Origin of the sequence: Aquibium microcysteis (genome assembly GCF_014495845.1) — a bacterium.
GTDB classification, from domain to species: Bacteria; Pseudomonadota; Alphaproteobacteria; order Rhizobiales; family Rhizobiaceae; genus Aquibium; species Aquibium microcysteis.
This window is the reverse complement of sequence record NZ_CP061080.1, coordinates 5,389,217-5,446,887: the sequence shown is the minus strand read 5'-3', so window position 1 is coordinate 5,446,887 and position 57,671 is coordinate 5,389,217. Positions and strand designations below refer to the sequence as shown.

At 66.5% G+C, this 57,671-nt stretch carries 47 protein-coding genes and 3 pseudogenes (2 of these 50 running past the window's edge); 33 read left to right on the top strand and 17 right to left on the bottom strand.

All coding sequences use genetic code 11. The annotated features are described in order from the left end of the window. On the bottom strand, positions 1–996 hold the 5' portion of the coding sequence (locus tag IAI54_RS25675) for an aldehyde dehydrogenase (RefSeq protein WP_187969876.1). Its footprint begins 447 nt before the window's first position; the window shows 996 of its 1,443 coding nt (coding positions 1–996); it begins with the start codon at positions 994–996; its stop codon lies beyond the left edge, outside the window. A 186-nt stretch (positions 997–1,182) separates the two neighbouring features. Between IAI54_RS25675 and IAI54_RS25670 the strand changes: the two genes are divergently transcribed. From IAI54_RS25670 to IAI54_RS25640, 7 genes are all read left to right on the top strand, one after another. After that, on the top strand, positions 1,183–2,052 hold the full coding sequence (locus IAI54_RS25670) for an AraC family transcriptional regulator (protein WP_187969875.1): 870 nt from the start codon (positions 1,183–1,185) through the stop codon (positions 2,050–2,052). 268 nt (positions 2,053–2,320) lie between these two features. Then, a complete protein-coding gene (locus IAI54_RS25665) occupies positions 2,321–3,457 on the top strand; it encodes a glycosyltransferase family 4 protein (RefSeq protein WP_235679453.1) in 1,137 nt (378 codons plus the stop codon). Further along, positions 3,454–4,434: a mitochondrial fission ELM1 family protein gene (locus IAI54_RS25660; RefSeq protein WP_210321176.1), complete on the top strand. Its 981-nt coding sequence runs from the start codon at positions 3,454–3,456 to the stop codon at positions 4,432–4,434. Before IAI54_RS25665 ends, IAI54_RS25660 begins: the two co-directional genes overlap by 4 nt. A 51-nt stretch (positions 4,435–4,485) precedes the next feature. Further along, complete coding sequence (locus IAI54_RS25655) at positions 4,486–5,226, top strand: hypothetical protein (protein ID WP_187969873.1); 741 nt, start codon at positions 4,486–4,488, stop codon at positions 5,224–5,226. 59 nt (positions 5,227–5,285) lie between these two features. Continuing rightward, positions 5,286–5,939: a sulfotransferase family 2 domain-containing protein gene (locus tag IAI54_RS25650; protein ID WP_187969872.1), complete on the top strand. Its 654-nt coding sequence runs from the start codon at positions 5,286–5,288 to the stop codon at positions 5,937–5,939. A 12-nt stretch (positions 5,940–5,951) separates the two neighbouring features. Beyond that, complete coding sequence (locus IAI54_RS25645; protein ID WP_187969871.1) at positions 5,952–6,599, top strand: sulfotransferase family protein; 648 nt, start codon at positions 5,952–5,954, stop codon at positions 6,597–6,599. A gap of 95 nt (positions 6,600–6,694) precedes the next feature. Next, entirely contained in the window at positions 6,695–7,387 is a 693-nt protein-coding gene (locus IAI54_RS25640; protein ID WP_187969870.1) for a hypothetical protein, read from the top strand. A 51-nt stretch (positions 7,388–7,438) separates the two neighbouring features. On the opposite strand, the gene IAI54_RS25635 is transcribed toward IAI54_RS25640, so the two are convergent. Next, complete coding sequence (locus IAI54_RS25635) at positions 7,439–8,767, bottom strand: polysaccharide pyruvyl transferase family protein (protein ID WP_187969869.1); 1,329 nt, start codon at positions 8,765–8,767, stop codon at positions 7,439–7,441. A gap of 21 nt (positions 8,768–8,788) precedes the next feature. Continuing rightward, on the bottom strand, positions 8,789–9,841 hold the full coding sequence (locus IAI54_RS25630) for an amidohydrolase family protein (RefSeq protein WP_187969868.1): 1,053 nt from the start codon (positions 9,839–9,841) through the stop codon (positions 8,789–8,791). A 295-nt stretch (positions 9,842–10,136) separates the two neighbouring features. On the opposite strand from IAI54_RS25630, the gene IAI54_RS25625 reads away from it, so the two are divergent. Beyond that, on the top strand, positions 10,137–12,782 hold the full coding sequence (locus tag IAI54_RS25625) for an AMP-binding protein (RefSeq protein ID WP_187969867.1): 2,646 nt from the start codon (positions 10,137–10,139) through the stop codon (positions 12,780–12,782). A 90-nt stretch (positions 12,783–12,872) separates the two neighbouring features. Continuing rightward, positions 12,873–14,072: a glycosyltransferase family protein gene (locus IAI54_RS25620; protein WP_187969866.1), complete on the top strand. Its 1,200-nt coding sequence runs from the start codon at positions 12,873–12,875 to the stop codon at positions 14,070–14,072. On the opposite strand, the gene IAI54_RS25615 is transcribed toward IAI54_RS25620, so the two are convergent. Beyond that, positions 14,029–14,895 (bottom strand): FkbM family methyltransferase, encoded by an 867-nt coding sequence (locus IAI54_RS25615; protein ID WP_187969865.1) that lies wholly within the window; start codon positions 14,893–14,895, stop codon positions 14,029–14,031. The two genes, IAI54_RS25620 and IAI54_RS25615, sit on opposite strands and share 44 nt — an antisense overlap. A gap of 429 nt (positions 14,896–15,324) precedes the next feature. Between IAI54_RS25615 and IAI54_RS25610 the strand changes: the two genes are divergently transcribed. After that, positions 15,325–16,977 carry a flavin-containing monooxygenase gene (locus tag IAI54_RS25610; RefSeq protein WP_187969864.1) on the top strand — a complete coding sequence of 551 codons (1,653 nt, stop codon included), beginning with the start codon at positions 15,325–15,327 and terminating at the stop codon, positions 16,975–16,977. 162 nt (positions 16,978–17,139) lie between these two features. On the opposite strand, the gene IAI54_RS25605 is transcribed toward IAI54_RS25610, so the two are convergent. Beyond that, positions 17,140–17,874 (bottom strand): SapC family protein, encoded by a 735-nt coding sequence (locus IAI54_RS25605; protein WP_187969863.1) that lies wholly within the window; start codon positions 17,872–17,874, stop codon positions 17,140–17,142. Between the two features lie 147 nt (positions 17,875–18,021). Then, a complete protein-coding gene (locus IAI54_RS25600) occupies positions 18,022–18,963 on the bottom strand; it encodes an AraC-like ligand-binding domain-containing protein (protein WP_187969862.1) in 942 nt (313 codons plus the stop codon). A gap of 234 nt (positions 18,964–19,197) precedes the next feature. Here IAI54_RS25600 and IAI54_RS25595 point away from each other — a divergent pair, with 234 nt between their 5' ends. The 7 genes from IAI54_RS25595 (at position 19,198) to IAI54_RS25565 (ending at position 29,765) form a co-directional block, all read left to right on the top strand. Next, on the top strand, positions 19,198–20,172 hold the full coding sequence (locus tag IAI54_RS25595; protein WP_187969861.1) for an ABC transporter permease: 975 nt from the start codon (positions 19,198–19,200) through the stop codon (positions 20,170–20,172). Positions 20,173–20,198: 26 nt separating this feature from the next. Beyond that, entirely contained in the window at positions 20,199–21,194 is a 996-nt protein-coding gene (locus IAI54_RS25590; protein ID WP_187969860.1) for a sugar ABC transporter substrate-binding protein, read from the top strand. A gap of 84 nt (positions 21,195–21,278) precedes the next feature. After that, positions 21,279–23,393 (top strand): ABC transporter permease, encoded by a 2,115-nt coding sequence (locus tag IAI54_RS25585; protein ID WP_187969859.1) that lies wholly within the window; start codon positions 21,279–21,281, stop codon positions 23,391–23,393. After that, positions 23,390–24,478 carry an NHL repeat-containing protein gene (locus IAI54_RS25580; RefSeq protein WP_187969858.1) on the top strand — a complete coding sequence of 363 codons (1,089 nt, stop codon included), beginning with the start codon at positions 23,390–23,392 and terminating at the stop codon, positions 24,476–24,478. Before IAI54_RS25585 ends, IAI54_RS25580 begins: the two co-directional genes overlap by 4 nt. Next, positions 24,475–25,971 (top strand): sugar ABC transporter ATP-binding protein, encoded by a 1,497-nt coding sequence (locus tag IAI54_RS25575; protein ID WP_187969857.1) that lies wholly within the window; start codon positions 24,475–24,477, stop codon positions 25,969–25,971. The genes IAI54_RS25580 and IAI54_RS25575 overlap by 4 nt, the downstream gene beginning before the upstream one ends. Beyond that, the gene (locus IAI54_RS25570) at positions 25,971–28,646 is read left to right on the top strand and encodes an AMP-binding protein (RefSeq protein WP_187969856.1); all 2,676 of its coding nucleotides are present in this window, start codon (positions 25,971–25,973) and stop codon (positions 28,644–28,646) included. The genes IAI54_RS25575 and IAI54_RS25570 overlap by 1 nt, the downstream gene beginning before the upstream one ends. 255 nt (positions 28,647–28,901) lie before the next feature. Continuing rightward, positions 28,902–29,765, top strand: coding sequence for a hypothetical protein (locus IAI54_RS25565; protein WP_187969855.1), 864 nt, complete (start codon positions 28,902–28,904; stop codon positions 29,763–29,765). Between the two features lie 100 nt (positions 29,766–29,865). Here IAI54_RS25565 and IAI54_RS25560 read toward each other — a convergent pair whose 3' ends face one another. The 3 genes from IAI54_RS25560 to IAI54_RS25550 form a co-directional block, all read right to left on the bottom strand. Continuing rightward, positions 29,866–31,146, bottom strand: a complete 1,281-nt coding sequence (locus IAI54_RS25560; protein ID WP_187969854.1) for a sugar-transfer associated ATP-grasp domain-containing protein — start codon at positions 31,144–31,146, stop codon at positions 29,866–29,868. A gap of 83 nt (positions 31,147–31,229) precedes the next feature. Continuing rightward, on the bottom strand, positions 31,230–32,540 hold the full coding sequence (locus IAI54_RS25555; RefSeq protein ID WP_187969853.1) for a Mur ligase family protein: 1,311 nt from the start codon (positions 32,538–32,540) through the stop codon (positions 31,230–31,232). Next, positions 32,537–33,322, bottom strand: coding sequence for a glycosyltransferase (locus IAI54_RS25550; protein WP_187969852.1), 786 nt, complete (start codon positions 33,320–33,322; stop codon positions 32,537–32,539). The genes IAI54_RS25555 and IAI54_RS25550 overlap by 4 nt, the downstream gene beginning before the upstream one ends. Positions 33,323–33,338: 16 nt before the next feature. Here IAI54_RS25550 and IAI54_RS25545 point away from each other — a divergent pair, with 16 nt between their 5' ends. From IAI54_RS25545 to IAI54_RS25535, 3 genes are all read left to right on the top strand, one after another. Beyond that, positions 33,339–33,530, top strand: a complete 192-nt coding sequence (locus IAI54_RS25545) for a hypothetical protein (protein ID WP_187969851.1) — start codon at positions 33,339–33,341, stop codon at positions 33,528–33,530. 299 nt (positions 33,531–33,829) lie between these two features. Beyond that, the gene (locus IAI54_RS25540; RefSeq protein WP_210321175.1) at positions 33,830–34,810 is read left to right on the top strand and encodes an SDR family NAD(P)-dependent oxidoreductase; all 981 of its coding nucleotides are present in this window, start codon (positions 33,830–33,832) and stop codon (positions 34,808–34,810) included. 26 nt (positions 34,811–34,836) lie between these two features. Then, entirely contained in the window at positions 34,837–35,601 is a 765-nt protein-coding gene (locus IAI54_RS25535; RefSeq protein WP_187969850.1) for an SDR family NAD(P)-dependent oxidoreductase, read from the top strand. Between the two features lie 315 nt (positions 35,602–35,916). Here IAI54_RS25535 and IAI54_RS25530 read toward each other — a convergent pair whose 3' ends face one another. Together IAI54_RS25530 and IAI54_RS25525 are read right to left on the bottom strand one after the other, a co-directional pair. After that, on the bottom strand, positions 35,917–37,215 hold the full coding sequence (locus tag IAI54_RS25530; protein WP_187969849.1) for a TRAP transporter large permease: 1,299 nt from the start codon (positions 37,213–37,215) through the stop codon (positions 35,917–35,919). 15 nt (positions 37,216–37,230) lie between these two features. Next, positions 37,231–37,902, bottom strand: coding sequence for a TRAP transporter small permease (locus IAI54_RS25525; RefSeq protein WP_235679452.1), 672 nt, complete (start codon positions 37,900–37,902; stop codon positions 37,231–37,233). Positions 37,903–38,118: 216 nt separating this feature from the next. Between IAI54_RS25525 and IAI54_RS25520 the strand changes: the two genes are divergently transcribed. From IAI54_RS25520 to IAI54_RS25505, 4 genes are all read left to right on the top strand, one after another. After that, the gene (locus tag IAI54_RS25520) at positions 38,119–39,096 is read left to right on the top strand and encodes a VOC family protein (protein WP_187969848.1); all 978 of its coding nucleotides are present in this window, start codon (positions 38,119–38,121) and stop codon (positions 39,094–39,096) included. Between the two features lie 44 nt (positions 39,097–39,140). After that, a complete protein-coding gene (locus IAI54_RS25515) occupies positions 39,141–39,986 on the top strand; it encodes a fumarylacetoacetate hydrolase family protein (RefSeq protein ID WP_187969847.1) in 846 nt (281 codons plus the stop codon). A 96-nt stretch (positions 39,987–40,082) separates the two neighbouring features. Next, on the top strand, positions 40,083–41,075 hold the full coding sequence (locus tag IAI54_RS25510) for an NAD(P)H-quinone oxidoreductase (protein ID WP_187969846.1): 993 nt from the start codon (positions 40,083–40,085) through the stop codon (positions 41,073–41,075). Further along, positions 41,041–41,715, top strand: coding sequence for a glutathione S-transferase family protein (locus IAI54_RS25505; RefSeq protein WP_210321174.1), 675 nt, complete (start codon positions 41,041–41,043; stop codon positions 41,713–41,715). Before IAI54_RS25510 ends, IAI54_RS25505 begins: the two co-directional genes overlap by 35 nt. Positions 41,716–41,817: 102 nt before the next feature. Here IAI54_RS25505 and IAI54_RS25500 read toward each other — a convergent pair whose 3' ends face one another. Beyond that, entirely contained in the window at positions 41,818–43,557 is a 1,740-nt protein-coding gene (locus IAI54_RS25500; RefSeq protein ID WP_187969845.1) for an FAD-dependent monooxygenase, read from the bottom strand. A 209-nt stretch (positions 43,558–43,766) separates the two neighbouring features. On the opposite strand from IAI54_RS25500, the gene IAI54_RS25495 reads away from it, so the two are divergent. Further along, positions 43,767–44,624 carry a helix-turn-helix domain-containing protein gene (locus IAI54_RS25495; RefSeq protein ID WP_187969844.1) on the top strand — a complete coding sequence of 286 codons (858 nt, stop codon included), beginning with the start codon at positions 43,767–43,769 and terminating at the stop codon, positions 44,622–44,624. A 3-nt stretch (positions 44,625–44,627) separates the two neighbouring features. Here the strand turns inward: IAI54_RS25495 and IAI54_RS25490 are convergent, their stop codons facing one another. Continuing rightward, positions 44,628–45,089, bottom strand: a complete 462-nt coding sequence (locus IAI54_RS25490; protein WP_187969843.1) for an Lrp/AsnC family transcriptional regulator — start codon at positions 45,087–45,089, stop codon at positions 44,628–44,630. Between the two features lie 122 nt (positions 45,090–45,211). On the opposite strand from IAI54_RS25490, the pseudogene IAI54_RS25485 reads away from it, so the two are divergent. The 6 genes and pseudogenes from IAI54_RS25485 to IAI54_RS29345 all read left to right on the top strand — a co-directional run. Then, a pseudogene (locus IAI54_RS25485) lies at positions 45,212–46,273 on the top strand (thiamine pyrophosphate-dependent enzyme); the annotation flags it as partial. A 65-nt stretch (positions 46,274–46,338) separates the two neighbouring features. Continuing rightward, a protein-coding gene (locus tag IAI54_RS25480; RefSeq protein ID WP_187969239.1) for an IS3 family transposase occupies positions 46,339–47,486 on the top strand; the annotation gives its coding sequence in 2 pieces (ribosomal slippage) (positions 46,339–46,588 and positions 46,588–47,486; 1,149 coding nt in all). Positions 47,487–47,490: 4 nt separating this feature from the next. Continuing rightward, positions 47,491–47,979 (top strand): gamma-glutamyl-gamma-aminobutyrate hydrolase family protein, encoded by a 489-nt coding sequence (locus IAI54_RS29350; RefSeq protein WP_187969842.1) that lies wholly within the window; start codon positions 47,491–47,493, stop codon positions 47,977–47,979. Then, a complete protein-coding gene (locus IAI54_RS25470) occupies positions 47,976–49,160 on the top strand; it encodes an NUDIX domain-containing protein (protein WP_187969841.1) in 1,185 nt (394 codons plus the stop codon). Before IAI54_RS29350 ends, IAI54_RS25470 begins: the two co-directional genes overlap by 4 nt. Beyond that, positions 49,157–50,128, top strand: a pseudogene (locus tag IAI54_RS29375) (hypothetical protein); the annotation flags it as partial. The gene IAI54_RS25470 and the pseudogene IAI54_RS29375, both read left to right, overlap by 4 nt. A 252-nt stretch (positions 50,129–50,380) precedes the next feature. Beyond that, a complete protein-coding gene (locus IAI54_RS29345) occupies positions 50,381–52,078 on the top strand; it encodes a putative PEP-binding protein (protein WP_235679172.1) in 1,698 nt (565 codons plus the stop codon). Between the two features lie 430 nt (positions 52,079–52,508). Here IAI54_RS29345 and istB read toward each other — a convergent pair whose 3' ends face one another. The 4 genes and pseudogenes from istB to IAI54_RS25445 form a co-directional block, all read right to left on the bottom strand. Further along, positions 52,509–53,243: an IS21-like element helper ATPase IstB gene (gene istB, locus IAI54_RS25460; RefSeq protein ID WP_187969608.1), complete on the bottom strand. Its 735-nt coding sequence runs from the start codon at positions 53,241–53,243 to the stop codon at positions 52,509–52,511. Beyond that, a pseudogene (gene istA / locus IAI54_RS25455) lies at positions 53,173–54,742 on the bottom strand (IS21 family transposase). Before istA ends, istB begins: the two are co-directional and overlap by 71 nt. 112 nt (positions 54,743–54,854) lie before the next feature. Continuing rightward, positions 54,855–55,622, bottom strand: coding sequence for a hypothetical protein (locus tag IAI54_RS25450; RefSeq protein WP_187969839.1), 768 nt, complete (start codon positions 55,620–55,622; stop codon positions 54,855–54,857). Positions 55,623–55,881: 259 nt separating this feature from the next. Further along, positions 55,882–56,034 (bottom strand): hypothetical protein, encoded by a 153-nt coding sequence (locus IAI54_RS25445; protein WP_187969838.1) that lies wholly within the window; start codon positions 56,032–56,034, stop codon positions 55,882–55,884. 257 nt (positions 56,035–56,291) lie between these two features. Between IAI54_RS25445 and IAI54_RS29190 the strand changes: the two genes are divergently transcribed. Then, complete coding sequence (locus tag IAI54_RS29190; protein WP_275403592.1) at positions 56,292–56,420, top strand: hypothetical protein; 129 nt, start codon at positions 56,292–56,294, stop codon at positions 56,418–56,420. Positions 56,421–56,430: 10 nt separating this feature from the next. Continuing rightward, positions 56,431–57,671 carry the 5' portion of a recombinase family protein gene (locus tag IAI54_RS25440; protein WP_187969837.1) on the top strand. The gene runs 355 nt beyond the window's last position, so 1,241 of the gene's 1,596 nt are visible here — the first part of the coding sequence; it begins with the start codon at positions 56,431–56,433; its stop codon lies off the right edge, out of view.

The window sequence follows — 57,671 nt, the reverse complement described above, 5'->3', positions numbered from 1 at the left end:
GCGCTGCGCGGCCTGTTCGCCGATCATCGGACCAAGCGCGCAGCGCCCGAGGCGCGGATCGCCGGCCTTCAGCGCGCGCGCCCGCGCCGCGAATTTTTCCAGGAAGGCATCGGCCACGTCCTCGTGGACGAGGACCCGCTCCGTCGACATGCAGATCTGGCCCTGGTTGAAGAAGGCGCCGTAGGTCGCGGCTCCGACCGCCTCGTCGATGTCGGCGTCGTCCAGCACGATCAGGGGCGCCTTGCCGCCGAGTTCGAGCAGCACCTTCTTCAGGTGGCGCGCGCAGAGTTCGGCGACGACCCGGCCGGCACGTGTCGAGCCTGTGAAGGTGACGCGGCGCACGGCGGGATGGGCGATCAGAGACTCCGCGATCTCGCTCGCCTCGTCGGCGGCGTTGTGGACGACGGATACCACGCCCGCCGGCAACCCCGCCTCGGCGAAGACATCGCCGATCATCGCATGCGTGCGCGGACACAGTTCCGACGCCTTGAAGACGACCGTGTTGCCGCAGGCAAGCGGCATGGCGATGCCCCTCACGCCGAGCACCAGCGGCGCATTCCACGGTGCGAGCGAGAGCACGACGCCACAGGGTCGCCGCACCGCCAGGGACAGCGATCCGGCCCTGTCGGACGGTATCACCTCGCCGCCGATCTGCGTCGTCATCGCAGCCGCCTCGCGCAGGATCGACGCGGCGAGACGGCAGTTGAGATCGGCCCAATCCGCCGTGCCGCCGATCTCGTCGCCGATGGCGGCGGCGAAATCCTGGCTGCGGGAGAGAAGGATCGAGGCCGCGCGCTCGAGCACGGCGCGCCGTTCGGCCGGCGGCGTCCGGGACCAGGCGGGAAATGCCGAAGCCGCGACGTTGGCGGCGTGGCGCGCCTCGGCCACGGATGAGGCGTGAACGCGGCTGACGACGTCGCCGGTCACCGGGCTCACCCTCTCCAGGATGGGTGCCGGAGCCTGCCCGCCGACGATCGCGACCGTTGCCCGCGCCAAGTGACCGAACCTCCCTTCGTGGCCGGCGCATCACGCACCAGCAGCCTCGCCCGGCTCCCTTTCGGGCCTCCCGCCGGTGCGCAAGATCAAGACAACACCACCCGGCCAGCTTGTAGAAGGTATTTTTCTGGCTATTGTTTGTGGTTTTCTGGCCAATGCCAGCAAAGGACGTGGGGGAAGAGGCCGATGAAGGCCGAGCGCATCGAGAGCAGCCTGCAACGTCGGGTCTGGTCCTTCAACCGCCGGGCGGAGACGGTGGAGCGCCAGATCGTTCTCCTGACGGACGGCGCCGCCGAAGCAGAGACGGGGCAGGAACGCCTGGGAATGCAGGCGCCGGCGCTGCTGTGGGCAGGCGACCTGCAGCCCGGGCGCCTGATCGTGGAGGCAGGCAGCACGGGATTTCGCGGCCATGTCGGCAATGCGCTGCTGGTCGATGCGATCGGCGAGCAGGCGGAGTCGGTCGACCTGCGCTACCTCGTCGACAGGGACTTCGTGCTGTCGCTCGCCGGACAGGCGGAGCGCACGGCGGTGGTGTCGCGCTGCTTCGAGGGCATTCTGTCGGAACTGCGCCAGCCGCAGGAGGGATCGCCGCTGCTGCTCTCGGCCCTGCTCAGGATCGTGCTGGTGACCATGATGCGGCTGTCGGGCGCGCATGAGATCTCGCTCGTCGGCGCCGGCGAGAAGGCAGGCCTGCTGCAGCGGTTCCGGCAGCTCGTGGAGATGAATTTCCGCAGTCACTGGTCCATCGCGACCTATGCCGACGCACTCGGCATCTCGACCGACAGGCTGCACGCCATCTGCACGACCGGCATCGGCAAGACGCCCAAGGCGCTGGTTTCCGAGCGGCTGGCGCACGAGGCGGCGCTGCGGCTCGACCGTTCGGCCATGACGATCCAGCAGATCGGCCATTCGCTGGGCTTCGCCGACCCTGCCCACTTCTCGGTCTTCTTTCGCCGGATGACGGGGACGGCACCCGGCGCCTACAGGCGCGAACGCGCGCTCGCCCGGCAGCACGGCATCACGGCGCCGAGCACGAGCTTCACCGACTGGCCCTGAGGCCGCACGCGCGCCCCAAGCGAGCCGCCGGCGCCGGACGCAGACTGGTATACGATATGTTGTCGCCTCCGACCTTGGTCTATCGCCAGCGCCTGCAGGCCGGGGTCATTTAAGTGATGTCTGATGCGGGCGAAGCGAGCGGGAGGACGCGTCGAACCGCAGCCTTCCGCAGCGTGGATTAACGTATGGTAACTGGTTTTTTGCGGGCAATGCGGCAAACCCTCGTGCGGGGGGTCGAGTCGCAGGCGAATGGAATGCAATCTTGACAATGCGGGTGCTCCAGGTCCTGCCCGCGCTGAACGATGGCGGGGTCGAGCGAAGCGCGGTGGAAATGGCGCGAAGTCTCGGCGCCGAAGGGCTGCAGAACTGGGTCGTGAGCGGCGGCGGACGACTGGTCGATGCCATCACCTCGGCGGGTGCCGTCCATGTGACGATGCAAGTGGGTGCGAAATCGCCGCTGTCGGTCTGGCGCAATGCCCGACGCCTGTCGGCCATCGTCGACGAGACGGGCATCGACATCATCCACGCCCGCAGCCGGGTTCCGGCGTGGGTCGGCTACCTCGCCGCGCGGAAGGCACGGCACCGACCGGTCTTCCTCACCACCTTCCACGGCGTCTACGGCCACGGTTCGGCGCTCAAGCGATGGTACAATTCGGTCATGCTGCGGGGCGACGTCGTGATCGCCAATTCGCGGTTCATCGCCGATCATCTGCGCACGGTCTATGGGGTGGAGGATTCACGCATCGTCGTGGCGCCGCGCGGCGTGGACACGGACCTCTTCGATCCGGCGACCGTGCCCGACGTCGACGTCGCCCGGCTTCGCAAGCGGTTCGACGCAGCGCACCGCCCCCTGCTCGTCTACGTGTCCCGCCTGAGCGGCTGGAAGGGACATGCGGTCCTGGTCGAGGCGCTCGAGACCCTGCTCGACCTGCCATGGACCATGGTGTTCGCCGGCGGCCATGACAGCGAAACGCTGCGCAAGGACCTCGCCGCGAGGATCGCATCGGGCCCCGCGCGCGACCGGATCGTTCTCGCCGGCAGCCGCAACGACGTGCCGGCCCTGCTGAAGGCCGCCGATCTCGCCTTTTCCGTCGCGACGTCCCCGGAAGCCTTCGGTCGAGCGGCCGTCGAGGCCGGGGCGATGGAAACGCCCGTGATCGCCACCGCCCACGGCGGCAGCCTTGAAACGGTGCGTCACGGCGAGACCGGCTGGCTGGTGCCGCCGGGGGACCCGCAGGCGCTTGCAGCCGCGGTCCGCGCGGCCCTCGCCGATCCCGACGGCGCGCGCGCCGTCGGCCGCGCGGCGCGCGCCCACGTGCTCGACCGGTTCACCGCGGAGATGACGCTGGCAGCGGAACGCTCGGCCTATGCGCGCGTCCTCGCGGCGCGGGAGGCGAGACCGTGACCGCGCCGAGGACCGCCTGGATCCTGAGCGACGGAAAGCAGGGGCACCTGTCGCCGATGATCGGTGTCGCGGAACGGCTGGGAGTCCCCTACGAGATCAGGACCGTGCCGCCGATGCGGCGGCGGGAGCGCCTGCCGCCGCCCTTCCCCGCTCTGCTCGGCATACGGCCACCGAAGGCCGGCGTCCCGCCCCTCGACCCGCCATACCCCGACCTGTGCATCGCCTCGGGCCGCAGGACCGTGCGGTATCTCCGGGCCGTGAAGGCCGCTTCGCCCGACACGTTCTGCGTCTATTTCATGGACCCGCGTTCGGCGCGGGCGGGAGCCGATCTGGTGGTCGCCCAGCACCATGACGGGCTGACGGGGGAGCGCGTGCTCCAGATCCGGACGGCGCCGCACCGGTTCTCGGCCGAACGGCTGGAGCGCGCCCGGCAGACGGCGCGAGCGGAGCTGGCGGCACTGCCGCGGCCCCGGATCGCGGTCCTCGTCGGCGGCAACAGCCGCCATCACCGCTTCACGCAGAGCGACATCGAGACGCTGTCCTCCGCGATCGGCGACCTCGCCGGGACCGGCGCCGGCCTGATGGTGACGCTGTCGCGGCGGACGCCGCGGCCACTCGCGCGGGCCATCGAGGCCGTCGCCCGGGTCGATAACGTCTATCTCTGGGACAGTTCGGGCGTGAACCCGATCGTCGAGTATCTCGCGCTCGCCGAGGCGGTCGTCGTCACGGGCGATTCCATCAGCATGATGGGCGAAGCCGCCGCCACGGGGCGGCCGATCCACATCTTCCAGCCATGGGGCGGGCACCGCAAGTTCGACCGCTTCCTGCAAGCCCTGCGGGAGGTCGCCACCATACGGCCGTTTCCGGGTCCGCTGGGCGGGAACGACTACCCGCCGGTCGATGCCACGCCCTTCGTGGCGGAGGAGATCCGCCGACGCTATGCGCGACGACTTGCGGCGCGGCAGGAAAGAGGATAGCCGCCCTGCATGCCGCCGCCCCCTGCGATGCGTTCAGGAAAGTCGTCATCCATGTCGCGCCAAACCGTCATCTGCCTGAAGTGGGGCGACCGCTACGGGCCGCAATACGTCAACCGGCTGCACCGGATGGTCGCAGCGAACACGCAGCGCCCCTTGCGCTTCGTGTGCATCACCGACGACACGACCGGCATCGATCCGCAGATCGAGACGATGCCGATGCCGCCCTTCGACCTGCCGGAGGCGATGCGGTTCCACCCGTTCCGGCGGATGTTCCTGTTCGACGCCGCGGTCGGCGATCTCTCGGGACCGGTGCTGCACCTCGATCTCGACCTGCTGGTCACGGGCGCCATCGACCCGCTGTTCGATCACGACCCGGCCTCCCGCTTCGTCACGATCGAGAACTGGACGCAGCCCGGGCAAGGGATCGGCAACATGTCGGTGTTCCGCTACCGGATCGGCGAACTGCAGGAGGTGTGGCGCCGCTTCCGGCCCGACCCCATGGCGATGATGGACCTCTACCGCAACAGCCAGACCTTCGTCAGCCGCACGCTGGGCAGCGTCGACTTCTATCCGGCGGCCTGGTGCCTCAGCTTCAAGCATTCGCTCGTTCCACGATGGCCGCTCAACTTCTTCGTCGCGCCGAGGCTCCCGCCCGAGGCCAAGATCGTGGCCTTCACCGGCAAGCCCGACATCGACGAGGCGATGCGGGGCGAATGGCCGACGACGTCGCCATGGAAGAAGATCTACAAGTCGATCCGGCCGTCGCCCTGGATCGCGGACCACTGGCGCTGAGGAGCCGAACCGGTGCGTGCCCGGACGCCGGCCATGGTCACGAAGCGGGGGACGCGCTGATGCCGGTCGCCGTGGTCAACGGGCGCAGCGTGCTCTACGTGCACATCCCCAAGACCGGCGGATCGTCGGTCGAGCGCTATCTGTCGCGCCACGGCTCGGTGTTCCTGAAAGGCAATGGCCGCGTGGCCGGGATGCGGTGCAGCGCCCAGCACCTCCACGCGGCGGCTCTCGCCTCCATCGACGCGGCGGAAGGCCATGACTGGTGCTTCACGATCGTGCGGCATCCGGTCGTCCGGCTCGTCAGCGAGTACCGCTACCAGATGCGCAAGCCGGGCTGGCTGCGATCGCGCCTGTCGTTTTCCGGCTGGCTTTCCTATGCCCTGTCGCGCCGCGGTCTCGACCCGTGGTACCGGGACAACCATTTCCGGCCGCAGCACGAGTTCGTCCTTCCGGGCATGGAGATCATGCGGTTCGAGGACGGGGTCGACGCCTGCCTGCGGCGCATCGGCGACCGGCTGGGAACTCCGCCGCCCGCGACCCCGATACGCGAGAAGCCCTCACCCCGCGTGCCGCTGATCCTCACGGAGCGAGCCCTCGGTCGGATACGGGAAGCCTATGCCCGCGATTTCGCCGATTTCGGCTATGGCGAGGACGTGCCCTCGCTGCTCGCGGCCGGGCTTCAGCCCGACATGCTGGCCGGCAGGCAACGCTGAGAAGGAAACCGCATGCCATCCGCCCCGATCCCCGCAGTGCGTCCAGATCGAAAGGTCTTCGTCGTCGGCCTGTCGAAGACGGGCACCTCGACCCTGAAGGAGATGCTGACCGCGCTGGGCTACCGCGTGTGCGGCCCGAGGAAGGACCTTCTTGCGGACGTGCGCGCCGGCAGGGTGCAGGCGGTCGACCCGACGCTCGACGCCTACGACGCCTTCGAGGACTGGCCGTGGCCCCTGGTGTACCGCTACGCCAACGAGAGATACGGCCCCCGGGCGAAATTCATCCTGACCCGGCGGAAGGACGCCGACACCTGGTTCCGCAGCGTCGAGAATCACGGGCTCGGGACGAGCCCGCTGAAATCCATGCGCGACGCCTACGGCCACTACCGACCGTTCGGCCGCAAGGCGGCGTTCGTGAAGACCTACGAGGAGCACAATGCGGCCGTGCGCGGCTATTTCGCCGCCCATCCAGAGCGGTTCGTCGAGTTCTGCCTCGAGGACGGCGACGGCTGGGACAAGCTCTGCGGCTTCCTCGGCCATGAAACGCCCGGGACGGCCGTGCCGCACCGGAACCGCTCCACGCCCGACCGCAAGCCGCTCGCACGTTTGATCAACAGGCTCGTCATCGCGCCGATCTATGGCCGGCTGCCGCATGGGTGAGAACGTCCGGACAACGAACCGGATCGCGCGGGATCTGGCCGCACGGTTCGGTAGAACGAGATTCGTCTGCATGCTCGTCGAATGGGGCTCCTGACATGCTGGTCTCGCACCGGTTCCGATTCATCTTCCTGAAAACAGAGAAGACCGCAAGCAGCAGTCTCTACGCCGCCTTTCGCGACATCATCCTGGAACATGACAGACCCCATGCGGCGGACTGGTCAGTGCGGCGGCAATTGCTGCGGCAGAACATCAAGCTGGAGGACGTGTCCTTCTCCGGCCGCAGCGGCGCTTTCCGGCGCCGGCTGCCGCGCCTGAGCGGGCTGCACCGGCACGGCTATGCCAAGGATCTGCGCGACTTCCTCGGACCAGACCTGTTCGACCGCTACACGGTGATCACGAGCGAACGGAATCCGTGGGACCGGCAGGTCTCGTTGTTTGCGCACCGATCAAGCAAGGGCGAGAAGCCTTCCAGCGTCGAATTCGCCTCCGCGATGCGCTCGCCGGTCTACAATCTCCTGCACCACAACAGGCTGCGCAACTGGGAAATCTACAGCATCGACAATCGCGTGTGCGCCCATCACGTGATCCGCTTCGAGAACCTGCACGAGGATTTCCGCGCCGTCATCAAGGAGATCGGCCTCGATCCGGATCGCTACGCGCTGCCGCACCGGCGCGGCGGCAACCGGACCGACGACGGGCGGTATCGCGACCTGTACACCGACGACGTCCGCGACCTGGTGGGGCGCTGGTACAGGCGCGAGATCGAGCATTTCGGGTACATGTTCTGAAGCGCTGGATGGGCGGCGATGGCAGGCCCGCCTTCTCCGGACTGCGGTCCCTCAGGGAAGATCGACGAAGGTTCGACCGATACTCGCGCGAAAGTCGGGCGACCGCCGGAGTCGCGCGAGAGCGTTGCCGGGGAAGAACACCAGGCGTCGCCGGTGCCGGTTGACCTTCTCGTAGACGCCGTCGAAGCGGTGCCGGTCGGTCCATCTGACATCCGGCCGCAACGACGCATACCGCGCGACGTCGACACGCCGACCGCTCAGGTGCTCGCGAACGAGGGCGGCGAAATCCGTCTGCATGCCGGCGATCCGCCGCAGCCCGACGGCGATCGAGGCGCGGATCTCGTCCTGCCGGACCATGAGATCGAGCGCGGCTTTCGCCATGGCGGAATTCTCCGAGGGCGCGAACACGCGGAAGTCGACGCCGACGAGGTCAGCGATACCCTCCGACTTGAAGGTGTTTCCCGGAAGGAGGATCACGGGGGTGGTCTGCGACAGGGCGGAGACGGCGGTGTGGTAACGGCCGCCGAACACGAATTTCGCGCCGGCGAGGACGGAAACCAGTTCGTGGTGGTCCGGCATCTCGCCGGCACCGACGCTGAGCATCGGCGCCAGTTGCGTCTCCAGAACCTCCCGGTCCTGCTTGCGCGAGTGCACGGCCACCGGTGCCAGTCCGGTCAGGCGGGCGATCTCATCGACGGCACGGACGATCATGCCCTCGTCCAACTTCTTCAACGCGGCAGAGCCCGTGACGCAAAAATAATCCTGGCCGGGAAGAGCCGCGGAATGCCCGGCAGCGGTTCCAACGTCCCGGAACGCCATGTCGGGGCAGCAGACAAGGCGGTCGGAAAGGCCCATTTCCGACGCGAAGGCGAAGGATGCCGCCTCCCGGACGGCGACAAGATCGAAGCCCGAAAAGATCGAAGCGAGGACGCGGCGATCCGCTCCCCCGGAGGAATAGATGGTCTGATTCAGGGAAATGACGGGCTTCTTCCACTTCCGGCTGGCCAGAAACGGCAGGCCGAACAGCCGGACGTTCTGGAGGTAGTTGCCGGGTCCGACCGTTCCTTCACCCTGGAAGAAGACGACGTCCGCATCACGGACCAGGTCGAAGTGCGGGCCGAAACGCTCACGTGTGAGGTCTTCCAGAAGATCGAGGTCGGCTTCGCTCGGCCGATCACTGGAGTAGATGGCACGGAGCTGCCTCCCGTGGCGGGCCTCGTGCAGCCGGTCGAGTTCATGCGCCACCGGCAAGGCTATGGTGTCCAGCCTGACGTCCGGCGGCAGGCACTCGCTTTGCAGGAACTGGACGAGGCCGATGCTGGTGGCGCGGCATCCCCAGTTTGACCTCCCACCGGTGTAGTTCGTCAGCGCAACCTTCACGATGTCCCGTCCACCCGGCGTTCAGCTCAGTCCCGCCACCGTCGCGGCAACGATGGCCGCATCCTCCGCCAGGTGCCGGCGCAGGCGCTCGAGGTCGCCGTCGTCGAGCCGGATGCCGGCGGCGAGCTTCGCCATGATCTCGATGTCGTAGAAGCGCACGGCGTTGGCCAGCACCAGCAGTTCGTCCATGAGGTCCGGCGTGCCCATCGGCGAGGTGACGTCGCAGATGTTGTCGGAGCCGAGGCGCACCTGCACGCCGCCGGCCAGCAAGTCGAGGACGCGGGCGATGGAGTTGAAGGTGGGCGACGGCAGCGGGCGGTACTGGCGCATGCTGATGGCGGCGCCGGGGCAGCAGATGACGCCGATGTTGAGTTCGGCGAGGTCGGCGACCAGACGCTGAAAGCGGGGCTCCGGATAGGTCGAGGGCGAGATCAGGTGGATGAGCCAGATCAGCGGCTCGGCATCGCGCGGCACGCCGGCGCCGAGATCGCGCACGATGCCGACGACGGCCTCCGAGGCAGCCTCGTAGCAGTGATTCGCCTGGTCGACGTGAATATGGACCTGCTTGCCGGTCTGGACGGCCAGCGCGATGGCGCGGCGGCAGGATTCGTCGAAGCCGATGTGGTCCGGATACATCGCCCGGTCGTCGCGCTCGGGCAGGAGTCCGATGAAGTCCGCCTTGGCCACGCCCTCCAGCAGGAGATCCCAGCGGCGCGGCTGGTCGTCGCGGAAGCCGAGCGGATTGTAGGCGCCGATCCGGAAGTCGAGGTCCGGACTGCGCTCCCGCTTCAGTTCGAGGAAGACGTCGAGGGCGCGCAGGTCGATGCCGTCGTCGGTGACGTCGACCAGCGTATCGGCCCGGCGCGTGCCGGCATCGATGAAATTGCCGAGATAGCCGTCGGTGCGGGCCTTGAGTTCGCCCCGCTCGTAGCAGCGGCTCGCGTGGATGCGGGGGATGAGGGCGTGCTTGCCGGACAGGGGCAGGATGGCGCCGTCGCGCTTCGTCTCGGCCAGGAGCTTGACGGTCTCGTGGTAGGTGCCCGCCCGGTCGAGGTGAAGGTGCGCGTTGAACATCCCGCCATGTCCCGCGATCCTTTGCTCGAGTTCTCGAAAGTACGGGGTGGCGAGGTGCCTGCGCATGCGTCGTTCCATATCTGCCTGCGCTCCAGATAATCCCAATGCCTCCGCTTGGCTATGGCGGCGAGAGGCGGTCGGGCGGATGCCCACGGGTTGATCCATCGACAAAGGGCGGACCGGGAGCGTATATGCGGTCGAGAGGAAGATCGGACCGGCCGCAAGGGACGAAACATCACGTTCCTCGGAGCGGCGAAGCGACGACGCCACCTGGCGAGGCAGCGGGAGAACGGACGTGGACGCACCAGCTCCTGGCGGCCATCACGCGAGCGGGACCGAGCGGCCGCTGCCGACGGACATCCTGAGCGCCCTGCACCAGACCGCGGATCGCTCGCCCGATGCGCCTGCCCTGATGGATGTCAGCGGGAGGATGCTCACCTTCGAAGGCCTTCTGGCCAGGGTGGAGACCGTCGCGGCTTCCGTCTCGGGCGTGGCGGGCGGGCAGCGGCGGCCGCGCATCGGCATCGTCCTGCCGAACGGGCTCGACATGGCCGTGACGCTGCTCGGCGTGACCTGCGCAGGCGCGGCGCTGCCGTTCAACCCGACCTATCGATCGGCGGAGTACGAGGCCTATTTCCGCGAGACGCGGCTGGACGCCCTGCTGGTTTCGGCGACCGACGAGGGCGAGGCGGTGGCGACCGCCCGGGCGCTCGCGCTGCCGCTGCTGCGGCTTTCGGCCGACGGCTCGGTCGATGGCGCGGGCGCTTCGTCAGGCGACGTGCCGCAGCCCTCCCCCGACGACGTGGCGCTGGTGCTTCTGACCTCCGGCTCGACGGGCCGGGCCAAGGCGGTTCCGCTGACGCATCGCAACGTCTGCACCTCGGCGGGCGACGTCGCCCGGTCGATGGGCCTGTCGCCTGCCGACCGCTGCCTGGCCATGTGGGAACAGTTCCACGTCGGCGGGCTGGTCGACCTGCTGCTCGCGCCGCTGCTTTCGGGCGGGACGCTGGTCTGCACGCCCGGCTTCGACGCGGCGCGATTCTTCGAGCTGCTGCCCGCCGTCCGTCCGACCTGGTTCCAGGGCGTGCCGGCGACGCTGAACGAGCTCGTCGTGCATGCCCGCCGCAACGGCCTGACGGTGACGCCGCACAGCCTGCGCCTGCTGCGTTCGGTGGCCGCGGCGCTGCCGCCGCAGGTGATGCAGGACATCGAGGACACGTTCGGCGTTCCCGTGCTCCAGACCTTCGGCATGACGGAGGCCGGACCGCTGATCACCTCGACGGCGCTGCCGCCGGCCCTGCGCAAGCCGGGATCGGTCGGACGAAGCTGCGGGCCGCAGGTGCGCATCGTCGGTCCTGCGGGCGAGACGCTGCCGGCGGGCGAAACGGGCGAAGTGGCGGTGCGCGGCGACAACGTCTTTGCCGGCTACGAAAACGACGCCGACGCCAATGCGCAGCAGTTCCGGGCCGGCTGGTTCCACACCGGCGACCTCGGCCATCTCGATGCGGACGGCGACCTGTTCCTGACCGGGCGGATCAAGCAGCTGATCAATCGCGGCGGCGAGAAGGTGAACCCGCAGGAGCTGGACGACGCGCTGATGGCGCACGAGGCCGTGGCACAGGCGGCCTGCTATGCCGTCCCCCACCGGACGCTCGGCGAGGACGTGGCCGCCGCCGTGGTGCTGCGCGACGGGAAGACCGTCACGCCGGAGGCGCTGCGCGCCTTCCTGCGCGGGCGGCTGGCGGCCTTCAAGGTGCCTGCCCGGATCCGTATCGTCGACGACCTGCCGCGCAACATGATCGGCAAGATCGACCGGATGGCGCTGTCGCGGCTGGATGACGAGCCGGCCGGAGAGGCCCCGGCATCACCCGCGGCCGACGCGGCAGAGACGGGAACCGAGGCCACCGTCGCCGCCATCTGGGCGGAGGAACTGGAGCTGCCGTCGGTCGGACCCGACGCGGACTTCTTCGCCATCGGCGGCGATTCGCTGTCGGCGGTGCGAGTCTTCCTCGCCGTGGAGGCCGCGTTCGGCCGCAAGCTGCCGGAGGAGATGCTCGGGCAGATCACGACAGTCCGGGCGATGGCGCGGTCGATCGACGCGATGCAGCCCGACGACCTTCCGCAGCCCGTCCTTGCCGCTGCGCCGGCAGACGGGCTTTCGTCGGCGGACGCCCGCTCGCTCGCCAGCGTCATGGCGCTCGGCTCGATTCCGGTGCTGCGGCCGGGTTCGGCCATGAAGGCCGTGAACATGAAGGGGACGCGGATCCCGCTGTTCTGGTGCTTCAACAGTCCGGCCCGCGAGATGGGAAGCCTGGCGCCGCAGCTCGATGCGGACCAGCCGCTTTTCGGCCTCTATTCCGGCGGGCGGCTGTTTCCGCCGACCGAGGACATGCTGGACCGGCTCGCGCGGCACTATGCGGCCGAAATCCTGTCCCTCGACCCGACCGGCCCGTGCTTTCTCGGCGGAAACTGCCGCGGCGGCTGGATCGCCGAGCGGCTGGAGCGCCTCCTTGCCGCTGCCGGGAAGCCGGTGCTCGGGATGATCATCCTCGAACATGCGACCCCGCGGCTGGCATCGTTCCAAGGGCGGCTGCTGTTCATGTTCGGCAAGCAGAGCCGGCTGCGCGCCTATCGCGCGATCGGCTGGGGGAGGCCGGGGTGGGAGAGCCCCTTCACCGGGCCGGTGGAAGCGATCTGGGTCCATGGCGGCCATGCCGAGTTCTTCCGGCCGGGCAACGTGGAGGCGGTGGCGAACGCGATCGGGACCTTCCTCGACGGCCGGCCGGTGGCGACGGAAGAGCGCCGCGACGGGTTTGCAGATACCGTCCACAGGATCCCCGGCGCGCTCGGCGTCTACCGCACCTTCCACAAGATCCGCGAGGGTGGTCTCTTCCGCCGCAAGGCCAGGGTCAACCCGTTCACCGGCGAGCGCGACACATGAGTGCAGGGCCGGCACGAACGGGATGCGGGTGGCGGTAGACCGATGCGGCGCCTGATCGAAGCCATCTTCCGCGGCCTTGGACCTGGGCTGATGCGGAGTCCGGTGGAGGCCGCCATCGGCCTCCTCGACGGTCGCGCGGGCACCACGGCCGACCGGCTGCGGATCGCGCTGGCCGACAGCCATTTCAACGCGGGCGACTATGCGGCCGCGCGCGCCGCCTTCGCCGGCGTCGGCAACAGCCGCCACGGCGCCAAGGCGCGGCAGATGACGGACTGGATCGACTTCAAGTTCGGCGAGGTGGGGCGCGGCTGGCCGCGCTATCCGGGTGCCGACTTCGATCCGCAGGCCCATGTGCCGGGGGTAGTGCCGGCCGGCGTGCCGATCCGGGTGGAGAACCCGAACCATCCGGCCGCGCTCGTGACCGAGCTCGGGCTTCCGCTCTGGCGCCCCGGCATGCCGACGGACGCGCCGGTGCTGGTCTGGTTCAACTTCAAGGCCAGCCTCGGCGGCGAACTGCTGTGCGCCAAGGTGGTGAAGCGGCTGGAAGAGATACACGGCCTGCCCATGGTCCTGGCCTGCGACGCGCGCCTGGCCGACGTGATGCGGACGAACTTTCCGGACTGCACGGTCATCGACAAGGAGAGCGATCTGGCGAGCCTCCGCGGGCGATGCTCCGCCTTCCTGCCTGCGCGGGACGCGCTGGGGCTCGTCGTGCGGTCGCCGGCCGACTTCGTGCCCATCGCCGCATCGCCGTTCCGGCTTTCCGAATCAAAGCCCCGGATGACCGGCCGGCGCCCGCAGGTGGCGGTCTCATGGAAGACGACCAACCGGACGCAGGGCCGCTACCGCAACATCCCGATCGCAGATCTCGCAGGACTGCTGGCACGCTTCGACGCCGATTTCCATTCCGCCCAGCACGGCGTGACGCCGCAGGAACGCCGGATCCTCGAAGGCGCGCTCGGCGGGCGCATCCATTTCGACACGATCGACACGAAGGCGAGCGTCGGCGCCCTGGCGGCGAGCCTTGCCGCCACGGACGCCGTGGTGACCATCGACAATTCGGTGCTCCACATCGCCGGGGCCTTCGGCATTCCGGCCGCGGGGCTGCTGTCGGTGCCGTCCTACTGGGCCTGGCCGGCGGAAGGGACCGACAGCCGCTGGTATGGCAGCGTGAGTCTGATCCACCAGCAGAGGCCGGGCGAATGGGCGGGCGTGCTGGCCGAACTTTCGGACTCTCTGGACGCCCTTACCCGGGCTGCGCGGTCTGCCCGAGCGCCAGCAGCGCATTGAGCCGCCCGCGGCCTTCCACCACGTAGCCCCTGTCGCGGCAGAGCGCGATCGCCGGCTGGTCGAGGGAACCCTTCCCCGCCTCGATGATGACGTAGCGGGGCCAGCGCGTGCGCGGCGCAGCGGCGAAGAAGGCTTCGAGCGCCGGGAATTCCGCACCCTCGATGTCCATCTTCAGGACGTCGATCCGGTCGAGCCCCGCCTCGTCCAGCGCGTCGACCAGAGGCCGGCCGGCGACCTCGACGGTCGAGCCGCCGCCATGCTCGACGATGCGCCCGGTGCCGAAATTGCCGGCTTCCGCGTCGATGCGGACGGTCTGCGGCACGCCGGTGACCGCCCAGGGGCAGACCTTGATCTCGTCCCCGGCGCCGGATGCGTCGATGTTGAAGCGCAGGCGGCGCAGCATCTCCGGCTGAGGCTCGATGGCCACGGCCCGGAGGGGAAGGCCGGCCGCGGCCGCCGCGCTGCGGGCGTGGAGGGAATAGAGGCCGACATTGGCGCCGACGTCGACGAAATGGAACGCGCCGGACGCCTCGCGGGCCGCCCGGTCGATCAGCCGCCGCTCGGGCACGTCCCAGTGGCGATCGCTGGTGAAGACGCGCTTCTCGCAGAGGTTTCCCGACGGATGGAGCCGCACCGACTGCCCCGAAAAGACCGTCAGGTCGAAAGGCCCGCCCGACCGTCCGCCGGCCAGCCGGTAGCACAGGGAGCGCAGCAGCGCGGAGGCGCGTCCCTGCCCCGTGCGCCGCGCAAGACCCAGGAAGAGCGACGCGGCCGGTGTCGGTTTCAGCGCGCCGAAGGGAGGGGCTGCGGGTGGTGTCGTCATCGGTCGCTCCAGGGCTCGCTCGTGCTTAGCGGGTTCCCGTGCGTCCGGCAAACGAGACCGCGCGGGACCATGCCGGGATCGGGCGGCAGACTCGAAGGCGATCGGCTTCCCCGCCCTGCGGGCGCGAGGGACCGCCTCGTCCCGCCACCGGACGCGCGCCCTGCCCGGCCCGGAATTTTTCACATCCGTGAATGATCCCTGCGCATCCGCGATATCGTTGACTTGCTCCAGTGGCGGTTGGATGGTTGGGAGCGATAGAGCGCGAGGCGGCCCGGGAGGGTGTCGCCGCGGCTCAAGTCGCACAGGACCCGGCGATTGCCGGGTCGATCGGGATAGCCGGAGCCGACGGGCGCCGGGCGGACATGCCGTCGCCGATGGCGAGACGGCGTCGTCGCGCCCGCCGGATCGTCGTGGGGAGAGAGGACCGTCATGGAAAAGCACACAGAGGCGCAGGCCGTCGCAGCAGGCGCGCGGCGCATCGACGTCATCGTCGTGGGCGCAGGCTTCGCGGGCATGTATGCGACATACAGGTTCCGCGAAATGGGCAAGGTGGTGGTCGGCGTGGAGGCCGGCGGCGACGTTGGCGGCGTCTGGTACTGGAACCGCTATCCGGGTGCGCGCTGCGACCTGATGAGCGTCGACTACAGCTATGGATTCTCGCCCGAGATCGAGCAGGAATGGACCTGGAGCGAGCAGTTCGCCGCCCAGCCGGAAATCCTGGCCTATGCGAATTTCGTGGCGGACAGGCTGGACCTGCGCCGGCACTATCTCTTCAACACCCGCGTGACGCGGGCGGCCTGGGACGACGAGGCCAAGCTCTGGCGCGCCACCACCGACGGCGGCGAGGTGCTGGAGGCGCCCTTCTGCATCATGGCGACGGGCCCGCTCTCGGTGCCGAAGGATCCCGACATCGCCGGTATCGACCGCTTCGAGGGTCTGCTGCTGCGGGCGCAGAAGTGGCCGCACGAGCCCGTCGACTTCAAGGGCAAGCGCGTCGGCGTGCTCGGCACCGGCTCGACCGGGGTGCAGATCATCCAGACGCTGGGCAGCCAGGCCGGCGAACTCTTCGTCTTCCAGCGCACGCCGAGCTTCACCCTGCCGATGCGCAACCACGTGCTGGAGCCCGACTACGTGGCCGAGATGAAGCGCCATTATCGCGCCATGCGCGAGGCAATGCGCAACAATCCGACCGGCGGCACGCGCCCGGCCACCTCGCGGCCCTTCTTCAGCCTGCCGCCGACCCAGCGCCGCCAGGTGATGGAGCAGGCCTGGATCAATGGCGGCCACACCTTCCTCGGCTCCTTCGCCGACCTCCTGTCCAACCAGGAAGCCAACGACCAGGTGGCCGACTTCGTGCGCGAGAAGATCGGCGAGATCGTCAAGGACCCGAAGACGGCCGAAGCGCTGAAGCCGAAGGGCTACCCGATCTTCGCCCGCCGGCCCTGCCTCGACACCGAGTATTACGAGACCTACAACCGGCCGAACGTCCACCTGGTCGACGTGGCGTCCGATCCGATCGTCGAGATCACGCCGAAGGGCATCCGCACCCAGTCGGGCGAGACCGAGCTCGACGTCCTGATCTTCGCCACCGGCTACGACGCGCTGACCGGCGCGCTGCTGGCCTTCGACGTGGTGGGCCGCGACGGCCGGACGCTGAAGGACAAGTGGGCGGGCGGGCCGCGCTCCTATCTCGGCATCATGCTCGAAGGCTTCCCGAACCTGTTCGCGCCGAACGGCCCGAACGGCCCGGCGGCGCTGGCCAACCTGATCACCATCGCCGAGCACGACGTCGACTGGATCGCCGAGCTGATCGCCTACATGGACGCCAATGGCCTGCGGTCCGTCGAGCCGTCGGCGCGCGTGGAGGATGCCTGGATGGACCTCGTCGCGATGCTGGCCGAGAAGTCGCTGATCCGCAAGGCGAACACCTGGTGGGTCGGCGCCAACGTGAAGGGCAAGCCGCAGGGGCTGACGATGTTCATCGGCGGCTTCCACAAGTACCGCGAGCACTGCGCCGCGGCCGCGCGGGACCGGGCGGAGAATCTGGTGTTCGACCGCGCAAGGGAGAGCGCCGCCGCCTGACGGGCCGCGACGCCGCGCCCGTCGCGCTCGTCGCGGACGGGCGCAGGAGAGGCGAAGGCACTGCCAGCGGCGGAAACGAGGCGTGTCGCGATCTTCCGGATCGCTCCGCACGCCTTAGCTGCTCGTCTCCCGAACCCGGTACCCGCTTTCGGGAGACCTGCTTCAGGCCGCCGATGCCTTCTGCCGCGCGGCGTTGCGGTCTGCCAGCTTCGCGAGCGCGCCCAGGCTGGCGATGTGCTGGAAGATCGGCTTCAGGAAGCGCTTCTCGTGCAGGAGCTTGACGTCGTCGGCGCCGAGGCGGTCGACGGCGGCTTCGTCGATCGTGAACAGGCCGTGCACGACCATGTTGCCGCGATCGGGCGTCTGCGCGTTCAGCGTCACGGACGAGAACAGGCCGAGCTTCTGGAGGGTGGCGCAGAATTCGTCGGTGCGGTCGGCCGCGCGCTTGTAGTTGGCGCAGAGGTCGCGCGCCTGCTTCACCAGCGGTCCCGACTCGCCGGCGTCGGAGAAGAGGCGTTCGCCGTCCTTGCGGCCGAGCCCGTCATCGGCCTCGTCGACGCACAGCAGCGGTTCGCGGCCCTTCACGTCGCCGACGATGAAGGGGTAGCGGCGTAGATAGGCGGGGACGTAGCGTCCGGCCCAGCTGTCGTCGGCCTCGAGGAACAGGTTGCTGCCGGGTTCGAGACCGAGCACGAACACCGCGGCGGGCTGACCGGCGCCCGGCAGGAAGGCGATGGGCAGATGCGCCATCGCCGCACCGAACTCGTCCACCACCGCCGGCACGAAGTTGGCCCCGCGCGCGAAGGGGAACACGTTGGCCTTGCGCGCCATGCGCAGGTCGCGGTGTCTGACGTGGTCCAGCGGGACGACCTTCTTGTAGAAAAGCGGGTTCTTCATGGCCTCGGCATCTTTGTCGGCATTTCGATCGGCGCACGGTAGAGCAAAGCGTGGCCGCCGAACAACGGAATTATCGCTCTGTCCAAAGCCCGTTCTGCCGCAGCGTCGCAGCGACATTCGATCAGGACTGCGGCCGGACGACCTGCCTCAGCGCGGCCGCCCGACGTCGCGCGGGGAAATCCCGTATTTTCGCCGGAACATGGTCGAGAAATGGGCGGAGCTGTTGAAGCCGTGATCGAAGGCGACCGAGGTGACCGAGCGCGCGTCGCCCTTGGCCAGCCGGTCGTAGGCGAGTTGCAGCCGGCGGTTCCAGATCCACTCGGACGCCGACATCTCGCAGGGCTCGAACAGGAGATGGAGATAGCGCAGCGACATGCCGTTCGCGCCGGCTATCTTCTCCAGCGACAGGTCCGGTTCGCCGATATGGGCCTCGATCCACTGCTGGACGGATGCCAGACGGGCCTTCTTCACCGAACCTTCGGCCGCGGGCACGTCGCCTTCGGACGACAGGAGGGTGAAGGCCAGCATGTCCATCAGCTGGTTGCCGAGACCGGCGCGGATGGGTTCGGCGAGCTTCGACCCTTCGGTGGCGAGCGTCGCGCAGAATTCGGTGGCGATGCGGCCGAGCCCCTGCGTGGTGTTGATCGAGGCCGAGAGCGGGATCCGCTCGCGCGGGAACCGCTGGGCGAAGGCATCGCGCGGGATTTCCAGGTAGAAGGACCTGACCTCGCCATGGCACTGGAGTTCGTATTGCTCGGTGGCGCAGAAGAGCGCGCCGCGCGCCGCATTCGAGCGGTGCGTGGCGCCATGCTGCAGCACGCTCAGATTGCCGCGGTGGATGAGCTGCAGGTAGTAGCAGTCCTTGTCGAGCCGCGAGATGTGCTGCCGGTTGCGCTGGATGCGCTGTTGCGACAGCAGGATGTCGGTCATGGCAACCTCGCCGAACTTCGCCTCGCGGATGAAGCCGCGATAGCGCTCGGGATCCGTCGCGGCGACGTCGACATGGACGTAGACGTCGCAGATGGCGTCGCGCCAGGCCGCATAGCGGCGCGCGGGTTCGTGATCGTCCGTCGAAAAGACGAGGTCCACGGTTTCCCCTCCCGAGCCGTGCGCCGACGATCCGCCCGACAATTCCTCCCGTCCGACCGAGCCGGCCATCAGGAAGCGTAGTCCTGCGGATCGACCGCGTCCAGCGGTCCGGGCGCGCAGTGCATCCTCAGGCAAGATTTATGCGCGGTCATGAAAGAACGGCGGCGGCCCGGTCGCTAGCTTTGCCGGCGTCGGTCGGTTCGTTCCGCCGACGGCATCTGCGGGAGGGCGGACATGCATTCATTCGGGCGGCTCAGCCAGGAGCAGATCGTCTTTGCCCTGGCGGTGCTGATGTGCCTCGTCTTCGCGCTGAGCCTGCCGGGCTTCCTGACGACCAGCAACATCCTGAACCTGGTGCGCAGCGTCTCGATCCTCGGGATTCTCGGCGTGGCGATGGGGCTCGTCGTCATCGGCCGCGGCATCGACCTGTCGCTGGTGGCGCTGATGGCGGTATCCGTCGCCTGGACCCTCCACCTCGCCGCGAGCGGCATTCCGCTCCCCTTGGCCCTGACGCTCGGACTCGCCTTCAGCCTCGCCGTCGGCGCCTTCAGCGGCTGGCTGGTGGCCTATGTTGAGATTCCCGCGATCTTCGCGACGCTGGCCATGGGAACCCTGATCTACGGTTTCGGCCGCTACTTCCTGTTCGGCCTCGACGTCGTCTACATATCGGACGCCGCGCGGCCGCTGCTCTGGCTGGGCCAGGGCACGATCCAGGGCGTGCCGGTGCCGATCTTCCTCTTCGCCGCGGTCTGTCTCGGCGGCTGGCTGTTCCTGCGCTACAGCAGGACCGGCCGCTATCTGCGCGCCGTCGGCGACAATCTGCTGGCCGCACGCATCACCGGCGTTCCGACGCGGCCGGTCGTCGTGCTGCAATACGTGATCTCGTCGCTGATCGGCTACATGGCCGGGATCGTGACGGCGGCCTCCGTCGCCAGCATGAACACCCGCGTCGCCATCTCGACCTATGTCTACGACGTGATCCTGGTGGTCGTGCTCGGCGGCATCGGCCTGTCGGGCGGCCGGGGCGGCATCCGCAACGTCATCGTCGGCACGCTTCTGATCGGCGTGCTGCTCAACGGCATGACGATCCTCGACATCCAGTACACGGTCCAGAACGTCATCAAGGGCGTCATCCTTCTCACCGCCATCGTGATCGACACGATCATCAACCCCCGCGACGAGCAGACCGCTCAGCAAGGGGACATCTAGGCTCGTTCTCATCGGGAGGAAAAAACATGAGACTGCTGAAGACCTGCATGCTCGCCGCGACGCTCGCCCTGACCGCCGGCTCCGCGATCGCCCAAGGCATCGACGACCCCACGCGGGCGCCCTACTACGACTCCTTCAAGGGCAAGCGCATCGCCTACGTGCCCGTGGCCATGGGCTTCGACCTGACCGAAGGCTGGGCCGCCGGCCTGAAGGAAGCCTTCGAGCCGCTGGGGGTGACCTTCGACATCCGTGATCCGAACTGGAGCACGGATGCCGGCGCCGCGGCGATCACCTCGCTGATCTCCGAGAAGCCCGACGTGATCGTGGTCCACAACCCCGACGTCCAGTCCTATGCGCGCCTGCTGCGCAAGGCCGAGGAGGCCGGCATCTACGTGGTGCAGGTCAACATGCGCTCGAGCTATTCCACCGACGCCTTCATCGGCGCCGACTATGTCGGCATGGGCGAGCGGATCGGCGAGCGGCTGGTGGAGAAGTGCTCGCCGGCGAACGGCGGCAGCGGCAAGGTGGCGATCACGCAGGGCGTGCTGACGGCGGCCGCCAGCGTCTACCAGATGCAGGGCATCAACAACGTGCTGTCGAAGCATCCCGAGGTCCAGCTGGTCTCCAACCAGGCGGCCGACTGGGACGCGACCAAGGCGAAGAACATCGCCGCGACGGTGATCCAGCAGCATCCCGACCTCTGCGCCATCACCGGCTTCTGGGACGTGATGGACGTCGGCACCGCCGCGGCGATCAAGGAATCGGGCAAGGACGTCTACCTGCTGACGCAGGGCGGCGGCAACCGGATGGCCTGCGACGGCCTGGCCAACGGCACCTATTCGGAGGTCGTGGTCTATTTCGTTCCGGGCCAGGCGCGCGACATGGCCACGATGATCAAGCACCTGCTGCAGCTCAAGCAGCCGGCCGGCACCACCAAGACCACGCTGTTCACGCCGCTCACCTTCCTGACGAAGGACAACATGACGGCGGCCTCCTGCTGGGATCTCCCCGCCAAGGGCTGATCCGGCCCGGTCGACAAGGGCGGCAAAGGCCGCCTCACGGGCGGCGTCCGCCGCCCGTGTCCTGCTTTCCCTGCGAGAACGAACATGGCCGCATCCGACACGATCGCACGCTGGCGCTACCGGCTCGTGCCCGACCACCTGGTCGGCGAGATCCTCACCAAGCGCTGGGTCGACAACGCGATCCCCGTCGCCATCCTGCTGATCGTCGTCGGCGTGTTCGGGTCGCTGATCCCCGACTTCTTCGGTTCGGCGAGCATTTCCAACCTGTCGCGGCAATGGGGCGAGTTCAGCCTAATCGTGCTCGCGCTGACCATCGTCATGGTGGCGGGCGGGATCGACCTCAGCGTGGGCTCGGTGTTCGCGCTGGGCAACATCGTGGCGCTGGCCCTGCTCAGCGTCGCCGGATGGCCGGTGCCCGCGGTGATCGCCGCCACCCTCGCCTGCGGTGCGGCCGTCGGGCTCGTCAACGGGCTGCTCGTCGGCTATCTGCGCCTGCGGGCCTTCCTGACGACCCTGGCGACGCTGATCATCGTGCGCGCCGTCGTCGACATGCTGCTCCTGAAGTATTCCGTCGCGATCGCCGCGGTCTTTCCCGAGTCCGACGCCTGGTATTATCTCGGGGAAGGCGACGTGCTGGGCGTGCCCTTCAGCGTCGTCGTCGCGGTAACGCTCGCTATCGTCCTCCACCTGTTCCTCAGCCGGAGCCGCGCGGGCTGGCACGTGCTCGCCGTCGGCGGCTCGCGCCGGTCGGCGCACAATGTCGGCATCCCGGTGCGCCGGGTGATCTGCACGACCTACGTCGTGTCGGGGACGCTGGCGGCACTCGCCGGCGCGCTGTTCGCCTCGCGGCTCGGCGGCGCGGGCGCCGACACCGGCATCGGCCTCGAGATCGCCGCGCTGACGGCCGCCGTGCTCGGCGGCAACAGCCTCGGCGGCGGCCGCGGCTCGGCGGCGAAGGCGGTGATCGGGTCGGTCATCGTGATGATCATGGTCAACAGCCTGGTGCGGCTCGGCGTGACCAGCGGCGCCAATTCGCTGCTGCTCGGCGCCGTGCTGCTCCTCGCCGTCGCCATCGACGTCCGCTGGCTGAAGAACCGGCACAAGTTCCTGTCGAAGGTCTACGTGTCGCCGACCTATTCGGAACTGCCTCCGGCGCCCGCGACATCCGGCGCGTCGGCCTATGCCCTGAACGACCGGCTGCGCCCCGTCGAGGCGATCGGCCTCGACCGGATCGACGGGCCGGAGGACGTGATCCTCGACGGCGACGACAACATCTATGTCGGCAACCGCACCGGCGACATCGTCCGCTTCCTGGCGCCCGACTACACGCAGCAGGAGGTGTTCGCGCATACCGGCGGACGGCCGCTCGGCATGGCCTTCGCGAAGGACGGCGCCCTGCTGGTCTGCATCGGCGGCATGGGCCTCTACCGGATCGGCATGGACCGGACCGTCGAGAAGCTGACCGACGAGACCAACCGCTCCTGGTTCTCGATCATCGACGATTCGCGCCTGAGGCTCGCCGACGATCTCGACATCGCGCCAGACGGCCGCGTCTTCTTCAGCGAGGCGACCGTGCGCTACGAGATGCACGAATGGCCGGTCGACTGCCTGGAATCGCGCGGCAACGGCCGCATCATCTGCTACGACCCCAGGACCGGCTCGACGCGGACCGTGCTGAAGAACCTGGTCTTTCCGAACGGCATCTGCATGACGCACGACGGACAGTCCTTCCTGTTCGCCGAGACCTGGGCCTGCCGCGTCAGCCGCTACTGGTTCGACGGACCGAAGAAGGGCACCGTGGAAACGGTGATCCCGGACCTGCCCGGCTATCCCGACAACATCAACCGCGCCTCCGACGGCAGCTACTGGCTGGCGCTGGTCGGCATCCGCACGCCGTCGCTCGACCTGGCGCTGAAGATGCCGGGCTTCCGCAAGCGCATGGCGCGCCGCATCGCGCCGGACGAATGGATGTACCCCAACATCAACACCGGCTGCGTCGTCCGCTTCGACGAGACCGGCCGGATCATCGAGACGCTGTGGGATTTCGGCGGCGAGAACCATCCGATGATCACGTCGATGCGCGAGCACAAGGGGCATCTCTACATCGGCGGCATCCTCAACAACCGCGTCGGGCGGCTGAAGCTCGACGGCATGGACCCGGCATGGACGGGACAGTCCTCCTACTGGAGCCAGTCATGATCGGCCTCCTCTCCCGCACCTTCGACAATCTGCTCGGTCGCGGCGAGGCCGCCGTCACCGTGCCGCCGCTCGACGGCGCGCTGCGGCCGAACCGCCTGCTCGACCAGGCGCCATCGCGCGTGCCCCTGCCAGGCGTCGACTGCCTGGCCGTGCAGAACGGCGCGCTCGTCGCCGCCGCCGGAAGCGGCGTCCATGCGCCGCTGCCGGACGGACGCTGGATGGTGCGCAAGACCTATGGCTCGACGGTCGTCTGCCTCGCCGCCGTGGGTGCCGACGGCCTCGCCGTGGCGCTCGACAGCGGCTACGTGCTGATCGAGGGCGGCCCCTTCGACGGGCGGCGCTACCGGGCCGATCCGGCCGTCCGCTGCATCACCGCGATCGCGGCGACCGAGGGCGCGCTCTACCTCGCCAACGGCTCGGCGACCAACGGCGCGGACGAGTGGCAGCGCGACCTCTTGGAGCAGAACGCGTCGGGCAGCCTCTGGCGCATCGACCTCGACAGCGGCGCCGCGACGCGCATCGCCAACGGCCTCGCCTGGCCCGCCGGCATCGCGCCGGACCCTTCCGGCATCGTGGTGTCGGAGGCCTGGCGGCATCGTCTCGTCCGCCTCGACCCGAAGGGACGGGCCGACCGGGTGGTGCTTGCCGACCTGCCGGGATATCCCGGACGCCTGTCGCCGGCCGCCGACGGATGGTGGCTCTCGCTGTTTGCGCCCCGCAGCCAGCTGGTCGAGTTCGTGCTGCGCGAACCCGCCTATCGGCGGCGGATGATGGCGGAGGTGCCGCAGCCCTTCTGGGTCGCGCCCAAGCTCAGGTCCGGCAGCAGCTATTACGAGCCGCTGCAGGGCGGCGGCGTGAAGCATCTGGGGCTTCTGAAGCCATGGGCTCCGACGATGTCGTTCGGCCTCTGCGCCCGGCTCGATGCGTCTTTCCAGCCGCGCGTCAGCCTGCAGAGCCGCGCGGACGGCGCCGCCCACGGCGTCACCAGCGTGATCGAGCATGGCGGCGAGGTCATCGTTGCGGCGCGCGGCGACGGCGTCGTCGTGCGGATGCCGCTCGCGGACGCGAAGGGAGATGCGGCGTGAACCCGATCGTCGAAGTCCGCAACGGCACGAAGGAATATCGCGGCGTCCCCGCGGTGCGAAACGTGTCCTTCACGCTCGAACGCGGCGAGGTGCATGCGCTGCTCGGCGAAAACGGCGCCGGCAAGTCGACGCTGACCAAGATGATCGCCGGCGTCGTGCAGCCGACCTCCGGCGAGATCTGGATCGACGGCGCGAAAGCCGACATCGGATCGCCTTCCGAAGCCCTGAAGCGCGGGATCGCGATGGTCTACCAGGAGACCAGCCTCGTCCCCTCGCTCACCGTGGCGCAGAACATCTACATGACCGACGCGCAGCGCTTCCACCGCCTGCGCGGCATCTACATCGCCGGCCAGCAGTTCCTGCAGTCGCTGAACTTCCACGTCGATCCGACCGCGATGGTGTCGGCGCTGGGCGCCGGCCAGAAGCAGATGGTCGAGATCGCGCGCGCCGTGCACCACAATGCGCAGGTGATCATCTTCGACGAACCGACGGCGACGCTGACGCCGGAGGAGAAGCACCAGTTCTTCTCGCTGGTCGCCCGGCTGAAGCAGCGCGGCGTGTCGATCATCTTCATCAGCCACGCGCTGGAAGAGGCGCTGGCGATCGCCGACCGGATCACCATCATGCGCGACGGCGAGCACGTCGTCACCGACGCGGTCTCCGCCTTCGATCGCGAGAAGATCGTGCGGGCGATGGTGGGACGCACTCTGAGCAGCGAGATCTACGGCTCGACGGAAGGCCGCCGCATCCGTCCGGCGGGCGAGAAGGTGCTCAGCGTGCAGAACCTGTCGATGGGCAGCGTCGTGCGCAACACGTCCTTCTCCCTCTTCGCCGGCCAGATCACCGGCGTCTTCGGGCTCATCGGCTCGGGCCGCACCGAGACGGCGAAGGTGGTCTCGGGCGTGCTCAAGCGCGACCTGTTCCACGGCGGCCAGGTGCGGCTCGACGGCCGCCCGGTGCGCTACCGGGTGCCGCGGCCGGCGGTGCGCGACGGCATCCTCTACGTCACCGAGGACCGCAAGCTCGAAGGCTTCTTCGAGACCATGTCGATCGCCGAGAACATCCATCTCGGCGCGCTGGCCGGCGGGCGGACCAAATCGGCGACCGTGTCGATGAGCGAGATGCGTGCGGTGGCGCAGGAGTGGATCGCGGCGCTGAACGTCAAGGCGATCAATGCCGATGCGAAGGTGATCGAACTGTCGGGCGGCAACCAGCAGAAGGTGGTCGTCGCCAAGGCGCTGGTGCAGAAGCCGCGGCTGGTGATCTTCGACGAACCGACGCGCGGCGTCGACGTCGGCGCCATCGCCGAGATCCACCAGCTGATCAACCGGCTCGCCGACGACGGCATCGCGGTGATGGTGATCTCGTCCTACCTGCCGGAAATCCTGCAGCTTTCCGACCGCATCCTGGTCTGCCGGCAGGGCCGCATCGTCGAGGAGTTCGACGGGCACCGCACCGACGAGGAAACGATCATGTATGCCGCGGTGCACTGATGGCGCGGGTGCTGAAGACGACGCGGCCCGTCCGCGAGGTCCGCACCATCGCGGACATCGAGGCGATCGAGGCCCTGCCCTATGACGATCTGGTGACGGCGCACAACCTCTACGACCTGTTCCTGGCGACCGCCGACCATGCCGGCACGCGCAAGGCGCTGACCGTGCTGCGCTCCCCGGATCCGGCCGATGTCGGGGTCTCGCTGACGCACCGCGACCTGCTCGGCGCGGTGACGCGCGCGGCCAACCTGTTCCGCGCGCTCGGGATCGCGCCGGGGCACGGCGTGGCGGCCTTCCTGTCGCCGACGGTGCCGGAGCTGTTTCCGCTGCTGTTCGGGGCGCAGGTGGCGGGCGTGGCGAGCACGCTCAACCATCTGCTCAGCCGCGAGGCGATCGTCGACCTGCTCGCGGCGGAGAAGGCGACCCTGCTCGTCGTGCCGGCGCGAGAGTTCGACGCGGCCTGCTTCGGCAAGGCGCAGGGCATTCTCGCCGCGGTGCCGACGCTGCAGCGCGTGCTGGTGATCGGCGGCTCGGGAGAGTTGCCGCAGGGATGGGAGCGGCTCGACGATGCGCTGGCCGCGCAGCGGGCCGACGCGCTCGACTTCGCGCCAACGGAGGATCGCGACGCAGTCTGCGCGCTGTTCCACACCGGCGGCACCACCGGCCGGCCCAAGCTCGTGCAGCTGACGCATGGCAACCAGATCCATGCCGCCTTCGGCTTCGCGCAGGTGTTCGGCTATGACGAGCGCGACGTCGTCATCAACGGCTTCCCGCTGTTCCATGTCGGCGGCACGATGACGGTCGGCCTGTCGGTGCTGGCGGCCGGCGGCCACGTGGTGGTGCCCTCGCCGCACGGGCTGCGCCCGCCGCAGGTGATCGAGCGCTACTGGAGCCTGGTCGAGGCCTTCGGCGCGACCGTCGTCGGCGGGGTTCCGACCTCGATCGCGGCGATCACCAACGGCTGGCGCGCGGGAACCGACGTGTCGGCCGTGCGCATGGCCGTGACCGGCGGTGCGGTGCTGCCGGCAGCCGTGGGCAGCCGCTTTGAGGCCACGACCGGCATCCGCCTCTACGAGACCTACGGCATGACCGAGACGGCCGCCGCCATCGCCTTCAATCCCGGGCGGGGGACGCCGGTGGCGGGCAGCGTCGGCTTCCGCGCGCCGTACTCGCAGGTCCGGGTGGTGCGCTTCGGCGCTGGCGAGGCGCCATGCGCCCCGGACGAGACCGGGCTGGTGCAGGTGCGCGGCCGCCAGGTCTTTCCAGGCTATGTCGATCCCGCCCACGACCGCGGCACGCTGGCCGCCGACGGCTGGCTGACGACCGGCGACGTCGGCCACCTGACCGCCGACGGCCGGCTGGTGCTGACCGGCCGCGAGAAGGACCTGATCGTGCGCGGCGGCCACAACATCGACCCGGCGGCGATCGAGGACGTCGCCAACCGCTTCCCCGGCGTGCAGATCAGTGCCGCGGTGGGCATGCCCGACCAGCACGCCGGCGAGGTGCCCGCGCTGTTCGTCGTGCCGCAGCCCGGCACGGCGATCGACCTCGAGGCTCTGCAGCGGCATCTGGGCGAGCACATCCACGAGCCGCCGGCGCGGCCGCGCACCGTGCTGACCCTCGACGCGCTGCCGGTGACGGCGGTCGGCAAGATCTTCAAGCCGGCGCTGCGCGACCTGGCGATCCGCGAAAAGGTGCGGATCGAGGTCGAGCGCGCCTGCGGTCCGGGCGCCGTCGCATCGGTCGAGGTGGCGTCGGACGCGCAGATGCGCATCCGCGTCGACATCGCGCTGAACGGGGCCGCGCCGGCGCAGGTCGCGGCGCTCGAGGCCGCCCTCGCCCCGCTGCCGCAGACCTATGTCGTGCGGGCGATGCCGGCCGAAGCAGCGGACGAACCCGTGCTCCTGTCCTTCGAGGCGGGCATCGCCACCCTGACCCTGAACCGGCCCGAAACCCTCAACGCGGCCTCCGCGGCGATGATGCAGTCGCTGGAGCGCCGGCTGCGCGCCGTCGCGGCGCTGCCCGGCCTGCGCGCGGTGATCCTGACCGGGAGCGGCCGCGCCTTCTGCGCCGGCGGCGACCTGATCGAGTTCGAGGCGCTGCGCGCCTCCGGCGGCACGGCGCTGATCGATACGCTCGCCTACAATCTGTCCGTCATCCAGATGATCGAGGACCTGCCCGTCCCGGTGATCGGCGCGGCGAACGGGACGACGGTGGCCGGCGGGCTGGAACTGCTGCTCGCCTGCGACATGATCCTTGCCGCCGACGGCGCACGGATGGGCGACGGCCATGCGAAATACGGCGTGGTGCCGGCCGGCGGCGCCACCGTGCGGCTGACGGAGCGCATCGGTCGCGGCCGCGCCGCCCGGCTGTTCTATACCGCCGCGCTGGTCGACGCGCAGACCATGGCCGAATGGGGCCTCGTCGACGAGGTGCTGCCGCAGGACCGCCTGATGATCCGCGCCGTCGAGATCGCCCGCGAGATCTGCGCGGCGAGCCCCGAAGTCGTACGGCACGTCAAGGCGCTGACGCGCCCCTCTGCGGACGACGGGCGCCAGGCCCGCCTGCGCGCCGAGATCGACCGCTTCCGGCGGCACCTGGAGGGCGCCGATCTCGCCGAGGGTCTCGCCGCCTTCCGCGCCAAGCGACGGCCCGTGTTCGGGGACGGCCGGTAGGCAGGACGGGATACGCGTGCGGCGCGCGGGGTGCGTCCTGCCGCTCCGCCCGCGGGGTCGCCCGCTGCGGCAATGGCCGGCACGACCAAGGGCGCGCGGGCCGATGTCGGTTTTCCCGTGCGGCCGGCCCGCGCGACGGGCCTTCGCCGGCGATGGACGCAGCGCGACGGGTTCCCTACGATGAACGGCGAGGATCGGCCCGCCCCCGGCCGGAGAGTCGTCGCGCCCGGCATCGAGAATGGCGAACGAACGGACATGAAGATCGACGTGATCGTGGAGAGTGCGCGGGACCTCCGGCCCATGCACCACATGGCCTTCCTGATGGCATTCTGGCGTGAGGGCGGACATGCGGTGCGCGTGGTGCAGGCGCTCGCCGACGAGGCTCCCGGCGACGTCGGCATCCTCCACATCGACCTGACGCGCATCCGGCAGTCCACGCTCGACTGGGCGCGGCGCTATCCCTCCCTCGTGAACGGCGGCCTGCAGGACATCTCGAAGCGGAAGATCAGCCACAATCTGGTGACCGCCGACGATCCCTACGCCGGCCCGGTCATCGTCAAGACCGATCTCAACCGCGGCGGAAAGCCCGAGATGCGACGGGACCGGCTCTGGTTCCTGAAGCAGCCGCTGGGCCTGCTGCGGCGGGAATTCGCGCGTCGCGGCCTGTGGCGGTCGGTCCGCGAACTGCCGCCCAACGACTATCCCGTCCTGCCGGCCAAGGAACTGGTTCCGGCATGGGTCTGGAAGGATCGATCTCTCGTCGTGGAGAAGTTCCTGCCCGAGCGGGCGGGCGACCTCTTCGCGAGCCGGATCTGGGTGTTCCTCGGCGACCAGGGCTATGGTCGCCTCGAACTCAGCGAAAGCCCGACGGGACGCGGGACGCGAGCGGTGGAGCGCCGGCACGACCCCGAGGTTCCCGTCGAGGTCCGGGCGTTCCGGGAGCGCCATCGGATGGACTTCGGAAAGATCGACTGGGCCTATTCGCAGGACGGACCGGTCGTCTTCGATGCCAACCGCACCCCCTCGCGCGTGTCTATCCCGGTCGGCGAAGACCGCGACGTGATGCAACGGCTCTCGACGGGCATCGCGAGCTTTTCGGCCGGCAACGGAGGCGCCTGAAGCGCGTCGCGACCCTTCGGATCCGCTCCGCAGGCTTCACCTCTTCGACCTCGCGCACGGGCAGTCGCCCGAACCGGTGCCCGGTTTCGGGACCCCTGCCCTAGTCCTCGAGAGACCGCCCGACCAGGAAGCGCGATCGCGACGGCTCGGTCGCTTCCAGCCATGCCCGGGCATGGTGCCCCAGCAGTTCCACGAACCTGCGGCGCGCCCGGGGGCCGACGGCCAGCTGCTGCGAAGGCTGCAGACCGGGAGGCACGTTCGCCTCGAGAACGACGTGGCCCTTCTCGGTGAGGGCTATGTCCCAGCCGATGCAGATCACCGTCGGCAGCAGGGCGTGTGCCCGCGCAGCCAGGGCCTTGGAGGTTTCGAGACCGGGAACCACCTCGCCCGTGATCGCCGCACCGGTCGCGGGATGGGAGACGATGCCTTGCGGCCGGCGCGCGAAGTCTCCCTTGTGGCCGACGCCGAAGCGCCCCGTCTCGATGTCGATGGCGAAGAGACAGCCGCCGGCATGGTAGTTGTCGACGACGCCCGCCGCGTCGGTGGCCGTCCGGAACTGGCAGATGACCACTTCCGGCACGCGATGCTCGTCGAGCACGGTGACGATGCGGAAACTGGACAGTGCGAAGGGCGCGAAAGGACGCACGGACGCATGGTTCGTGAGGACCTCCTGAAGCATGGCGCCCCGTGGCCCCGCTTCCCGCGACAGGCGCTGCCGCAGAGCCTCCTCCCGCAGCGATTCCGCGCCACGGGTCCATGTGCCGGACGGACCATGCCGCCAGATCGAAATGCCGTTTCCCTGCATGCCGCCGGTCGGCTTGAACAGGACGTCGCGCCGCGGGAGGTCGACCGGCCGTCCTTCCCCGTCGAGAAGCGTACCATTGCGGACGATCGCGAGGATTTCGGGAGTGGGAACGCCGCCTTCGGTCAGCCGGGCGGCAAGGCGCAGCTTGTCGTTCGCCAGCCGCACCTCCTCCTTCGCCGACAGCGCCAGCACGGGCGTCGCGTAGAGCTGGTAGGGGAACAGCTCGAAGAACGTGGCCGACCCGGCGTGCCGCGCCATGTCGCAGCCGTAATAGTCGCGCGGCATCAGCGCGTTGCCGGTCGCCGCCCTGACCAGGTCGATCACCTGCTGCGCATGGCTGCGGCCCATGTTGCGCTTCCAGGTGCCGCCGTTGCGCCAGACGTGGCGGACGAGATCGGGGACGAAACGCAGCGCCCACCCGCCGATGCGCAGGACGACCGGAAGGCGGCGGAGTCCGGGCCTCGCGCGCCAGACGGCCGCGGCGCGCGCCGCCCTGAGCCAGTTCAGCGGGGTGGACGGCCGATGGCGAAAGGAAACGAAGAGGTCGATGGGCGCGGGCGTGGTGACCCGCGCCATCGAAGGCTCCACCGCCTGAACGACCGGCCCGGCATGCGCGTCGCGGCGGGAAGAGGGTGATGTCGAAGCGGCGTCCACCGGCGTCAGCTCTTCCCGCTCTTCAGGGCCTGCACCAGGCGCCTGCGCTGATGTTCCCGGCGGGGATGCTCCGATCCGGGGAGACCCGAGAGACCGCAACTGATGCAGCCCGACGTGCGGCCGCATTCCGGGATCCGGCAGTTCACGTCCTGCAGGAAGGCCAGATAGGCCCGCTCGAGATGGATGTTCTGGGAGCTCTTCAGAAGAATGATCTCGCCCGGCAGCGCGGAGGTCTTCAGGAAGTCGGCGACCTCGTGGACCTCCGGCAGTCTGACGATCCGGTGGCTCTCCTCCAGTTCGGGGACCCGCGCCTTGTGAGACGTCGGACCCGTCAGAACGATCCGGTCGGCCACGGTCGCCGCATGCCGGACCGCGGCGGAGTAGACCTTCCTCGGATTGCCGCCATAGTCGGAAACGTGACCGAGGACGACCGTCTTGCGGGGCGCCGTCTCCGTCTTCAGCATGTCCATCGGCAGCGTGACCGAATGCGCGGGGCTCTTGCACGTGTCGACGAGGAAGACCGGCCCGTCCGGGATCCGCACGATGCCGCAGCGGTTGCCGTAGCCTTCGAAACCCGCCAGGGCCTTGCGGATGGTGGGGGGCGCGATCCCCAGTTCGAGGGCGCAGGCGACGGCGGCCAGAACCGGCAGGTAGAAGTGCCGGCCATAGAGCTGAAGCGCGAGTTCGACGGTCTGTCCCTTGCCGTCGATGCGCATCCGCAGGCCCGTTCCGAGGCCGCTGACGATCTCGCTCGCGACGTAGTCCGCGCCTGCCGAAAGCCCGAAGGTGACGACCCGGGCGGAGGTGCGACCTGTCATCGACATCACGAGCGGGTCGTCGAAGTTGAGGACGGCGAGCCCCGACGGGCCGAGCGCCTCGACGAGATGGCCCTTCTCCCGACAGACCCCTTCGGGGGTCCGGAAGGTCTTGTGGTGCTCCAGAGCGACCATCGTCACCACCGCGACGTCCGGGCCGATGAGTTTCGCCGTCTTCTCGATCTTCGGCGTATCCCCTGCCGAGACTTCGATGACCGCGTACTGCGTGTCGCGAGGGGCCTTGCGGAGCGTGCGGGCGACGGAACTGATGTGATTCTCGAGCCGGTTGAACGCGACCCGATGGTCCTCCGCGAGAATCCCGCTCAGGAGGGCCGTCGTGGTCGACTTGCCGGAGCTTCCGGTGATGCCGATCACCGTCATGCCGCGCATGGAGCGGCGGCGCGCCGAGGCATAGGCGAGCTTCAGCGGAAAGACGTAGGTCTCCCGCATCTGCCGCAGGGCCGCCCGGAGGCTCGTCCGCCCGCGCGAGAGAAACGTCATCGGCCGGAATCCTCGCCCTTCTGGAGACCGTAAGGTGTCCAGCTTCTGCCCAGAAACCTGTTCTCCGTCCGTATCCGAAGATTGGCCGCCATTCCAGCGGAGGACTTGTAGCTGCGCGGGTGATCGAGGTGGATCAGGGTGGCGGCGTAGCGGATGCTCCGGCCCCTCACGCCCACGCGCTCCAGCCGCTCGCCCAGATCCCGGTCCAGTCCGCCGTAGACCATCCGCTCGTCGAATCCGTTCACCCGCACGACATCGGACCGCCAGGCTGAGGCATTGTTGCCGTTGAAGGTCGGCTGCGTCGGGCTGGCGCGGTTGATGAGTCGCCGCAGGGTCCCGCTGCCGGAGAGTTTCAGGCGCTCGCGCAGCCGGACGCCGTTCCGCGCGAGCCAGTCCGGCGTGAAGATCCGGCCATCGACGACGTCCTCCTGCCGCAGCCTTTCGGTCGCCGCGCGGCCGAGCCGGATCGCCCCCCCGGAGAGAAACTGGCCCGGCGCCGCCTCCGAGGCATGGACCTGGAGGAAGGCGGGCTCGGGTATGCAGTCGCCGTCGGAGAAGATCAGATAGTCGCCGCATGCCGCGCCGATCGCCTTGTTGAGGACGGCGCATTTCCCGAAGCCGCTCTTTTCCTGCCAGACGTGGCGCAGGGGGAGGCGGCTCGACCAGTCCTGGACGACCCGTCTGGTCGCGGATCCGGATCCGTCATCGGCCACGAGTATCTCGTCCGGCTCGCGAAGCTGACGAAAATACCCGCACAGCGCGCGCGCCAGATGGTCAGGCATATCGTAAGTTGAAATTATGACCGATATCTTCATTCCGCGCGACGGCAAAGAAGCCTTGTCTGCTTCGATGGTCCGTCCCCCTGTCGAGACGATCGCGATCCCGGAGAATACGATCGATCTGCAGAGCATCGACACACGGCGCAGTGCTGCTCCTCTTCGCCGGACTTTGTCAGACGCCCATCTTGTTTGCAAGTTCGGTCCGCCGTGATCGCGCTCCCCAGCATGGTCCCCGGACGGCGATCGGGAAGCGGCTCGGGTTCCTCTCCGGCGCCCCCGGAACCGGAGGCGCAGACGAAAGGTCGGGGCAACCGTTGTCGATGCCGGGGCTTGACGCCTTGCCAAGAGTCTCCGAGAACGTCGGCGGAGCGCGTGGCACGACCTCGGCCGCGTTGGAACCCATCGCCACTGCGCCAGACCGTTGCAGCACGATGGGATCTCGATGGGTCGAAAAGGCCGTCCGGGCCGGTACACGGATGCGGCGGCTCGTGCGGCCGATCTCGACGATGGTTGGACCTGCAGGAAGGCGGCCAGGAAAACGAGGACCATTCGCATTCGCCAGAAAGTCGTCCGCACCTTCGCGGCCGGATGCGACTTGACGTCCTTCGGGATCGCGCCGCGCGCGCGCTCGATCACGGGCTGCGACCGCAGGTCCCTCGAGGATCGGTCGGCGCACGCTCAACGAAACGTATCAATCCAGGTCGGTCCCGGGAGGCGAGCTTGCCCAAGAGAACCATCTTCATCGCAGGCGGCGCCGGCGGCATGGGCCTTGCGATCGCAAGGAAGTTCGGCGGATGCGGGGACCGGATCGCCCTGGCGGATCTGGCGGGTCCATCCCTGGCCACCGCGGAAGCCGGACTGCGGTCGTCGGGCATTCAGGTGCACGCCATACCCTTCGACATCGCCTCGCCCGCCAGTTGCCGGGAAGCCGTCGCCGACTGCCGCCGCTGGGCAGGCCGGGTGGACGTCCTGGTGAATGCAGCCGGTGTCTGGCTCGAAGGTCCCGCCGAGAGCGTTCTGGAGCCGGACTGGGATCGCGTGCTCGACGTGAACCTCAAAGGCCCGTTCTTCCTTGCTTCGGCCTGCATTCCGGCATTGACGGAGACCAGCGGAGTCATCATCAACATCGCCTCCGATGCGGGTCTCGTCGGCAACAAGGGCGCTTCGGTCTATTGTGCCTCGAAAGGTGGCCTGGTCCTGCTGACCAAGGCACTGGCTCTCGAACTGGCAGAGAGCGGCATCCGCGTGAACGCGGTCTGCCCGGCAGACGTCGCGACACCGATGATCGAGTACCAGGCAACTACCTATGGCAAAGGCGATCCGGAGGGCTACAAGCGGGCGCTCCTGGCGCATTATCCGCAAGCCGACCGGGCTCGCTTCATCAGGGCAGACGAGGTCGCAAGTCTCGTCCATTATCTGTGCGAGGACGCCGCCGCACCGATAACGGGCGCCGCCCTCCCCATCGATTTCGGCGTCACGTCAGGCTACTGACTGGCGGAGACGGACGGACGGTGCCGATGAAGTTCCAGAAATCACGACGTGCTCTCGTGACGGGTGTCGGGTCCGCCGACGGGATCGGGATGGCAATCGCCCGAGCCCTCGGCGACGTCGGTGTGGAGGTGGCGATCACGTCGTTTTCGGATCGGGTCTTCGAACGCCAGGCCGAACTTCGGGGGATGGGCATCGACGCTCCGGCCTTTCGCGCCGATCTTGCCGATGGAGACGAAGTGAAGTCTCTCCGTCTCCACGTCGGACAGGTCGACATCCTGGTCAACAATGCGGGCATGGGGACCGTCGCTCAGCCAGCCCTGCAGCGGAGGTTCGTCGAGCTTTCCGAGGACGACTGGGACCGCGCCCTCTCCGTGAGCCTCAGGACCGCTTTCCTGGCAACCAGAGCGTTCCTGCCCGACATGCTGGCGCAAGCCCACGGACGGATCATCAACATCGCTTCAGTCACCGGGCCTCTGGTGTCGAACGTCGGTGAGTCGGCCTACTCCGCAGCCAAGGCCGGCATGATGGGCATGACCCGCGCGCTTGCGCTCGAAGCGGGTCCATCCGGTGTCACGGTCAACTCCGTGGCTCCCGGCTGGATCGCGACTGCGGCTTCGACGCAGGAAGAGCTCGAGGCAGGTCGCAACACGCCCGTGGGCAGATGCGGCACGCCCAGCGAGGTCGCGGCAGCGGTGGAGTTTCTCGCTTCCGACACTGCAAGCTATGTCAATGGCGCCATGATCGTCGTCGACGGGGGCAATATCCTTCAGGAACGCAAGGGCCCGGCCTGACGACGGCAGTCGGCGCAGCGCCAACGGTCATATTGCCTGACCGGCACGCGCCCGGTCCCTCATTCCGATCGACGTGATCGTGTGCGGCGGGCGAGGAGCTTGCGCCAGGCGTCGCAGGCGGCTTCGATGATCGCCTCGGCACAGACACGGTTCGACGACCTGTTGCTGCGCAGACCTTCAATCACGGATTCGGCGAGATCACGTCCGTATCGCGCGTGGTCAGGCTCGGTGGATCCTGATCGAGGACCAATCCGGTCCTTCTTCGATCTGATCGGACAGCGCAGATGGTGAATCCCCGTTGCGGGCTCGGGCAATTCACATGATGCCTGGAAGCCAGAGCGTGACCGCGGGGAAGAGGACCAGAACCGCGATTCTGGCGCAGTCTGCCAGAATGTAGGGCGTGACCCCCCCGTAAATCACTGAAAGCGGGATGTCGGTCCGCATGGATCGGAGTAGCATGACGTTGATGCCGATCGGCGGCGTCAGCATGCCGATGCCGACAAGCGAGACGTTGAGGATTCCCCACCAGACTGCGTCGTATCCCATCGCCAGGATGACTGGGAGAACGAAGGGCAGCGTCACCACGATTGCCGCAACCTCGTCGAAAATGGCGCCGAGGACGATGTAGATGATGACGAGAAGAAAAACGACGGCCACCGGGGGGAGACTCAGATGCTCGATGCCTCCGATGATGTCGCCCGTGATGCCCGTTACGCTTACGAAATATGAAAAGATCATCGCGCCGAATACCATCACGTAGATCATGACCGTCGCTACGCTGGCTTCCGACAGGACGTGAAGGAAGGTCCCGCCGTTGAGCCGTCCCCTGAACAGGGCGAAGAAGAAGGCAAAGACCACGCCAACCGCCGCAGCCTCGTTGACCGTGAAGACACCCGAATAGATGCCGCCGAGGACCACGATCGCGAGTGCGATGGCTCCCCAGGACTTGCCGAGCGCCCTGATCCTCTCTCGAAGAGGGAGCCGTTCCGTGCGGGGCATGGCCGAAGGATTTCTTCGCGCCACGATCGAGATCGCCGTGAGATAGAGAACAACAGACAGGATTGCCGGTACGATCGCCGCCGAAAACAGTTTCAGTACCGACTGCTCGGCCAGCACTGCATAGAGCACCATGATGCTGGAGGGTGGAACGATGATACCGAGCGTACCCCCGGCGGCAACCGATCCAGCAGCGCTTCCCTTCGAATAGCCGCGCTCCAGCATTTCCGGCAGAGCGACCCGGCCGAAGGTCGCAGTCGTCGCCACGCCCGATCCGCACACTGCGCCGAAGCCCGCGCTCGCCACAATCGTCGTCGCCGCCAGTCCTCCCGGCCGGTGACCAACCAGCGCCTGGGCGGACGAGAAGATGTCGCGCGCCAGACCTCCTGCGGTCGCGAGACCGCCCATCAGCATGAAGAGCGGGATGACAGCCAGATCGAGGCTCGACATCGTCGAAGCGGGCTCGGTCGCCAGCAGAGTGAGCGCAGGTCCCGGGCCTGCGATCGCTGCGAAGCCCCCCACCCCGACGACTGCCATCGCGACGCCGATGGGAACGTGCAGGATGATCAGCACGAACATGCCGACGAAACCGATCAATGCGATAGTTGAAGCGTCCATGAGGTCCTGCTCGTGTCAGCGTTCGTCGGACTCGTCCGGCGCAGCAGTCCGTCCCGACCCGGTACCGGTGAAGAGCGCCGCGAGATCGCGGGTCAGATTGGCCGCCTGTACGATTGCCGCGAAGATCAACAGCAGCGTCGATACCGACCACCACGGCCAGACAGGCCATGCGAGCACCCAGGTTTCCCGTCCGCTGCTATAGACGCCCTGGGTGAATGGTACGAACTGCCAGGCCATAAGCGCGATGAAGACCAGAACCACCAAACTCGAGAAGGCAGCGAGAGCCCTGGAGGTCCGCGGGCCAGCCATGGCGCCGAAAATCTCGACCGAGATGTTGTTTCGCTGCGCGAGGTTCGCGGGGATACAGCACGCGATCACGACGCCCATGACGACGGCGCTCACGTCGTTCACGCCATGCAGCGGTGCGGAAAACAACCACCGCATGAGGACATCGAGGGTAGTCATGAGTGCCAACAGGAAGAGACCGGCGAAGCCGATCAGGGCCAGCCAGCGTGTCGCATTGCGCAGCCCGCGATCAATCGAGTTCAACCGGCATCTCCTCCCGACACGATCGAATTCCTTGATCTGGCAGACCAGCCGCGTTGTCGATGACAGCTTTTGCAATGTTGTCCAACTGACGGACAGGCCGACGGCTGCCGGTGTCTTGCGCAGACGGATCGGTGCCATCAAGTCCGTGGCGCCGAGGCAAGGGGCTGAAGCGTCCACCTGATGGACGGCGATCTCTCCGTCGGCGAAATCAACGGACGACCGCGCTAGTCATTCGCTGGTTCGGACCACCCTTGGCGGGAGGATGACCGGCAGCGGCTTGGGATCCATCGCCTGCCGGGCGTCCAACCGTGCCTCGAAGCCGGGTTCGACCATCGATCGCAGGGGATATGCCACATGCTGACCTCACTTGGTTACATCGGGATCAATTCGTCCAAGACCTCCGACTGGGAAGGATTCGCCACCAACCTGCTCGGCATGCAGAAGGTCGATGGCTGCGGATCGTCCCGCCTGTTCCGCATGGACGACCGCAAGCAGCGCCTCGTCGTCACGGGCGAGGGAAACGAGGGGCTGGCTTTCATGGGGTGGGAAGTTGCCTCCCCCGACGATCTCGATGCCCTCGCTGGACGGCTCGAAAATGCAGGGATCGAGGTAACGCAGCATGGCGGAGGCCTCGCGGATCAGCGCCATGTCGCGCGGCTGATCTCGTTGCAGGATCCTGACGGAAACCGCCTCGAGGTCTTTTGTGGCCCGGAGGTCGCGAGCGACCCGTTCGTTCCCGGTCGGCCAATTTCCGGCTTCAAGACCGGAGCGCTTGGCATGGGTCATGCCGTCCTGCATGTGGAAAAGGTCGACCGGCTCCTGGCCTTTTACCGCGATCTCCTCGGGTTCCAGGTGACGGACTACGGCCTGACGCCGTACCCCCTCTACTTCTTCCACATCAACGGGCGCCATCACAGCTTCGCGATGGTGGGATCGGGAAGGAAGGGCATTCACCACTTCATGGTCGAACTGCAGTCCCTGGACGATGTCGGACAAGGATACGACATCGCGCAGCAGGAACAGGATCGGATCGCCTATACGCTCGGCCGTCACTCCAACGACCACATGCTGAGCTTCTACTCCCGAACGCCCTCGGACTTCTTCGTCGAATACGGATGGGGGGCGCAGGTGATCGACCCGAAGATCTGGCAGCCTTTCGAGACACATGAAGGACCCTCGACCTGGGGGCATGAGCGTGTGCATCTGCCGGAGGATTCCGAGGTGCGGCGCAGGATGCGGGAAATGCGGTTCAAGACCGCACGGGACGGCTTCCGCGCCGCAGATCCGGTGCCAAATTGCGCCTGGCTCGACAGCGTCGTTCACCGCGAATAGCCGCGCCTCCCCCGACATCCAAGACGCCAGATGGAGTACCACTCGTGCGCATAGCCTCATACCTGCTGCCGGACGGCACCAGATCATACGGACTGGTTCAGGAAGACCGGCTCGTCGACTCCGGGCCGCGACTGCGCGCCGAATTCGCCGACCTGCGTACCCTCCTGGCCGCTGGTGCAACGAAACGCCTCGATACAGCAGACGGCGGCGAGATGGGCCTGGGGGAGGTGACGCTACTGCCACCCGTTCCCAATCCGGACAAGATCATCTGCATCGGCCTCAACTACATGTCCCATATCCAGGAGACCGGGCGCGACAAGCCGGAACATCCGTCGGTCTTCACGCGCTATCCCTCGACGCTGGTGGGCCACGGGCAGCCGATCGTGCGGCCGAGGGTCTCGGACCACTTCGATTTCGAAGGCGAGCTGGCTGTCGTGATCGGAAGGTCCGGCCGGTCGATTCCGCGGGACGAGACGATGAACCACGTCGCCGGCTACACGTGCCTGAACGACGGATCGATACGCGACTACCAGCGGCATACCACCCAGTTCTGGGCCGGCAAGAACTTCGATCGGTCAGGCGCGACAGGCCCCTGGCTGGTGACGACCGACGACATTCCGGACCCGGCCGCCCTGTCGCTGCAAACGCGGCTGAACGGCGAGGTGATGCAGCAGACGAAGCTGTCCGACCTCGCCTTTTCGATACCGGAGCTGATCGCCTATCTCTCCATCGTCACCGAGCTTCTTCCAGGGGACATAATAGCCACCGGTACGCCAAGCGGCGTCGGCGCTTTCCGAAATCCCAAGGTCTTCATGAAACCGGGCGACCGCATCGAGGTCGGGATCTCCGGCATCGGCGTCCTGGCCAACGACGTCATCGACGAGAGCTGATCAAGCGCGTCGCGTCCCCCTCACCTCACAATCGGCCGCAGCCCTATCGCGGCCGAACTGTCGTCCCCGACCCGTTCTCCCGTTGGAAAGAGGGAAATGCAGCTTCCCGCAAGACAGACCGCGATCGTGATCGAAGAAGCCGGCGGGCCGGAAGTCCTGAAGCCTGCAGACATGGCGGTGCCGGTGCCCACCGCAGGCCAGGTGGTCATCCGCGTGGGGGCCGCCGGCGTCAACAGGCACGACGTGCATCAGCGCGCTGCGGGCCGGCACAGCGATGGTCTGGCTATTCCGGGCCTCGAGGTGTGCGGAACGGTGGTCGCCCTTGGCGACGGGGTTGCGAGGCCCGCCATCGGCGAGCGTGTGATGGCGCTGGTTCAGGGCGGAGGGTACGGCCAGTATGTGGCCGCGCACAGCGCCCTGACCCTGCCGGCTCGGGAGGAGTTTTCCGATGTGGAGGCGGCGGCGCTTCCGGAGGCCTTGTTTACGACCTGGTGGAACTTCTTCGGCCTGATGGCGCTTCAGAAGCACGAGTTCGCGCTGATCCACGGCGGTACCAGCGGCGTGGGACATCTGGCACTCCAGGCAATGTCCGCGCTCGGCTACAAGGTGCTGGCAACCGCCGGTTCCGAGCGGAAGGTGGAAGCCGCGCTGCGTTTCGGTGCGCTGGCGGCCTTTTCCTACTCCGCAGACGATCTCGCTGAACTCGTCATGACGGCGACGGATGGCCGCGGCATCTCCGCCCTCCTCGACATGTCTGCCGGCGCGCATATCCGCCAGGATCTGGAGATGATGGCGCCGGACGGGTGGATCGCGCATCTGTCGGGCGGCGGCGGCGCGGATCTCCAGGTACCGCTGAGGACCATCATGGCCAAGCGGATCAAGCTGACGGGTTCGCTCCTGAGACCCCTGTCCATGGAGCGAAAGGCGATCGTCGCCGCCGGCCTGACGAAGGACGTTCTACCGCTCCTCGGAACGAGGGTTCGTCCGGTCATCGCCGCCGTTTTCGACCTTGCCCAGGCGGGCGAAGCGCACCGGATGATGGAAGCCGGGACACATGTCGGAAAAATCATGCTGCGCGTGGACCAATGATTGGAGGTCAATGATGAAGCTTTACTACTCGCCCGGCGCCTGCTCGATCGGGATACACTTCCTGCTCGAAGAGCTCGCGGTTCCCTATGAAGCCGTCCGGATCGCCATCAAGGATGGGGAACAGTTCAAGCCGGACTACGTCGGCTTGAATCCGAAGTCCAAGGTGCCCGCGCTCGCGCGGGACGACGGAAGCGTCCTGACGGAGTTCGCGGCCATCGCCCACTGGCTCGCGCACTCGTTCCCGGAAAAGGGCCTGGCCCCGTCCGGTCTGGAGAACGCGGTGCGTGCGATCGAGATCATGGATTACGCCGTGGCGACGATCCACATGCAGGGGTTCTCGCGGCTTTTCCGGCCCGCGAAGTTCGCTCCGAGCGAAACCGACCACGTATGGGTTCGGGACACGGGCCGGGAGATCGTGACGAAGGCCTTCGGCGTCGTCTCCCAAAGCCTCGGGGGCAACCGCTTCATCCTTGGCGATCGATTGTCCATGGCCGACAGCAGTCTGTTTTACGTGCTCTTCTGGGCAGTGGACCGGCAGAAACTCGATCTGCCGCGGAACGTGGCCGACTATTACGCGCGCCTGCGTGATCGGCCCTCCTCCCGGAAGGTCTTTCACGACGAGGGCATCGTCTTCGCCTGATCCGGTTCGACCTGGGGCATGTCAAAGGTCGCAGGCGTCCTGGACGGACCGTGGTCGGCGGACATGGTCGCGGCCGTCGCGCGACGCCGGCCGCGTTCGACGTCAGTCGATTCCTTCGGACGAGCCCGGAGCCGCCGTGGCGGGCCGGACCCTGAAACCGAGCGCCGCGCTCAAGGCTTCTTCGAGTTCGGCGACCGCGTCCGACACGGCAACCCGGGACCGCCAGGCGACATGGCCATCCGGGCGAACGAGTACGGCGCCGCTCGCCGTCAATCCGTAGAGATCGAGCCAGCCGACGTCCTGCGGCGTGGGATGTCCCGGCGCGCCGATCTGGTAGGCAGCCCCGCGCAGCCCCATCCGCCCGGTGACGGCTGCGAAGGCATCCGTCCAAGGCCTCCCATCCTGGCCGGCGAGCAAGGTGAAACCGGAATAGTCGAAGAGATCGAGCGAGGACAAGGTCCGGTCGCCATGCGTCAGCCAGACATGCGGCGCGCGGCTGCCCGGACGAGCGGACGGCGTGTACGTCCCGATGGTCAGGGGAACAGGCGGCGTCCCGTCGCCGACGATGATCGCGCTTTCGTAGGCCACGCCCAGGTTCTGACCGGGATAGTCGAAATGCTCCCGCTGCTTGGGTATCTCCAGGGCAAGGCGCTCCCGAACGGCCCGGCCTTCGGGACCTTCGATCTTGCTGGAGACGTTCTCGTCGTTGGCGAGCATCCCGGCGAGGCCAGAACGAGCCATCTTTTCGGCATTGCGCTTACTCTGCTCGACATTGAACGCGCCGACCGGAAGCCGTTCGGGCTCGTAGGTGGATAGAAGTTCACGCGGCGCCGATCCGGAGAGGACATGGCCGATCTTCCAGACCAGGTTGTGAACGTCCGCCACTCCCGTGTTCATTCCCTGGCCGCCCGTCGGCGGCAACGGGTGGCAGGCGTCTCCGGCCAGAAATACGTTGCCGACCTGGAACCGGTCGGCCACGCGGGCCTGCATCCGCCAGGGCATGATGCTCTGGATGTCGATGTCGACATCATCCGCGCCCACAGCCGCGCGGATGATGGCCTCGCATCGCTCCGTGGTGAAATCCGAACGGGATTCCTCCTGTCCATAGGCGAAATTGTACGTCCACCGCGTGCGCCCATCGAGGGAAATGAACACGCCGGTCGTCCTCGCATTGTAGATCCACCACAACAGGTAGGGCCGCTCTCGCAGCCAGCGCGAGAGGTCTGCCTTGAAGTAGACGCCGATCTGCTGCCCCATCGAGCCTCCGGACATTCCGATGCCGAGGGCTTCCCTGACAAAGCTGCGCGCTCCGTCGGCTGCGATCACGAACCTTGCCTCCACCTCGCCCTCACGGTTGTCCCTCGCGGTCCAGCGAAGCCGCACGGCGTCGTCGAGGCGGCTGATCTGCGTGATTTCATGTCCGAAGCGCAGTATGCCGGCCGGCGAATCCCGCTCCAGCGCCTCGCGCAGCACGGGTTCGACTTCGTCCTGCGGACACGATCTCTTCAGGGACGGACTCGAACCCAGTTCCTGCGGCGTTGGCTTTCCGCCCGGCCGTGTCCAGATGACACCGATCTCTTCGCCGGCGAGGCTGGTCATGAATCCGATCCCGGCATGCTGGCGGACGGGAAGCGAGACATTGCCAATCCCGGCTTCGACGCCGATCTGCCGGAAGATCTCCATCGTGCGGGCATTCACGACATGCCCGCGCGGGTGAAACGACGTCGAAGGATTGCGCTCGAGAACAATACTCGAGATTCCCAGTTTCCTGAGAAGATGTGCGGCAGCAAGCCCTACGGGACCGGCCCCGATCACAGCAACGTCCACCGTCTTCCGCTCCACGTTTCTCTCCCGCTCAGTCGGTCAATGGCCATTCAAGAAGTCTGGCGCCAGACTAAGCGGGACAGGAGGTCTCCAGCCAATCGTTCAATGCCTGGTGTCCGCACTACGAACGCGGTCGGTCGGCCCGGCTCTGCGGCAACCGTTCTCGCACCGGGTGGATGACGGTCAAATCTGCTTGCCGGACCAACCGTCGGGCTCTATGTCGACAGATGTCCATTGTGTGGACAAGGGAGGGTAAGATTTCCAGCTCGGGGCAAGTGCGCGCGGTCGAACGCGCCTTTCGGATTCTTCAAGCCGTCAACACGCGAGATGGGGCCAAGGCCGCCGAGATCGCTGCGTCGACCGGCATTCCGCGTCCGACAGTCTACCGCTTGCTCGAAACGATGGAGCAACTCAATTTCATCGTTCAGGATCGGCTCTCGAACAAATGGCGTGTCGCCTTGCATGCCAAGTCGCTCAGTTCCGGATTCCGCGAGGCCGATTGGGTCTGTCAGATCGTGATCCCGGAGATGGTGCGGTTCGGAAAGCGGATCCTGTGGCCCGTCGACCTCATGGTTCTTCAAAACGAACACATGGAGATACGGGAATCGACCTACTACCTCAGTCCCTATGCGCTCGACCGGGGCATGGTCGGCACGCGACTGCCCCTGATCGACACGGCGAGCGGACGTGCCTACCTCGCCTTCGCGTCCGATCTCGAGTCCCGGAACATAACCTCCGGCCTGGAAGTCCTCTACGGTACAAAGATGCCCCTGATGACCCGCGACGGTCCGCTGGATACCGTTCTCGCCCAGTGCAGGGACCTCGGCGTCGGCTTTCGGAAGCAGGGCTTCCGCGCCGATACGATGAGCATCTCTGCGCCCATTTTCCAGAATGGGTCGGTCGTGGCATGCATCACGATCATCTGGCTCAGCAGCGCACTGAAGTTCGACGCCGCGATCGAGTTGTATCGCGATGATCTGCTTTCCATGACAACGCGGCTATCGCAGGAGATCGCCCGGCTGCGCACGGACGAGGTACTTTTTCCTGAACGGCGAGACGTGCGGTCTACCGGCTCCGGATCCTGAAGTTCATTCCGTCCTGGCCAGCCCCGATTTCACGCGGCGCAGCGGGATCGATGACTCGATCGATGCGACGCCGCGTACCTTCGTCAGGCGGCCGACGAGAAACCGCTCGAACTCGTGCAGGTCTCTGGTAGCGACTCTCAGCAGGTAGTCGCGATTGCCGGTCATCAGCCAGCAATCAACGACCTCCCGGAACTGCCGGATCGCCGTTTCGAAGGTCTCAAGGGCGTCATCGACCTGCTTGTCCAGCTTGACCGACACGAAGACCGACACGCCGAAGCCCAAGGCGGCCTCGTCGATGAGCGCGGCGTATCCGACGATGATGCCGTCATCCTCGAGGCGCCGGACCCGCCTCGCGACGGGTGTCGGGCTCAAGCCCGCAGCATCGCTCAGTTGAGCGGTCGTCACTCGCCCATTTCGGCTCATTTCCTGGACGATACGCCTATCGATCGCGTCTAGATTGGTCATTTCCGCTTTCGAAATCCATCTTGTTAGCTGATGTCCCCATCCTGATAGCGCAATCGATCGAATGAGGCGAGATATCGCTTTCCGGGCACTGCTATCCTCGCGAAGAGCAGGAGAGGCGACCGATGTCCATCAAGCACCTGAAGACCGTCGAGCAACGGCTGCTCTGGCTCTCGCATTGGATGATCCATCACGCCAACCACGTGAGACCGAAAGTCGACGGGATCAAGATCGGTGGACACCAGGCCTCATCGGCCTCGATGGTCTCGATCATGACCGCGCTGTATTTCTCCGCCCTTCGCCCGGAGGATCGCGTCGCGGTCAAGCCGCACGCATCGCCGCTGTTTCACGCCATGCAGTATCTGATGGGCAATCAGTCGATCGAGAAGCTGAAGGCTTTCAGAGGCTTCGGAGGCGCCCAGTCCTACCCGAGCCGGACCAAGGACATCGATGACGTGGATTTCTCGACCGGCTCGGTCGGGCTCGGCATCGCCATCACGTCCTTCGCCTCGATCGTACAGGATTTCATCTTGGCGAAGGAGTGGGGTCCGGATCGGCCCGCTGGACGCATGATCGCGCTGGCGGGCGACGCCGAACTCGACGAGGGCAACGTCTACGAATGCCTCCAGGAATCCTGGAAGAACGATCTTCGCAACTGCTGGTGGATCATCGACTATAATCGCCAGTCGCTCGACGGGATCGTCAGGGAAGGGCTCTGGCAGCGCATCGAGAAAATCTTCGAGGCCTTCGGATGGGACATCGTCCGCGTCAAGTACGGCGCATTGCAGCGTGCGGCGTTCCAGGAGCCGGGTGGGGAGAGGCTCCGCGCCTGGATCGACGACTGTCCCAACCAGGACTATTCGGCGCTCACCTTTCAGGGTGGAGCCGTCTGGCGTCAGAGGCTGATGAACGACCTTGGCGACCAGGGCGACGTCAGCGCACTGATCGATCGCCGGAGCGATGGGCAGCTCGCGGCCTTGATGGAGAACCTCGGGGGCAACTGCGTCCAGTCCATGGCGGAAGCCTTCGCCGGGGTGCAGGGCGACAGGCCAACCTGCTTCCTCGCCTACACGATCAAGGGGTGGGGCACGCCGATCGCCGGACACAAGGACAATCATGGCGGGCTGATGACGAGCGCGCAGATGGCGCAGTGGCAGGAACACATGCGCGTGCCCGAGGGGCAGGAATTGGTGGCCTGCTGCCGGTTTCGTGGACACCGAGATAAGGTGTTTAACGGAACTGGAGAGTGGGAATGCAACGAAGGAAGTTCAGCCGCGAGTTCAAGCTCGAGGCGGTTAGGCTGGTGAGGGATCGGGGCGTTGCTGTTGCCCAGGCTGCCCGCGATCTGGATCTCCATGAGAATGTGTTGCGCAAATGGGTGCGCGAGCTGTCGACCGATCCGCAGCATGCCTTTCCCGGCCATGGGCAGATGAAGCCGGAGCAGCAGGAGATTGACCGGCTGCGCAAGGAAGTGGCGAAGCTGAAGGCGGAGCGCGACATCCTAAAAAAGGCCGCAGCCTACTTCGCGAGGGAAGTGACATGAGGTTCGCTTTCATCGCGAAGCACCGGAACGTCTGGCCGGTGGCATGGCTGTGCGAGGCGCTGGATGTCTCCCGCTCGGGCTTCCATGCCTGGCTCAAACGCAGCCCCAGCGCTCGCGCTCGGGACGATGAGGTTCTCATCTCCCGGATCGACCGCAGCTTCAAGAACAGCGACCGCACCTATGGCGCCCGGCGGGTCTGGCGCGACGTTCTGGCCGAGGGTCTTTCCTGTGGCCTTCATCGTGTCGAGCGGCTCATGCGGGAGAACGGGTTGCGTGCCCGGCCGCGGCGCCGTGGGTTGCCAAAGGACACCGGCGAGCGAGCAACAGTGTCCGGCAACCTCCTCGACCGCGCCTTCGAAGCGTCGGCGCCGAACCAGAAGTGGGTAGCCGACTTCACCTACATCTGGACCGCCGAAGGATGGCTCTACGTTGCCGCCGTCGTCGACCTCTTCTCTCGGCGCGTCGTCGGCTGGGCGATGAAGGCGGAGATGACGGCGCAGCTCGTCACAGACGCCCTCATCATGGCGATCTGGCGCCGAGGCAAGCCGGACAGCCTGCTGCACCACTCCGACCAGGGATCGCAATACACCAGCGAGCAGTTCCAGCGCCTGATGGCCGACCACGGCATCACGTGTTCGATGAGCCGGTCGGGTAACGTCTGGGACAATGCTGCGATGGAAAGCTTCTTCTCGTCGCTGAAAACCGAGCGCACGGCACGCAAGGTCTACAGGACGAGAGATGACGCCAGGGCCGACGTGTTCGACTACATCGAGCGCTTCTACAACCCTCGGCGACGGCACTCGACACTGGGATACCTGAGCCCCGTCGAGTTCGAGGAACAAGCTATGTTAGCTTAACCTCGTGTCCGAAAAACCGGCAGCAGGCCACGCCGAGCCACTTGATGCACGGCGCGACGCCTTCGAAACCGCTGTCGTATCTGCCTGTGAGCGAGCCCGGATACCCCTGCTGGCGCTGTGCCGGGGCGCCCAGTTGGTCTGCGGTCTCTCGGGTGGTCGATTAACAAGACAAATCTCAAGCGACAACGACCACGGAGGCGGCACGGAAACCTTCCACACGGTTCAGCTACGCCCCGGCAGCCGGGTCTGGACCGCGTTCGCGCACGCCGAGCAGATTGAGGTGCTGTCTCGCCACGCGGTTTTCATCGGTACGTTGGGACGTTCGCTCGATGTGACCGCCTGGGCGGCGGACGGGACGATCGAGGCCTTCGAGGCGCGCGAATGGCCATGTTTAGGGGCAATTTGGCACGCTGAATGGGCGGGGCCTGATCGGGCGCCGGACCTAGCGCTCTTCAGGTGGTTGGTTGCAACAGCCAAGAGGCGAGCGCAATGACACAGGCCATTCTTCTGGGCGCGGGGCGCGGATCAAGGCTCGACGCCGAGCGGGGTGCGGGACCGAAGTGGATGCTCGAGGTTGAGGGGCAACCACTCGCGCAGCATCTCGTCAACGTCCTCCATGCGCATGACGTTACCAATATCCTCTTGGTGCGGGGCGCACTCGGCGGGACCGTGCTCAGTCCGTCCGTTGCCTACGCCGATGTCCTCGATTCTCCGAATATGCTGCACACAATGCAGCAGGTCCGGCACGCCGTGCGCGACGATGTCATCATCGCATACTGCGACCTTCTACTGGAGCCGCGTGTGGTTCGCCAATTGCTCAAGGATTCATCCGACGCTGCCGTTGTCGTCGATCGAAACTGGGCATCCTTGTTCGCCCTGCGGGAGGACGACCCGATCTCGATCGCCGAGAGCTGCCAGATTGTTGATGGTCGCCTTACAGAGATCGGACAGCCCTTGGTCGAGGGGCGATGGCCCGAAGCCCAATACGTGGGCCTCATGCGGTTCTCGCAGAAGGGGTTTCGCGAACTGATGACCCTCTACGACGAACTCGAAGTCACCACGGCCGGTCAGTCCTGGCGCAACGCCAAGAGCTTCTCAGCGGCGTACATCACCGACTTCCTGCAGGCGGCGATCGATCACGGCATTCCGCTGACGGCTGTCACAATTGAGGGCGGCTGGCTCGAGTTCGACACGCCTCGTGACCTAGCGCTCGCGCGGCGACTCCCGAGTGAGCCAAAGCCGCTCATCTTCGACCCTGCGACGTTGCCGTCGCACCCAAGCGTTCTGTCGGCCGGCGGAGTGGCCGTACGTGGCCTAGGTGCCAGCCGCGAGGTTCTGCTTGTGGGGTCTGGCGAGGCCGGGGGGTGGCGAGTTCCAAAGGGTATGCTTGAGAGCGGGGAAGCCGTCGAGGTCGCGGCCCGGCGCGAGGTCCAAGAGGAAACCGGCGTTCCGGTCGCGATAGACGGCTCCGCTCAATGTGAGGAGTGGAGCTACGAGTACGGCGGTCGACGTTGGCGCGAGCGCTGCTTTTTCTATCCGATGGCAGCGCTGGAGGATGCGACGCCGACACCGGACGGCGAGCACTCCGTCGCAGCCTGGGTCTCAGGTTCCGTCGCCCTCGCCGGCATGCGCTTTCCGGAGGAGCGCCGCGTCGTCGAGCGGGTGTTGTCATGACAACGCTTGAAGAGGCACTCGTGGTCGCGCCCGCTTCAGAGCGAATGGCCGCCGCGCGATCCAAGCGGGGTCGCGCGCAGACTGCGTTGGCCCATGCGGCGGCGGCGGGTCTGCCGGTCAAAGGGCTCCTGAAGATCGAGCGCCATGACCTCTTGGGTTCTGCTGTGGAGGTCGCTGATCGGCTCGCATCGCGGGTTGCTCGCGAGGACCCCTGGCGAGAGTTCGAGACTGCCGATCGCTGCTTTGGATTGTCGCCCAGTCTCGCATTATCTAGTCACAGCCACGGTAGCGACAATGGCGAGACGCTGCTCCGACTGACCACGGGTCATCAGGCCGGGCGTCGGCTTGCGGATGATGTCGTGAGGGTAATCCTCCCAGTTGATGCGGCTCTCGAGGGTGTTTCAATGACACTACGGCCGGCCGCTTGGCTAGCCCTTGGGTTCGAGGTCCTAACAATCTTCCACCGGCCCGGGCGCGCCGTGGCTTGGGGGCGTATGGCCAACGTCGGTGGCGCGCTGCAGTTCGGCGTTGTCGTGCCTGAGCCGGCGGAGCGGCTGGGCGCTAGCCTAGCCGCGCTCTGGCCATTTGCCTTCGAGGCGCAACTGGCCCTCCGCGACGGTGGGGCCTGGCTCGTCAAGGCAAGCCTATCGACCGAAAGCGCACGCACCAATGCGCGGGCGCTAGCCAGCCACCCGTATCCATCGGGTGCTGTCGAATTGGTCGCGAATTGTGCGCCGCACACAGCCGGTGCGCTCGTTGTCGCTGGCGAGCCACTGTCCAACGGTCAAGCTCAGGGCGACCGTTGGGCGAGCGGACCTTTAGCGACAACCCTTGAGACCGCCGTCCAGTTCGCAGAAGCCGGAAGGCCGCCGATCCTTGTGCTAGACAAACTGCTGCCGTCTCAAGGCGGGCTCCTCGGCGCGCTGGCTGGGCTCGGTCTGCGGCAAGACGGTCCGGCGTCCCACATAACGGTGCTGGCGCGTACGTCGGGCCTCCCAGTCCTTTCGCGAATGACGTCCGCAGCGCCAACTTGGCCGGTAGACGGAACGGTGGTTACGCTCGCCGAGGCGCAGCGCGTCCTGGTCCTTGGCGAGGTCCATCCAATGGCGTCACCTGCGAGCATTGTGGCCTCCAGCCTCGCAAGCGGCGGCAGCCCGGTCTCAATCACCGCGACAAAGCCTTGTCCAGTACGCGCCCCGATCGGACTCTGCCGATCCGAGATGCAGATCCTTGCATCGTCGGAAGCACCTTCGTTCATTGCCTACCTAGCTGCTATCGCTGAAGGGCGTCGTCCCGAACTTCCAGGGAATGTAGCAACGCGACTGGAAACGTCACTGGAGCAGTTGCTGAGCGCGTCGGACGGCACCTTCTTGAACTACCGGCTTATGGACGCTGATCTCGGTGAGGTGCTCGCTGGTACTAGCGTCAGCGGCGCGACGTCCCTGCGAGGCGTGCGCGGACCGCGATGGGCTCTGGAGAGCGGCTTCTACGCCTGGCAAATTGAAATGGCTGTGTGCGTGGCGGAAAGGCAGCGCATGGCAAGAAGGCGGGTTGACCTTGCCCTAACACTCCCCTCCGCCTTTGACCTTGCCGAAGTGCGAGCAACGCGACGACTGTTCGACGCGGCGCTCGAGGCCCATCCGCAGGCGAGGCGCTTACTACGCTTCGGCGTAATGATCGAAACGCCAAGGCTCTGCGCCCAGGCCGAGCAACTCCGGACCCTCGCAGAGGTGTTTTGTTTTGGCCTCAATGACCTGACCGCCCTGTTGCATGGCCTCGAACGCAATGCATGGGCGAAGCTCGAGGCGTTTTATGCCGCGAACGGCTTAGCGGCTGCCGATCCGTTCTCGGAACTCGACCCGATCGCTGTTGAGCCCCTCGTGCTCCACACGATCGAGAAGCTTCGTCGCAGCGGTGCCGTTGGCCCCATGTTCCTATGCGGCGAACCCGCCAACAGCCGTTCTGCGCACGAACTAGCCGCCGGGAGCCAAAATCTGTTCGTCTCCGTTTCAGAGGGGGATTGGCCCTCCGCAGTATTGTCATGCGCCCGCGAGCGATTCCGCGCAGAGGGCGCACCGGCTCTGGCTGCGGATTGCTGCGTGGAGCGTACCGGGCGATTTTCGCGACGCGCCGCAGCAGCCGCGCGCGCCGGCGACACTGGCCTTGCTGCCAAGCTCGCACTGGAATGGCTGTCGGGTGCCGCGCCACTCGCGAGCGACGACGCGACGCGGAACTGGAAGGTTCTGAAGAAGTGGCTGGTCGCCGCCATGTTCGGGGAGTTGCACGGGCGCTTCGTCGCACCCGGTTGGGATCCCGCCGACGTCGCAGCCTATGCTTCCGAACTCCTTGGGGGCTCAGCCACCATCCGGATATCGGCCTTCCCGAGTGGAATATCCTGCCATGCACGGAGCGAGGTGTTCGAGCACAGCTGGAACAAGGAGGAGTTGATCGGATACCTAGACGGCTTCGATCGTGCGGCTGCGCTGCATGTGTTTCCGCAGCAGCACGCCGATCAGTTATGCTTCCGCGCCGTGTTCACATCCGAAGAGATCGTCGTCGAGGCTGGTTGGGGGCAGGCGATGTACGTCTTCGAGGCGGAGCGCGGTAAGCATTCGATCGTGACAGCGAGAGCCGCTATCGAAGGCCCCTTCCAGATTGACGAGTCTGCAGGTGACCTCCGCGTGAGAAGGGGGTTGCAGGCCCTTATTGCCGCGAAAGATCATTGGCTTCACGGCGTCGCTCGGAGTGGCCCTGCCCTGTTGGGCCTAGAGCATTTCGCGATCGAGGCCTATTTTGATCCGCGCGAGCCCGACCGAGTGGCCGTAGTCGACATGGACCTGCCTTTGGACGTCGCGTGGAACACAGGCGCAACGTCACAGTTTGCCTCACTCGGCGTGTCTGCTTCTAAGTCATCGTAGCGATCGTCCAAATGGCTCAATTGAGGGTCGGGTGCGGCACGGCAGCTTACCGCTGGTCGATCGCCAGAACCGGACCGTCCGGAGACGGCCTCAGCAGACAACGATTGCCAGAGACCTCGCCAATGACTCCAAATCGCGCTGCGTTCTTCGTATGATTGCCACTGCTTCTTCATAGCCCCTCTGAAGCCGTCGAGACACGCGGCTGCGGAGTTCGTCGTCCAGGAGGAGGCGTTGTCGAAGTGCGACTTCATCGAAGTAGAGTAATGACACAAATCCGAATTGCGCCTCGATGTCAATCGGCGCGCAAAGTTGACCCCGGATCGGCGTCCAATATTGACCCCCTCGTAGTGCGCGACGGTGAGCGCCCGACCGGGTGGAGCTGGTCTGGGTTGCGCAGCCCGGTCGGGCGTGTCGGAGAGGCTTTCCGGCTTTAGCTTTGAGTGCGGTTCTTGAAGCGCCAGGATTCGTTGCCGGTCTCGATGATCTCGCAGTGGTGGGTGAGGCGGTCGAGCAGAGCGGTGGTCATCTTGGCGTCGCCAAAGACGGCAGGCCATTCCCCGAAGGCGAGGTTGGTGGTCACGATGATGGAGGTCCGCTCGTAGAGCCGGCTGATCAGGTGGAAGAGGAGCTGGCCGCCCGCCTGGGCGAAGGGGAGATAGCCGAGTTCGTCGAGCACAACGAAGTCGAGCCGGGTGAGGTAGTCGGCGATGCGTCCCTGCTTGCCGGAGCGGTGCTCGGTCTCCAGCCGGTTGACCAGATCGACGACGTTGAAGAAGCGGCCGCGGGCGCCACTGCGTATGAGGGCGCGGGCGATCGCGATGGCCAGATGCGACTTGCCCGTGCCGGTGCCGCCGATGAGCACGGCGTTGCGCTGGTCGGCGACGAAGGCGCCGGTGGCGAGGTCGCGCACGAGCGTCTCGTTGACGGGCGTGCCGGCGAAGTCGAAGTCGTCGATGTCCTTGGCCAGCGGCAGCTTGGCGACGGTGAGCTGGTACTTGATGGAGCGCGCCTGCTTCTCGGCGATCTCGACCGACAGCAGATCGCCGACGACCCTCGGCGGCTCGTGCTGACGCTTGATGGCGGTCGTCATGATCTCATCGTAGGCGCTGCGCATGCCGTAGAGCTTCAGCGTTCCCATCAGGTCCAGAACCTGGGTGCGTTCCATCAGCTTGCCCTCCTGAGGCTGTCGTAACGGGCGCAGTCGGCCTGCGGCTCGATCGCCAAGCGCAGCGCGTCGGGTGTGAGGATGGTCACGGCCGGCGCCGGATCGCGCCGGCGGGCCAGGATGTTGAGAATGACGGCGGACGAGCAGACGTTCTCGGCAAGCGCCTGCTGGCAGGCGATCTCGACGGCATCGAGCCCATCCGACAGCACCGCCGTCAGGATCGACACCATCTGCCGGTCGCCGTCGTCGGCAGCCTTCAGCCGGCGCCTGACCCGCTCCATCGCCGATGGCAGTTCCCAGCCCTGGAACGGCGCACCGTTGCGCAGCGCGCCGGGCTTGCGCGCCAGCACAGGGACGTAGTGCCACGGATCGTAGACCGTCTGGTTGCGACCGAACGAACGGGCATGCTCGCCCACGATCGTGCCGTCCTGGCGCACGACGATGCGATCGGCATAGGCCTGGATCTCGACTGGGCGGCCGACTGCGGTCGAGAGCACCGAGTATTTGTTGTTGTCGAACCGCACGGTGCAGGTCTTCGTGACCGAGGCGGGAACCGTGTGGAAGCCGTCGAAACGGCCGCGATACTCGACCAGCTTGCCGCGCTCCTCCTCGAACACGTCCCAGATGGTGCGCTCCGGCTGGTCGACATGGCGATGGGCCTTGGCGTAGGCCACGCACTTGTCGAGCAACCAGGCGTTCAGCTCCTCGTAGCTCCTGAAGCGCAGCCGAGGCGTGAAGAAGCGCTCCCTCACCAGGCCAACTTGGTTCTCGACCTGCCCCTTCTCCCAGCCCGAGGCCGGCGTGCAGGCAACCGGCTGGACCAGATAGTGGCTGCACATCTGCAGGAAGCGACGGTTGTACTGCCGCTCCTTGCCGACGAAGACCGTCTCCACCGCCGTCTTCATGTTGTCGTAGATGCCGCGCGTGCAGGCGCCGCCGAAGAAGGCGAAGGCCCGGTCGTGGGCGTCGAACACCATCTCCTGCGTCTCGCGCGGATAGGCCCGCACGAACATCATGCGGCTGTGGCAGAGCCGGACGTGGGCGACCTTCACGGTCACCGTCACGCCGGCGAGCAGGACGATCTCGTGGCTCCAGTCGAACTGGTAGGCTTCGCCCGGCGCGAAGAGCAGCGGCACGTAGGCCTCGGCCGTCGCCGATCCTCTCGTCTTCGCCCAGCTCTTCGCATACCGGCGCACCGCGTCGTAGCCGCCCTCATAACCAAGCGCGCGCAGTTCCTCATAGATCCGGATCAGCGTCAGTTGCTCGCGCGCCGCCTTGCCGAGATTGCCGTTCAGGAGCCCGTCGAGCTGATCCTTCCACGGTCCGATCTTCGGCTTCGGTTGCAGCTCGCGCTCGTAGGAGAACGAGGTCTCGTCGGACCTGAGGATCTTGCGGACCGTGTTGCGCGACACGTGCAGCTCGCGGCAGATCCGCTTGAGCGACCACCCCTGCACATGAAAGGCACGCCGAACCCGGGCAATCGTGTCCACTGTCTTCATCCCCTCTCCACCCGCTCGCCAAAACGAACGGATGGTCGCAGATCGACTTCACGAGGGGGGTCAAAATTGGACGCCGATCCTCCCGTCTAGGGGGTCAAAATTGCATGCCGATTCACATCTGCGACATCAGGTTGTCCAGGGTAACGCGACGAGAATTTGCGGAGCGGACGATTTCTCGCCCCTCTTCCATAAAGCCTTCTCCGAACGCCTGAGCCCGGTGAGTAGGCTTGACGCGAGGGAAAAGTTCGCCCCAAACCTCGGGTCCAAATCGGTTGAGTTCTTCGACGCGCCGCGGCGCGTCCCCTTCTTCGCGGGGCTTGTAGGCAATGCGATTGAGGGGAGCTAGGATCGGCTCGAGCAGATCACCGGCGAAATCCCTTCTCCCGCTGGAAGTACCCGCAATCTCTCCGCAAGCGCCTGCTACCACCCGAAGCACCTGATATCCCAGCGCGAGGTATACTTTTCTTGTCGCTGCGGCGACGGCTGTGCGCTCAGGTCGGCCGCGAGGCGGGGTGTCCAGTGCTACCCCGGCGTGAAACGCGATGGGAATGCATTTCCCCTGCTGCATCTGCTCGAGATCCTTGAGTGGCAAGTGTATGTGTGCCCTTTCGAGCCGCTCCTGAGGGAAAACGATCGGCAGCCACCCCCAGAAAAACTGTTTCGACGAGCAGGCCTCTGCTATGCGCGCGGACAGGTCCATCTCTTCCCGAAAAGTGGCGATGACAGCTGCGTCTCCACCACGTTCGACCAGTTCGATCGCGCGCGGAACTGACATCATGCACTTGAATAGATGAGAATCGGTGAAATGATAGAAGAAGCTTTCGGCGTCAGGTTCAACCGCTGGTTCTTCGGAGAGGATTGTTGCGAAAGGAGGCCTCATTTTTGGGAACCTATTTTCTCTAGAGAACATACTCGGAAAGATTGCTGACAGTGCTCAGGCTCTGCCGCGTGGCCTTAGCTAGAGGGATTGGCGTTAACACTGCATGGAGATTTGCAGTGAAGCCAACGCGGCCGAGTTTACGGAACGTGAGCACCTCGGTGGCAGCCTCCGCGCTTCCTGCTTCATGGGAACTCGGTGGCTACCGACAACGAGTAAGCGGCGGCAACCTAGCCGCCGCCGCATTGTTCGACATGCGCTCTCAGGTCTTCGGCGGCTTCTTGTTCTCGTTGAGCTGAAGCAGCCGAAAGCTGGGGTTGGCATCGATCTCGTAGATGATCCGCTGCCGATTGCCGGCAGTGGGCAACACTCTCCGCGTCACAATCAAGGGTTCGGGTTCAGGCTTCTTCGTCATATCAACCTCCGTGTTTGGCAATGACGCGTAAGCCTGACGCAAATCTCCAAGGCTCGAGTCACATTTAAATCGGCAAGGCCCTTCTTCTAGCAAAATCAGACGCTTGTACCGCTTTCCCATTTAAATGCGACTCGTCATCGCGAGACAACAGCAATACGGTTCGGATGCCGAAGCGCCGAACCAGCACGAAGAAGCAGCGGGAGACGAGGGCCGCGTCAGCGACTATCGCAGCCCTTCCTTTGCCGGCAGAAATCGACGTGATCGACCAGTTCTTTCGCAATGAACTGGACCAGCTTTTCGAACGCCAGCAATGTGGAAACCTTGCGCCTCAAATCAGCTGGACGGGCGCCCTGGGATCCGCAACGGTGAGTGAAAACAGTGAGTGAAGGAACGTAGATGCGTGTAGCGACCTACACCCGAGTGTCGACCGGACGTCAGGCCGCCCATGACCTGAGCCTACCCGCGCAGACGAGGTGCCTCGAGGAATACGTGGCCGTGCGTAGAGGGTGGACGATCGTCGACGAGTATGTCGAGCGGGGGAAAACCGCTAAAAATGACAAGCGCCCTGAGCTCCAGCGCATGATGTCTGATGCCCGCGCAGGCGCCTTTGACATTGTCCTCGTGTATTCAACCAGCCGATTTTTCCGCGAGCTCGGTTTGTTTGAAACGTATGCCACCGAGCTCAATCGCTTGGGGATAACTCTTGTAAGCGCCACCCAGAATATTGACGATGGTGACGGTGGGATCCTTAATAGACAGATCCTTGCAGCCGTCGATGCGCATTCCTCTCGCGATAACGCGAAGAACGTGAAGCGCGTCATGACGGAGAACGCCAAGAAGGGCTTCTGGAACGGTTCGACGCCCCCTCTTGGGTACACCACCAAAATAGTTGACCACCTGCACGGAAAAGACAAGAAGAAGCTTGCTATTGACCCCGTAGAAGAAAAAATTGTCAAAAAGATATTCGACCTATACCTTAATGGCGATGGCTCGTCCGGACCCCTCGGGTGCAAAGCGCTCGTCGTTTGGCTGAACCAGCATGGATACCGGACGCGCCGTGGTAAGCTTTGGCACGTCGGTCCGCTTTATGTGATCCTCACGAACACTGCCTACATTGGCTATTACTGTTTCGGTTCACGGGATTCGACAACTCGCAAGAAGCGTCCGCCGCAAGAGGTTGTACGGGTCGAGTGCCCCGCCATCATCCCGGAGGCGACATTCCAGAAGGTCCAGAGCCGCCTCAAAAGCAAGAACCCGAAGACCGAGAACCCTCGTGTCGTGTCCGGACCTATTCTCCTGACTGGTCTTGCGCGCTGCGCGAAATGCAACGGCATGATGACCATTCGTACAGGCAAGGGCGGCCGGTATAGGTATTATACGTGCGCGGGCGCTCAGTCGCGCGGCAAGGAGGCATGTGAAGGCTTGTCCATTCCCATGGACAAGCTTGACGATGCCTCAGTCTCGGCTGTCCTGGAAAAGGTGCTTGTACCAGAACGCGTCGCCGCACTCCTGACCGACCTCGAGTCCAGGCATCACGATCGCCAAGGTGCCTTGAAGTCAGAGGCCATTCGAGTCGAAGCCGAACTTTCCGAAAAGCGTGCTGGCCTCTCCAGGCTCTACGACGCGATCGAGCAGGG

Coding starts and splice junctions, on each gene's coding strand:
- IAI54_RS25670 (WP_187969875.1), top strand. CDS start 1,183: ATGAAGGCCGAGCGCATCGAGAGCAGCCTGCAACGTCGGGTCTGGTCC.
- IAI54_RS25665 (WP_235679453.1), top strand. CDS start 2,321: ATGCGGGTGCTCCAGGTCCTGCCCGCGCTGAACGATGGCGGGGTCGAG.
- IAI54_RS25655 (WP_187969873.1), top strand. CDS start 4,486: ATGTCGCGCCAAACCGTCATCTGCCTGAAGTGGGGCGACCGCTACGGG.
- IAI54_RS25650 (WP_187969872.1), top strand. CDS start 5,286: ATGCCGGTCGCCGTGGTCAACGGGCGCAGCGTGCTCTACGTGCACATC.
- IAI54_RS25645 (WP_187969871.1), top strand. CDS start 5,952: ATGCCATCCGCCCCGATCCCCGCAGTGCGTCCAGATCGAAAGGTCTTC.
- IAI54_RS25640 (WP_187969870.1), top strand. CDS start 6,695: ATGCTGGTCTCGCACCGGTTCCGATTCATCTTCCTGAAAACAGAGAAG.
- IAI54_RS25630 (WP_187969868.1), bottom strand. CDS start 9,841: ATGTTCAACGCGCACCTTCACCTCGACCGGGCGGGCACCTACCACGAG.
- IAI54_RS25620 (WP_187969866.1), top strand. CDS start 12,873: ATGCGGAGTCCGGTGGAGGCCGCCATCGGCCTCCTCGACGGTCGCGCG.
- IAI54_RS25615 (WP_187969865.1), bottom strand. CDS start 14,895: ATGACGACACCACCCGCAGCCCCTCCCTTCGGCGCGCTGAAACCGACA.
- IAI54_RS25610 (WP_187969864.1), top strand. CDS start 15,325: ATGGAAAAGCACACAGAGGCGCAGGCCGTCGCAGCAGGCGCGCGGCGC.
- IAI54_RS25605 (WP_187969863.1), bottom strand. CDS start 17,874: ATGAAGAACCCGCTTTTCTACAAGAAGGTCGTCCCGCTGGACCACGTC.
- IAI54_RS25595 (WP_187969861.1), top strand. CDS start 19,198: ATGCATTCATTCGGGCGGCTCAGCCAGGAGCAGATCGTCTTTGCCCTG.
- IAI54_RS25590 (WP_187969860.1), top strand. CDS start 20,199: ATGAGACTGCTGAAGACCTGCATGCTCGCCGCGACGCTCGCCCTGACC.
- IAI54_RS25585 (WP_187969859.1), top strand. CDS start 21,279: ATGGCCGCATCCGACACGATCGCACGCTGGCGCTACCGGCTCGTGCCC.
- IAI54_RS25580 (WP_187969858.1), top strand. CDS start 23,390: ATGATCGGCCTCCTCTCCCGCACCTTCGACAATCTGCTCGGTCGCGGC.
- IAI54_RS25570 (WP_187969856.1), top strand. CDS start 25,971: ATGGCGCGGGTGCTGAAGACGACGCGGCCCGTCCGCGAGGTCCGCACC.
- IAI54_RS25565 (WP_187969855.1), top strand. CDS start 28,902: ATGAAGATCGACGTGATCGTGGAGAGTGCGCGGGACCTCCGGCCCATG.
- IAI54_RS25560 (WP_187969854.1), bottom strand. CDS start 31,146: ATGGCGCGGGTCACCACGCCCGCGCCCATCGACCTCTTCGTTTCCTTT.
- IAI54_RS25555 (WP_187969853.1), bottom strand. CDS start 32,540: ATGACGTTTCTCTCGCGCGGGCGGACGAGCCTCCGGGCGGCCCTGCGG.
- IAI54_RS25550 (WP_187969852.1), bottom strand. CDS start 33,322: ATGCCTGACCATCTGGCGCGCGCGCTGTGCGGGTATTTTCGTCAGCTT.
- IAI54_RS25545 (WP_187969851.1), top strand. CDS start 33,339: ATGACCGATATCTTCATTCCGCGCGACGGCAAAGAAGCCTTGTCTGCT.
- IAI54_RS25535 (WP_187969850.1), top strand. CDS start 34,837: ATGAAGTTCCAGAAATCACGACGTGCTCTCGTGACGGGTGTCGGGTCC.
- IAI54_RS25530 (WP_187969849.1), bottom strand. CDS start 37,215: ATGGACGCTTCAACTATCGCATTGATCGGTTTCGTCGGCATGTTCGTG.
- IAI54_RS25525 (WP_235679452.1), bottom strand. CDS start 37,902: ATGGCACCGATCCGTCTGCGCAAGACACCGGCAGCCGTCGGCCTGTCC.
- IAI54_RS25520 (WP_187969848.1), top strand. CDS start 38,119: ATGCTGACCTCACTTGGTTACATCGGGATCAATTCGTCCAAGACCTCC.
- IAI54_RS25510 (WP_187969846.1), top strand. CDS start 40,083: ATGCAGCTTCCCGCAAGACAGACCGCGATCGTGATCGAAGAAGCCGGC.
- IAI54_RS25505 (WP_210321174.1), top strand. CDS start 41,041: ATGTCGGAAAAATCATGCTGCGCGTGGACCAATGATTGGAGGTCAATG.
- IAI54_RS25495 (WP_187969844.1), top strand. CDS start 43,767: ATGTCCATTGTGTGGACAAGGGAGGGTAAGATTTCCAGCTCGGGGCAA.
- IAI54_RS25490 (WP_187969843.1), bottom strand. CDS start 45,089: ATGACCAATCTAGACGCGATCGATAGGCGTATCGTCCAGGAAATGAGC.
- IAI54_RS25470 (WP_187969841.1), top strand. CDS start 47,976: ATGACACAGGCCATTCTTCTGGGCGCGGGGCGCGGATCAAGGCTCGAC.
- IAI54_RS29345 (WP_235679172.1), top strand. CDS start 50,381: ATGCAGATCCTTGCATCGTCGGAAGCACCTTCGTTCATTGCCTACCTA.
- istB (WP_187969608.1), bottom strand. CDS start 53,243: ATGGAACGCACCCAGGTTCTGGACCTGATGGGAACGCTGAAGCTCTAC.
- IAI54_RS25450 (WP_187969839.1), bottom strand. CDS start 55,622: ATGAGGCCTCCTTTCGCAACAATCCTCTCCGAAGAACCAGCGGTTGAA.
- IAI54_RS25445 (WP_187969838.1), bottom strand. CDS start 56,034: ATGACGAAGAAGCCTGAACCCGAACCCTTGATTGTGACGCGGAGAGTG.